Raw genomic sequence first — 56,238 nt, 5'->3', positions numbered from 1 at the left:
CATGCAATACAACAAACCGCGATGCATACGGGGCTCGTGAGACCATGCCCCTGGTGCAGACCTTGATTTGTGGTGGCACGCCCCCAGATCCCGCGCGTACCGTTCATTTACTTCCAGACCAAGACATGTCCGACACCAGCCAAACCCCCCCCGCACAGAGCGCCTCCGCCCCCGAAGAAGTCGAAGCCGCCATGGCTGCCCACGCCTCTGACGAGCTGGCACGCCTGCAGGGCGAGTTGGCCGAGCTCAAGGCCAAAAGCGCTGATCTGGCCGACCAGTTCCTGCGCGCCAAGGCCGAGGCCGAAAACGCCCGCCGCCGCGCCGAAGACGAGGTTTCCAAAGCCCGCAAATTCGGTATCGAGAGTTTTGCCGAGAGCCTGCTGCCCGTGGCCGACAGCCTGGATGCCGCCCTGGCCATCAAGGAAGCTACGCCCCAGCAGCTGCGCGAAGGCGCCGACGCCACCCTGCGCCAGCTGACGTCGGCACTGGAGCGCAACAAGGTGATTGCCATCAACCCGGCCGCTGGCGCCAAGTTCGATCCGCACCAGCACCAGGCCATCAGCGTGGTGCCTGCCGAGCAGGAAGCCAACACCGTGGTGGCTGTGCTGCAAAAGGGCTATGTGATCGCCGAGCGCGTGCTGCGTCCGGCCCTGGTCACGGTGACGGCTCCCAAGTAAGCCTCAAAAAAATCGACCCGGAAGACTTGAACCACACCAAGTTATCCACAAGTTACTAGCCATCCAAACCATTCAAGCATTCGGAGAAAAATCATGGGAAGAATCATCGGCATTGACCTGGGTACGACCAACAGCTGCGTCTCCATCATGGAGGGCAACACGACCCGCGTGATCGAAAACAGCGAAGGTGCACGCACCACGCCCTCCATCGTGGCCTACCAGGAAGACGGCGAGATCCTCGTCGGTGCCTCGGCCAAGCGCCAGGCCGTGACCAACCCCAAGAACACGCTGTACGCCGTCAAGCGCCTGATCGGCCGCAAGTTCACCGAAAAAGAAGTGCAAAAGGACATCGACCTGATGCCCTACAAGATCGTGGCCGCCGACAACGGCGACGCCTGGATCGAAGTGCGCGGCAACAAGCTGTCGGCGCAGCAGGTGTCTGCCGACATCCTGCGCAAGATGAAGAAGACGGCTGAAGACTACCTGGGCGAGCCCGTGACGGAAGCAGTCATCACCGTGCCCGCGTACTTCAACGACGCACAGCGCCAGGCCACCAAGGACGCTGGCCGCATTGCGGGCCTGGATGTCAAGCGCATCATTAACGAGCCCACCGCTGCTGCCCTGGCCTTTGGCCTCGACAAGCAGGAAAAGGGCGACCGCAAGATCGCTGTGTATGACCTGGGTGGCGGCACGTTTGACGTTTCCATCATCGAAATCGCGGACGTGGACGGCGAAAAGCAGTTCGAAGTGCTGTCGACCAACGGCGACACCTTCCTGGGCGGCGAAGACTTCGACCAGCGCATCATCGACTTCATCATTGACGAGTTCAAGAAGGAGTCGGGCGTCAACCTCAAGAATGACGTGCTGGCCCTGCAGCGCCTGAAGGAAGCGGCCGAGAAAGCCAAGATCGAACTGTCGAACTCGGCCTCGACAGACATCAACCTGCCGTACATCACGGCAGACGCATCGGGCCCCAAGCACCTGAACATCAAGCTGACCCGCGCCAAGCTGGAACAACTGGTGGAAGAGCTGATCGAGCGCACCATCGCTCCTTGCCGCATGGCCATCAAGGACGCTGGCGTGTCGGTGTCTGACATCCATGACGTGATCCTGGTCGGCGGCATGACCCGGATGCCCAAGGTGCAGGAAAAGGTCAAGGAATTCTTCGGCAAGGACCCCCGCAAGGACGTGAACCCTGACGAAGCCGTGGCCGTGGGCGCCGCCATCCAGGGCCAGGTGCTGTCGGGTGACCGCAAGGACGTGCTGCTGCTGGACGTGACGCCCCTGTCGCTGGGTATCGAAACCCTGGGCGGTGTCATGACCAAGATGATCACGAAGAACACGACCATCCCGACGAAGTTCGCACAGACCTTCTCGACGGCCGACGACAACCAGCCTGCCGTGACCATCAAGGTCTACCAGGGCGAGCGCGAAATCGCTACCGGCAACAAGCTGCTGGGCGAATTCAACCTAGAAGGCATTCCACCTGCGTCCCGCGGTGTTCCTCAGATCGAAGTGTCGTTTGACATCGACGCCAACGGCATCTTGCACGTGGGCGCCAAGGACAAGGGCACGGGCAAGGAAAACAAGATCACCATCAAGGCCAACTCGGGCCTGTCGGAAGAAGAGATCCAGCAGATGGTGAAGGATGCCGAGCTGAACGCGGCCGACGACAAGAAGAAGCTGGAGCTGGTGCAAGCCCGCAACCAGGGTGAAGCCGCCGTGCACAGCGTGAACAAGAGCCTGGCCGAACACGGCGACAAGCTCGACGCAGGCGAAAAGGACGCGATCACTGCTGCAGTCAAGGCACTGGAAGAAGCCTTGAAGGGCGAAGACAAGGCCGCGATTGACGAAAAGACCACGGCGCTGATGGCTGCCAGCCAGAAGCTGGGCGAAAAGATGTACGCCGAGTCGCAGGCAGCGCAAGCTGCTCAGGCAGCCGGTGGTGCAGAGGCCGCAGGCGCATCGGCCGGTGGTGCGTCCGCCAAGCCCTCAGACGACGACAACGTCGTCGATGCCGAGGTGAAGGAAGTCAAGAAGGGCTGAGCACGCCCCCGTTGACCCCAGCCGCCGCGCGGGGCCCTTGACGGGGCTTGCGCGGCGTTCCTGTTCCAACCGGGCTCAGAATGACCATGTCCAAAAGAGACTTTTATGAAATCCTGGGCGTTCCCAAGAACGCCTCGGACGAAGAAATCAAGAAGGCCTATCGCAAGCTGGCGATGAAGCACCACCCTGACCGCAACCAGGGTGACGCAGCCAAGCCTGCCGAAGAAAAGTTCAAGGAGGCCAAAGAGGCCTACGAGATGCTCTCCGACCCGCAAAAACGTGCGGCCTACGACCAGTACGGCCACGCCGGGGTGGACCCCAACATGCGCGGCCCCGGCGGCGCGGGGGCGGAGGGCTTTGGTGGTTTTGCCGAGGCCTTTGGCGACATCTTCGGCGACATGTTTGGCCAGCAGGGCGGGCGTGGGCGCGGTGCCGGCGGCCGACAGGTGTACCGGGGCAGCGACCTCAGCTACGCCATGGAGATCACGCTGGAAGAAGCCGCGCGCGGCAAGGATGCTCAGATCCGCATCCCCTCGTGGGAGAGCTGCGACACCTGTCACGGCAGCGGTGCCAAGCCCGGCACCAGTGCCAAGACGTGTGGCACCTGCCAGGGCGCAGGCACGGTGCAGATGCGCCAGGGCTTCTTCAGCGTGCAGCAGACCTGCCCCCACTGCCGCGGCACGGGCAAGATCATTCCCGAGCCGTGCACCACCTGCCACGGCCAGGGCAAGCTCAAGAAGCAAAAGACGCTGGAAGTGAAGATTCCTGCGGGCATCGACGACGGCATGCGCATCCGCTCCACCGGCAACGGCGAGCCGGGCACCAACGGCGGCCCGCCGGGTGACCTGTACATCGAGATCCGCCTGAAGAAACACGACATCTTCGAGCGCGATGGCGACGACCTGCACTGCCAGGTGCCTGTGAGCTTCATCACGGCAGCACTCGGCGGCGAGATCGAAGTGCCCACGCTGGCTGGCAAGGCAGCGATCGACATTCCTGAAGGCACCCAGGCCGGCAAGCAGTTCCGCCTGCGTGGCAAGGGCATCAAGGGCGTGCGTGCCAGCTACCCGGGCGATCTGTACTGCCACATCGCAGTCGAGACACCCGTCAAGCTGACCGAGCACCAGCGCAAGCTGCTGCGCGAACTGGAAGATTCGCTCAAGAAGGGCGGCGCCCGCCACTCGCCCAGCGGCGAGAGCTGGACGGACCGGCTGAAAAACTTCTTCAGCTGACCGCGCACCGGCATCCCACCGAAAACCGCTTGTGGCCTTTTGGCCCTGGCGGTTTTTTCTTGATGCAGGGCAAGAAACTCCCTAAGGCCCGTGCGATGCACGCACAGCGCAGTAGGATGGGTCTCATCGATGATCACCCGGGAGCTTGGGCACATGAACGTCAACATCACCTTCCTGGGCGGCTCCGGCACGGTCACCGGCTCCAAGTACCTGGTGCGCTACAACGGCAAGAGCCTGTTGGTCGATTGCGGCCTGTTCCAGGGCTACAAGCAGTTGCGCCTGCGCAACTGGCAGCCCCTGCCCGTCACGCCGCACCAGATCGACGCCGTGGTGCTGACCCATGCCCACCTGGACCACAGCGGCTACCTGCCGCTGCTGGCGCGCGACGGCTACACCCACGCCATCCACTGCACACCGGGCACGCGCGACCTGTGCACCATCCTGCTGCCCGACAGCGGGCACCTGCAGGAAGAAGACGCGGCCTTTCTCAACCGCCACCAGCTCAGCAGCCACAGCCCCGCCCTGCCCCTGTACACCCGGCTCGACGCGCTGCATTGCCTCAAGCAGTTCCAGATCCACCCATTTCACAAGGCGTTTGAGCCCCTGCCCGGCTGGCGCGTGACGTTTTCGCCCGCAGGCCACATCCTCGGCGCAGCCAGCGTGCTGCTGGAGGTGGGAGGCCGACGCATTCTTTTCTCGGGCGACCTGGGCCGGCCCGATGACCTGCTCATGAACCCGCCCGACGCACCACCCCAGGCTGACACGGTGCTCATCGAGTCCACCTACGGCGACCGCGAGCACCCGCCCGAAGGCTTGCTCGATGAACTGGGCCCCGCCCTGCAGCGCCTGGCAGCGCGCGGCGGCATTGCCGTGGTGCCGGTGTTTGCCGTGGGGCGCGCGCAGGTGGTGCTGCACGCCATCGGCCTGCTCAAGGCGCAGGGCGTGGTGCCTGCATCGCTCAAGGTGTTTCTGGACAGCCCCATGGCCGTCAGCACCACGGGGCTGTTCCAGCATCACATGCAGGAACACCGCCTGAGCGGCCGCGAGGTGCAAGCGCTGGAGCATGGGGCCACCATGGTCCAGACACCCGAGCAATCCAAGGGGCTGGCCAAGCTGCATGGACCCATGGTCATCCTGTCGGCCAGCGGCATGGCCACCGGGGGGCGCGTGTTGCACCACCTGGCACTGCACGCGGGCGACCACCGCAACATGATCATCCTGACCGGCCACCAAGCCCCAGGCACCCGTGGTGCGCGGCTGGCAGAGGGTGAGAAGACCATCCGCATCCACGGACAGGACGTGGCCGTTCGCGCCGAGGTGGTACGGCTGTCCTCTGCGTCAGCCCATGCCGATGGCAACCAGCTCATCGCCTGGCTTCGCAGCATGGGCCACGCGCCGGACCAGGTGTATGTGGTGCACGGCGAAATGAGCGCCTCGGACCTGCTGCGCCAGCGCATTGAGCATGAGCTGCGCTGGCGTGCCGCTGTGCCAGAACACGGCAGCACCTGCACCGCCTGAGCCACGGTAGCGTTCTGGGCTTCAAAGGGCCTGCTCACGCGCGGACGGGCATCCCAACCATCGCGCATCGCGATGGCAAAGCACCAATAATGCGGAGAAAATAAATAACCTTCTCATTCCGAGAAGACAAAGCCCCATGAAAAGCTCCGAGCGCAGTTTTGCGCGCCGTATCGACCTGACCTCGCTGCAACTGTTTGTGGCGGTGTGCGAGCTCGGCAGCATTGGCCGCGCGGCTGAGCGCGAATTCATTGCGGCATCGGCCGTCAGCAAGCGCCTGTCGGACCTGGAAACTGCCGTGGACACCGCCCTGCTCTACCGCCACAGCCGGGGCGTCACGCTCACACCCGCAGGCGAGAGCCTGCTGCACCATGCGCGCACCGTGCTGTTTGGCCTCGAACGCATGCAGGGCGAGTTGAGCGAATACGCAGACGGCGTGCGCGGCCATGTCCGCATGCATGCCAACATCTCGGCCATCTTCCAGTTCCTGCCCGAAGACCTGGGCGCCTTCGCGCGCGAGCACAGCCAGATCAAGATCGACCTGCAGGAGCACCTCTCCAGCGACGTGCTGCATGCCGTGCAGGAGGGCGCCGCCGACTTGGGCATCTGCAACATCGGCATGGCCAGTGTCAACGGTGCCCTGGAATTGCAAAGCCGCCCTTACCGCGCCGACAATCTGGTGCTCGTTGTGCCCCTGGCGCATGCCCTGTCTGCGCTAGATGCTATCAATTTTGAAGAAGTCCTGGACTGGGACATCGTGGGCCTGCACGCCAACAGCAGCATCAGCCTGGCCATGCGCGCCGCCGCTGCCGCCGCCGGGCGCCCACTGCGCCAGCGCATCCAGGTCACGGGGCTCGACGCCATGTGCCGCATGATCGACAACGGCCTGGGCGTGGGCCTGCTGCCTGACCGGGCGTTTGCGCTGATGCGCGGCGTGGGCAACCTGCAAGCCATCCCGCTGACCGATGCCTGGGCCCACCGCGAGCTGCGTGTGGTGGCCCGCGACTTCGACGCCCTGCCCGTCACGGCCCGTTTGCTGGTGGAACACCTGTCACCCCGGCCAGACCCCGACACTAAAATCCAATCACCCACCTGAAAAGCAGAAAGAAAGCCACGCCATGGGACGCACCCTGTACGACAAGATCTGGGACGAGCATGTCGTCCACACCGAAGAGGACGGCACCTCCATCCTCTATATCGACCGCCATCTGGTGCACGAGGTGACCAGCCCCCAGGCGTTTGAAGGCCTGCGCGAGGCGGGCCGCAAGGTCTGGCGCATGAGCTCCATCGTGGCCACCGCCGACCACAACACGCCCACCACCGGCTGGGAAAACGGCTACGACGGCATCACCGACCCGATCAGCAAAGAGCAGATCACCACGCTGAACGACAATATGGCGCAGATCTCGCCCGCTGCGTTCTTCCCCTTCATGCACAAGCGCCAGGGCATCGTGCACGTGATCGGCCCCGAAAACGGCGCCACCCTGCCCGGCATGACGGTGGTATGCGGCGACAGCCACACCAGCACGCACGGTGCATTCGGCGCATTGGCCCACGGCATCGGCACATCCGAGGTCGAGCACGTGATGGCTACGCAAACCCTGCTGGCCAAGAAGGCCAAGAACATGCTGGTGCAGGTGGACGGCACGCTGGCCAAGGGCGTGACGCCCAAGGACGTGGTGCTGGCCATCATCGGCAAGATCGGCACGGCCGGCGGCACAGGCTACACCATCGAATTTGCAGGCTCCGTCTTCCGCGCGATGAGCATGGAAGGCCGCATGACCGTGTGCAACATGGCCATCGAAGGCGGCGCGCGCGCTGGCCTGGTGGCGGTGGACGACAAGACCATTGAATACGTCAAGGGCCGCCCCCTGTCGCCCACGGGCGTCGAATGGGACCAGGCCGTGGCGTGCTGGAAGACGCTGCACTCCGATGCCGACGCCAAGTTCGACACCGTGGTGAAGCTCGACGCCTCCGAAATCGTGCCGCAAGTCACCTGGGGCACCTCGCCCGAGATGGTGCTGGGCGTGGACGCCCGCGTGCCGGACCCCGACAAGGAAAAGGATGCCAACAAGCGCGGTGCCATCGAGCGCGCCTTGACCTACATGGGCCTGCAGCCCGGCAAGGCGATCAACGACATCACCATCGACAAGGTGTTCATCGGCAGCTGCACCAACAGCCGCATCGAAGACATGCGCGAAGCCGCTGCTGTGGTGAAGAACCTGGGCCGCAAGGTGGCTAGCAACGTGAAGCTGGCCATGGTGGTTCCCGGCTCGGGCCTCGTCAAAGAGCAGGCCGAACGCGAAGGCCTGGACAAGATTTTTGTGGCCGCAGGCTTTGAGTGGCGCGAGCCCGGCTGCAGCATGTGCCTGGCCATGAACGCCGACCGCCTGGAGCCGGGCGAGCGCTGCGCATCCACCAGCAACCGCAACTTCGAAGGCCGCCAGGGCGCTGGTGGCCGCACCCATCTCGTCAGCCCCGCCATGGCAGCAGCCGCCGCCGTGCACGGTCATTTTGTGGACATTCGCCAATTCGCCTGAAGGAGCCCGCCATGAAGAAAATCGCCGCCATCCTCATCGCACTGTCTGCCGCCTTGCTGCTGGGCGGGTGCAACACCGTCAAGGGCGTGGGCCAGGACGTTCAACGGGCGGGGGGTGCACTCGAACGCGCCGCCAATAAATAACAAGGCACCCATGCAGAAATTCACCTTACTCAAGGGCCTGGTGGCCCCGATGGACCGCGAGAACGTCGACACCGACGCGATCATTCCCAAGCAATTCCTCAAGTCGATCAAGAAGACCGGCTTTGGCGTGAACCTGTTTGACGAATGGCGCTACCTGGACCACGGCGAGCCCGGCCAGGACCCCGCCAGCCGCAAGCCCAACCCCGACTTCGTGCTAAACCAGCCACGCTATGCAGGCGCCTCCGTGCTGCTGGCGCGCAAGAACTTCGGCTGCGGCTCCAGCCGCGAACACGCGCCCTGGGCGCTGGACCAGTACGGCTTTCGCGCCGTGATCGCGCCGAGTTTTGCCGACATCTTCTTCAACAACTGCTTCAAGAACGGCCTGCTGCCTATCGTGCTGCCCGAGGCCACGGTGGCCCAGCTGTTCGATGAAGTGCACGCCTTCCCCGGCTACCAACTCACCATCGACCTGCAGCGCCAGGTCATCGTGCGTCCTCAGGGCGAAGAGATTCCGTTCGACGTGCAGGCCTTCCGCAAGTACTGCCTGCTCAACGGCTTCGACGATATCGGCCTGACCCTGCGCCAGTCCGACAAGATCAAGGCGTTTGAAGCGCAGCGCCTGGCGACCAAGCCCTGGCTGGCGCACACCATGGTGTCGTAAGACACCACAGGCATCAAAAATATCATTTAAATTGGCCTCTAGCGCTTTATCCATAAGCGGTAGCAGCTATCAAAATCAAAGCAAATTCAATGAAAATCGCAGTTCTGCCGGGTGACGGCATCGGTACCGAAATCGTCTCCGAAGCCGTGAAGGTTCTGGAAGCCCTGGACCTGAATTTCGAGATGGAATCTGCCCTGGTCGGCGGCGCCGCCTACGAGGCCCACGGCCACCCGCTGCCCGAATCCACCCTGAAGCTCGCCAAGGAAGCCGACGCCATCCTGTTCGGCGCCGTGGGCGACTGGAAGTACGACAAGCTCGACCGCCCCCTGCGCCCCGAGCAGGCCATCCTGGGCCTGCGCAAGAACCTGGGCCTGTTCGCCAACTTCCGCCCCGCCATCTGCTACGAGCAGCTGGTGGGCGCATCGAGCCTCAAGCCCGAGCTGATTGCCGGCCTGGACATCCTCATCATCCGCGAGCTGACGGGCGACATCTACTTCGGCCAGCCCCGCGGCCGCCGCGTGGCCACCGACGGCCACTTCCCCGGTGCCGAAGAAGCGTTTGACACCATGCGCTACAGCCGCCCAGAGATCGAGCGCATCGCCCACGTCGCCTTCCAGGCCGCCCGCAAGCGCAACAAGAAGGTCACCAGCGTGGACAAAGCCAACGTGCTGGAAACCTTCCAGTTCTGGAAGGACGTGGTCACCGACGTGCACAAGGAATACCCCGACGTCGAACTGCAGCACATGTACGTGGACAACGCGGCCATGCAACTGGTCAAGGCCCCCAAGGCGTTTGACGTGGTGGTGACCGGCAACATGTTTGGCGACATCCTGTCGGACGAAGCCTCCATGCTGACTGGCTCCATCGGCATGCTGCCCTCGGCCAGCCTGAACAGCAGCAACCAGGGCCTGTACGAGCCCAGCCACGGCAGCGCCCCCGACATCGCCGGCAAGGGCGTAGCCAACCCGCTGGCCACCATCCTCTCGGCAGCGATGATGCTGCGCTTCAGCCTGAACCAGGAAGCCGCCGCCCAGCGCATCGAAGCCGCCGTGCAGAAGGTGCTGGCCCAGGGCCTGCGCACGCCCGACATCTACAGCGAAGGCACCACCAAGGTGGGTACGGCGCAGATGGGCGATGCAGTGGTGAAGGCGCTGACCGCCTGATCCCCCGCTCAGCGGTCACAAAAAAAGCGCCGGACACTCCCGGCGCTTTTTTATTGTGGAGCCGGGGTACGGCCCGTACCGCCTACAGCCACCCGTTGTCGATGAATTCGATGATGGCGTAGCGCCGGTTCTCCAGCGGCCGCTCGCGCACGGCTGCCACGATGTGCGCAACGCCCTCCGCATACGGCGCATCGCCATAAACACGGGTTTCCAGCGTCACGCTGCAAGCCCCATCCTCTATCAGAACCTGGTGGTAGGCATGGCGGCCAAGATGTTCTGGGGGAATCTGCAGCACGCGCTGCTGAACCTCGGCATCGCGCACAGACCGGATATCACTGGGCACCAGACCCAGCGCCTGCGCCATGCTCACGGCCGTGCCCGGCACCGACGACTTCTGAGCCTGGTGCGATTCGGTCAGCCCGATGCGATAGCCACGGAACAAGTGCCCACTGCGCTCCAGCATGGCCATGAACTTGAGCATGAGAAGGTTGGTGTTGGGACACAGGACCACGGGAAAACCTACAGCCAGGTGTTCCAGCGCTGATCCCGTGGACAGCTCCACCAGCGCAGAGCACGTGGATTCACAGAACGCGCTCACCGCTTGTAGCTCCCGGCCCGAGCCTGCATGCACCACCACCGATTTTTCTGCAGGCAGCCCCTCGGCAGCCCAGGGCACAACCTGCCCTGCGTCCCCAGAGGGCAGCGCCCCCAACAGCTCCCTGGCCAGCTTGCCAGACCCCACAACGATGACTTGCATTTTTCCACTCTCGATGAATCGCAGACAAAGCGATAGGCAGGACTGTAGTGCGGTGCAGACCATGGGCGCAGGCTCTCCCCCAAGTCATTGGCTTTTTTCTACCGTCTATCCCGCCGATCGCTCCCCAGAAATGCCTGTTGGAACAACGGCACAGAGCCCAAAGCCCGCATCCGCTACAATCTTCGCCTATGTTTGCCGCCCACACGTTCGCCCTGAACATTGCACCCGCCGCCACGGCCGGTGTGGCTGCGCGCGCAACCATCACCAAAACCACGACCATTAAGGGCTGACTCAGCCTGGTTCGTCGTGCGCCCTTCCTGGCCAGACGAGCCAGGCGAGCAGTCCGGTCTGGCACTGTTTCTTACTTAGAAAGGGCGTTGAAATGAGCAAGTTGGTAGGGTTGGTCGGCTGGCGCGGCATGGTCGGCTCGGTCCTGATGGACCGTATGGAACAAGAGAAGGACTTCGATCTGATCGAACCCATGTTCTTCTCCACCTCGAACGCAGGCGGCAAGGCCCCTGCCCAAACCAAGAACGAGACTGCACTGCAGGATGCGTTCAACATTGAGGCTCTCAAGCGCTGCGAAATCATCATCACCGCCCAGGGCGGTGACTACACCTCTGAAGTGTTCCCAAAGCTGCGCGCCGCCGGCTGGAACGGCCACTGGATCGATGCCGCCTCCACCCTGCGCATGGACAAGGACGCCGTGATCATTCTCGATCCGGTCAACATGCCCGTCATCAAGAACGCCCTGGCCAACGGCGGCAAGAACTGGATCGGCGGCAACTGCACCGTGAGCTGCATGCTGATGGGCGTGGGCGCTCTGTACAAGGCAGGTCTGGTGGAATGGATGAGCACCCAGACCTACCAGGCAGCATCAGGCGGCGGCGCGCAGCACATGCGCGAGCTGCTCACGCAGTACGGTACGCTGAACGCCGAAGTGCGCGCACTGCTCGACGATCCCAAGAGCGCCATCCTGGAAATCGACCGCAAGGTCATCGCCAAGCAGCGCAGCCTGTCAGCCGCTGAAACCGCCAACTTCGGCGTACCGCTGGGCGGCTCGCTGATCCCCTGGATCGACAAGGACCTGGGCAACGGCATGTCCAAGGAAGAGTGGAAGGGCATGGCCGAGACGAACAAGATCCTGGGTATGGGCGAGGGCTTCAACGCCTCCGCCATTCCCGTCGATGGTTTCTGCGTGCGCGTGGGCGCTATGCGCTGCCACAGCCAGGCGCTGACGTTCAAACTCAAGAAGGATGTGCCCGTGGCCGACCTCGAAGCCATGATCGCCGCCGACAACCAGTGGGTCAAGGTGGTGCCCAACACCCGTGAAGCCACCATCCAGGACCTGACCCCCGTGGCGGTGACCGGCACCATGAACATCCCCGTGGGCCGCATCCGCAAGCTGGCCATGGGCCCTGAATATGTGGGCGCCTTCACCATTGGCGATCAGCTGCTCTGGGGCGCCGCCGAGCCCCTGCGCCGCATGTTGCGCATCTTGCTCGACGCCTAAGCCGGCAATCCCCAAAAAAGCGCGCACGGCCCTCGCCGTGCGCGCTTTTTTACGCCCGGCACCTTGACACACTCAGTTACGCCACGTTGGCAATTGGCAACATTTGAATGCCCCAATCTGGTGCGTCTGAACCTCGCTCAAAGCTTCGGAGCCACCTCAGCTTGTCAGTGCAAAACATTGATGCTATGGTGCTTTTTACATATTTTCACGCGCCGGGGCGGGACCAGACCATGAGAAAAAAAGCACCGCTCGACCGAGCCGCACAAAAACCTAATCAGTTGTTGGCAAACATGCATCGTTGGAAATTTTCTGTCCTGGCGGCTGCGGCCGTAGCGTCCGCTGGCTTTTACGCTGGCGACGCCTCGGCCCTGGCGTTGGGCCGCATCACCGTGCAGTCTGCCTTGGGCGAGCCTTTGCGCGCCGAAATTGACCTGCCCCAGATCACCCCCGCCGAAGCCGACACCCTGCGCGCTACGACGGCTACCCCGGAAGTTTTCCGCGCCCAGGGCATGGAATACACGCCCGCGATCAACAACCTGCAAATCCAGCTGCAGCGTCGCCCAGACGGCACCGCCGTGCTGCGTCTGACGAGTGATCGCCCGGTGAACGACCCCTTCCTTGATCTGGTGCTGGACGCCAACTGGGGCTCGGGCCGCATTGTGCGCAGCTATACCATGCTGTTTGACCCGCCAGCACTGCGCCGCGCAGCACCGAATGTGACGGCGTCCCCTCAGATCTCGGCACCTGCTGCCCCATCGGCGCCCGCCGTGCGCGCACCGGTCGCCCCGCGCGCCACCGAATCCTCTGCCGCTGCTGCACCGCCAGCACCACGCCCGGCAGCAGCTGGCCCTCGTCCAACCCCCGCAGACGGTGTCAAGGTGCAGGCCGGCGACACCGCTGGCCGCCTGGCGAATGCCTACCGCCCCGCCAGCGTGTCTCTGGATCAGATGCTGGTTGCCATGATGCGTGCGAACCCGGACGCATTCATTCAAGGCAATGTCAATCGCCTCAAAGCTGGCGCGGTACTGCAGATGCCCGATGAAGTTGCGGCGCAGGCAACCCCAGCCCCCGAGGCACGCCAGATCCTGGCAGCCCAGGCCAAGGATTTCAACGAATTCCGCCGCAAGCTGGCAGGTGCCGCCCCGACCACGGCAGTGGCCGCTGCAGAGCGCTCCGCGTCAGGCACGGTGCAGACCCGCGTGGAGGACAAGAAACCTGCCACGACCGCACCCGACAAGCTGACGCTGTCCAAAGGCTCCGTGAAGGGCCAGAAGGCCGCCGAGGACCAACTCGCCAAGGACAAGCAAGCCAGCGAGGCCGCCACCCGGATGGCCGAACTGTCCAAGAACATTACCGACCTGAACAAGCTGGGCGCAGCATCGGCCGCTGCTGGCAGTGCCGCGCCCGCTGGTGGTGCCAGCGCCCCCGCTGGCGTGGCCGTGCAGGCCCCCGCAGTCCCCGCCACGCCTACAGCACCCGCCGCGCCTGAAACACCTGCGTCGGCCCCCGTGCCCCCAGCCAGTGCCCCAGCGGATGTTGCCGTTCCTGCCGAGGCGGCCTCCGAACCCGCCTCTGCACCGGCTCCCGTCGCATCCGCACCCGCAGCCCCCGTACGGATGCCTGCGCCAGCACCAGCCCCTGTTGAAGAGCCGAGTTTCCTGTCCGGCCTCATGGACGATCCGATCCTGCCCCTGGCCGGTGGTGGCCTGCTGGCCCTGTTGCTGGGTTATGGCGCTTACCGTGTGGTGCAGCGTCGCCGCCAGAACGCTGGCGTAGACAGCTCGTTCCTGGAAAGCCGCATCCAGCCTGATTCATTCTTCGGTGCCAGCGGCGGACAGCGCGTGGATACCGCCAACAGCGAAATGACGACCGGCTCGTCCATGGCCTACTCCCCGAGCCAGCTAGATGCTGGCGGCGATGTGGATCCCGTGGCGGAGGCAGACGTTTATTTGGCCTATGGCCGCGACCTTCAGGCCGAGGAAATCCTGAAGGAAGCGATTCGCCACAATCCGGCCCGCGTGTCGGTCCATGTGAAGCTCGGCGAAATTTACGCCAAGCGCCAGGATCGCAAGGCACTGGAAGCGGTGGCAGGGGATGTGTTCAAGCTGACGCAGGGCGAAGGCCCGGACTGGAACCGCATTGCCGAACTCGGCCGCGACCTGGACCCCGAAAACCGCTTGTACCAGCCTGGCGGCCGCCCCGGCATGGCCGAGGACGAATCTCCATCGCTGCCCCCAGGTGGCTTCCCGAGCACCTTCACGGGCGGTGCTGGCAATGCGGCGGCCACAGCGGCACTCCCCCCCGATCTCGACCTGGATCTCGATCTGGACCTGCCAGATGACGCACTGACCGACGCTCCCTCGGTGGCACCAGCACCCCCAGGCGGATTTGCAGCGGCTGCCGCTGCAGCTGCGGCCGCAGGTGGCACCCGTCGCACTACGGACGCCGATGCCAGCGATGAACCACAAACACTGCGCCCGGAACTGGATTTGCCAGAGCTGCCCTCTGCAACGGCACCAGCCTGGGGTGGTCAAGATACAGCCCCCGGCCCGATGATGGCCCCTCCACCCGTCGCCAACCTCGACTTCCCGAGCGCAGACGACCTGAGCATGGCGCCATCTGGCCCCATGCCGCTGGCAGGCGACGCCAAGGATTCCGGTCCCATGGAATTTGATCTGGGCGAACTGTCTCTGGACCTGAACGCACCGTCCAAGCCCATGGCAGCCCCTGCGGCCAAGGCACCCGCTCCGGCACCCGAGTTCGTCGATGACGGCTCGGCTGCGGCGCAGGATGATCCGCTGGCTACCAAGCTGGCATTGGCCGAAGAGTTCAACGCCATTGGCGACACCGACGGTGCTCGCACGCTGATCGAAGAAGTGGTGGCCGAATCCAGCGGCGCCCTCAAGACCCGCGCCCAGCGTATGCTGGCCGAACTGGGCTGATGCAGCCGGGTTCTCTCACGGCGCGCTTTCCCCACCCCCAGGCCGCCCCATGATGCGGGTGGCGCTGGGTGTCAGCTACAACGGACAGGCATACAGCGGCTGGCAAAGCCAGCTGTCGGGCAACACGATTCAGGACAAACTCGAAGCGGCCCTGGGCCGCTTTGCCACGCACCCTGTCAGCACTTTGTGTGCAGGCCGTACCGACGCAGGTGTGCATGGATTGATGCAGGTGGTGCACTTTGACACGCCGCTGAACCGCCCGCCCTCCTCCTGGGTACGGGGTACCAACACCTTTCTTCCTGCCGATATTGCCGTGCAATGGGCGCAGCCCGTGCCGGACGGCTTCCATGCCCGCGCCAGCGCGATCGCGCGGCGCTATGCCTATGTGCTGCTGCAGTCCCCCGTGCGGCCGAGTGTGGACGCCGGTCGCGTGGGCTGGGTTTTCCATCCGCTGGACCACCAAGCGATGCGGCAAGCTGCGGACTACCTGCAGGGCGAGCACGACTTCACCTCGTTTCGTGCGTCGGCGTGCCAGGCCAAGTCCCCCGTCAAGACCCTGCAGCGCATCGACATTACGCGCCGGGGTCTGGGAGAACCACACCCGGAGCTGGGCTGGAGCCCCTGCTACTGGCGCTTTGAGTTCGAAGCCAACGCGTTTTTGCACCACATGATCCGCAACATCATGGGCTGCCTGATTGCCGTGGGCCAGGGCAACCAGCCTCCTGAATGGGTGGCGCAGGTGCTCGCCGCCAAATCCCGCGATGCGGCAGCGCCCACGTTTTCGCCGGATGGGCTGTTTTTTCAAGGCCCGGTCTATGACGCCGCCTGGGGCTTGCCCCAGCGCACGGCTGCGTATGATTGGTTGCCATGAACGCACAAGACATCTCCAAGCTGCCGCATGCACGCACCCGCATCAAAATCTGCGGCCTGACCCGCGAGCAGGACGTGGATGCCGCCGTGGCGGCAGGCGCCGATGCAGTGGGTTTCGTGCTGTATGCCCCCAGCCCGCGTGCGGTAACACCCGAACGCGCAGCACAACTGGCCAGACGCCTGCCGCCCTTTGTCACACCAGTTTTGCTGTTCGTGAACGAGCCCGCTACCAATGTGATAGCTACCAGCGCTTTGATAGCAGGCGCTACGATCCAGTTTCACGGTGATGAATCTCCCCAGGATTGCCTGGCTGCCACCCACCAAGGCGCACGCCCCTACCTGCGAGCCGCCCGAATTCCCCTGGGCGACGGTGCGGCCAGCTTTGACCTCGTAAAATACGCCCACGATTACTCTCACGCCCAGGCCATCCTGCTCGACGCCCATGTCGAAGGTTTTGGCGGCAGCGGCAAGGCATTCAATTGGTCACTCCTTCCACCAAGCGTCAGCTCTCACCTCGTTTTGTCTGGTGGACTCACGCCTGCAAACGTGACCGATGGCATTTTGCAAGTCCGTCCGCGGGGTCTCTCGCTGGCGGTTGATGTCAGTTCCGGCGTCGAAGCCGATGGCCCCGATGGAAAGCCCATCAAGGGCATCAAAGACGCCGTGAAGATCCAACGCTTCGTTGCCGCCGTGCGGGCGGCCGATGCACAACTTGCAAAGAATCCCCATGAATTCCTATCAGCAACCTGATCCCTCGGGCCACTTCGGCCCCTACGGCGGCAGCTTCGTCAGCGAAACCCTGACCCACGCCATCCAGGAACTGCGCGAGGCCTACGCGCGCTACCAAAACGACCCCGAGTTTCTGGCCGAGTTTCACTACGAACTCAAGCACTTCGTCGGTCGCCCATCACCCATCTACCATGCAGCCCGTACCAGCCGCGAAATGGGTGGCGCGCAGATCTACCTCAAACGTGAGGACCTGAACCACACCGGCGCTCACAAGATCAACAACGTGATTGGCCAGGCCATGCTGGCCAAGCGCATGGGCAAGCCCCGCGTGATTGCAGAAACGGGCGCAGGTCAGCACGGCGTGGCCACGGCCACCATCTGCGCGCGCTATGGCCTGGAATGCGTGGTGTACATGGGTGCAGAGGACGTCAAGCGCCAAAGCCCCAACGTGTACCGCATGAAACTGCTGGGCGCCACGGTGGTGCCCGTGGAATCGGGCAGCAAGACGCTGAAAGATGCGCTCAACGAGGCCATGCGCGACTGGGTGGCCAATGTGGACAACACCTTCTACATCATCGGCACGGTGGCAGGCCCACACCCCTACCCCATGATGGTGCGTGACTTCCAGAGCGTGATCGGCAAGGAGTGCATCGACCAGATGCCCGCCATGTTGGCAGAGCAAAAGGTGCTGGGCGACCAGCCCGATGCCGTGATCGCCTGCGTGGGTGGCGGCAGCAACGCCATGGGCATCTTCCACCCCTACATCCCGTTCGAGAAAACGCGCCTCATGGGCGTGGAAGCGGCAGGCGAAGGGCTGGAGTCGGGCAAACACTCGGCATCGCTGCAAAAGGGCAGCGCGGGCGTGCTGCACGGCAACCGCACCTTCATCCTGCAGGATGACAATGGCCAGATCACCGAAACTCACAGTATCAGTGCAGGTCTGGACTATCCGGGCGTGGGCCCGGAGCACGCCTGGTTGCAGGAAATCGGGCGTGCCGAATACGTCGGCATCACTGACAAGGAGGCTCTGGAAGCCTTTCACTACCTGTGCCGCACCGAGGGCATCATCCCCGCGCTCGAATCCAGCCATGCCGTGGCCTACGCCATGAAACTGGCCAAAACCATGCGCCCTGACCAATCGATCCTGGTCAACCTCTCGGGCCGTGGTGACAAGGACATTGGCACCGTTGCCGACCTGAGTGGCGCCGATTTTTACTGCCGACCCAGCTGCCAGGGACAGTCCGTCAAGGGCGGCGAGCAATCCATCAAGGTGGTGAAGTAAATGAGCCGTATTGCATCCACCTTCTCTGCCCTGCAAGCGCAGGGCCGCAAGGCACTGATTCCCTATGTGACCGCTGGTTTCCCGTTCGCCGACATCACCCCTGCACTCATGCACGGCATGGTGGAGGCCGGTGCCGACGTGATTGAGCTGGGCGTGCCCTTTTCCGACCCCATGGCCGATGGCCCGGTGATTCAAAAGGCGGGCGAAAAAGCCCTCAGCCTGGGCATTGGCATGGTGCAGGTGCTCGACCATGTGCGCGAGTTCCGCAAGCGCAACAGCACCACACCCGTGGTGCTGATGGGCTATGCCAACCCCGTGGAGCGCTACGACCAAAAGCACGGTGCAGGTGCCTTTGTGCGCGATGCGGCGGCCGCTGGCGTGGACGGCGTGCTCATCGTGGACTACCCACCCGAAGAGTGCGAGACCTTTGCCGCCAGCCTGCGTGAGCACGGCATGGACCTGATCTTCCTGCTGGCCCCCACCAGCACCGATGAGCGCATGGCCCAGGTGGCGCGCGTGGCCAGCGGCTACGTGTACTACGTGTCGCTCAAGGGCGTGACCGGCTCGGGCGCGCTGGACACCTCGGCCGTGGAGCAAATGCTGCCTCGCATCCGCCAGCATGTGACGATCCCCGTGGGTGTGGGCTTTGGCATTCGCGACGCCGCCACCGCCCAGGCGATTGGCAAGGTGGCCGACGCCGTGGTCATTGGCAGCCGCATCATCCAGCTGATTGAAGACCAAGAGCACGCCAAGGTGGTGCCAATCACGATCGACTTCCTGCGCGGCATCCGCAAGGCAATGGACGCGTAGACGCATAATGCAGCCCGGCGCGCCGCCCTCATCGGGGCACGGCGCGCCACAGATTCCACCCGGCCTGCCCCCTGCGGCGCCCCAGCGCCCCGGCAGGCCGAGCCACTGAAGAGGAGAACACCATGTCCTGGCTCGAAAAACTTCTGCCCTCCAAGATCCAGCAAACCGACCCCACCGAGCGCCGCCAGGTGCCTGAAGGGCTGTGGATCAAGTGCCCGAGCTGCGAAACGGTGCTCTACAAGGCCGATCTGGAGCAAAACCAGAACGTTTGCCCCCATTGCAGCCACCACCACCGCATTGGCGCCCGCGCGCGGCTGGACGCTTTTCTGGACGCCGAAGGCCGCTATGAAATCGGCCAGGAAGTGCTGCCCGTGGATGCCCTCAAGTTCAAGGACAGCCGCAAATACCCCGAGCGCCTGAAGGAAGCCCTGGAAAACACGGGTGAAACCGATGCCCTCATCGTCATCGGTGGCGCGGTCAAGAGCATCAACGTGGTGGCAGCGTGCTTTGAGTTCGACTTCATGGGTGGCTCGATGGGCTCCGTGGTGGGCGAGCGTTTTGTGCGCGGCGTGGAAACCGCCATCGAGCAGAAGGTGCCCTTCATCTGCTTTACCGCCACCGGCGGCGCACGCATGCAGGAAGGCCTGCTGTCCCTGATGCAGATGGCCAAGACCAACGCAGCGCTGACCCGCCTGGCCAAGAAGGGCCTGCCCTACATCAGCGTGCTGACCGACCCGACCATGGGCGGCGTGAGCGCAGGTTTTGCGTTTGTGGGCGACATCGTGATCGCCGAGCCCAAGGCCCTGATCGGCTTTGCCGGACCGCGTGTGATCGAATCCACCGTGCGCGTGACCCTGCCCGAAGGCTTCCAGCGCGCCGAATTCCTGCAAACCAAGGGCGCCGTGGACTTCATCTGCGACCGCCGTGAACTGCGCAACACCGTGGCCAGCAGCCTGGCCATGCTGCAGCGTTTGCCTGCTGACGCAGTGATGTAACACCACCGGGTGGGTGCGTGCGCAAAGCCTAGTGCTGAGGTGATGCGCCCGCCAAAGCCGCGAGAATACTATTATTTTGATAGCTACTAGCGCTTTATGGATAAGCGCTAGGGGTCAATTTCACTGATATTTTTGGTATCAGATATCCATTTGCCGCGCATCATGCGCAGCCGCCGAAACCGGCGCGGCCCCAACCAGGGACGGCAAGCAAGGGCCGCCCCGCAGCAAGGCCGTCGTCCCCCTGGGGGGAAGGCGCCAAAGGCGACTCAGGGGGGCTACTTCATTACGCTGGCCTGCAAATGGCCCAGCACGATCATCGCCACCTGCAGCAACACCAGCACGGCCAGCGGCGACAGATCGATACCGCCCACCAGCGGGATGATGCGGCGAAACGGCCGCAGGATGGGCTCACACAGCCGGGCAATCACATCGGCCAGGGGTGACCGCGCCTGCACCCACGACATCACGGCATAGACGATCAACAAGCCAATCAGCCCCGACACCGCCACCCGCGCGAGGCCAAACAATGCCAACCACGGCAGCCAGGCCCATGCCGAGGCGGCGCCCAGCAGCAGGGTCAGCAAAAAGTACTGCGCCAGCTGCAGCAACACGGCTGCCACCAGGCTCGACACATCCCAGCGCCCCACCGGGGGGATCACGCGGCGCAGCGGCATGATGAGCCAGTCCGTCAGCGCAAAAACCAGCCCGCCGACGGGGTTGGAAAACGGCACGCGCTGCCACTGCATGTACAGCCGCAACAGGCATGCCCCGGTGAGCAGGCCACCAACAACGTCAAGCAGGAAAGAGGCGATCTGGTAGAGCATGGATGAGACAAAAATAAGGGGCCGCCGCGAAAGCAGGCTGCGCCATGGGATGATAGCGAGCCAAGGTATCCCCCCTTTCATGACACAACCCCTCACCCTGTCATCCTTGCCCCTTTTCCCTCTGGGCTCCGTGCTGTTCCCAGGTGGTCTGCTGGCCCTGCGCGTGTTCGAAGTGCGCTACCTGGACATGGTGCGCAAGTGCCATCAGGCGGGCGCGCCCTTTGGCGTGGTCGCCCTCACGCAAGGCCGCGAAGTGCGCCAGGCGGGCGCGCCTGAAGAACAGTTCAACGATGTGGGCACCCTGGCCGTCATCGAGCAGATCGACACCCCGCAGCCTGGCCTGATCACACTGCTGTGCCGTGGCAGCCAGCGCTTTCGCATCACCCAGCGCAGCCACCTGCCCCATGGCCTGTGGATCGCCGATGTGGGGCACATCGACCCGGATCTGATGGTGCCAATCCCGCAAGACCTGAGAAAGGCATCGACAGCCCTCGCCCAGGTGCTGCACACCCTAAAGCAGCGTGACCCCGAAATTCCGACTGCGATTGTCCCCACGGCAGCCCAGCTGGACGACTGCGGATGGGTGGCCAACCGCTGGTGCGAGCTTTTGCCCGTGCCCCTGGAACTCAAGCAGCGCCTGATGGAGCTGGACAACCCGCTGGTGCGGCTGGAACTGGTGGGCGATGTGCTGGAGCGGACCGGAATTGCCCCCACACAATGAGCCGCCGAATCGCTACTGCCCCCTCTTCTTCTCATAGCCCATGCTGAACCGCATCCTGGGCTGGTCGCGCGCAGCCAAGCGCATGGTGGTGGTGGCCATGGACATCTGTCTGGGTGTCATCGCGATGTGGCTCGCCTTCACGCTGAGGCTGGAGACGCCCCACTGGCCCTCAGGCATGCAGTGGCTTGCGTATGCGCTGGCGCCCGCCCTTGCGTTTCCGATTTTTGCCAAGCTGGGGCTGTACCGCGCCATCTTCCGCTACACGGGAATCACGGCGCTCATCACCACCGGCAAGGCCGTGGCCATCTACGGCGCGCTTTTGCTGGGCTGCCTGCTGGCCGCCCAGTGGGAGGGCGTTCCGCGCAGTGTCGGCATTCTCCAGCCCCTGCTGTTCATGCTGCTGGTCGGTGCCAGCCGCGCACTGGGGTGGCTGGCGCTGGCAGGGCGCAGCAGCCATGCGCCGTACCGCCTGCTGATCTACGGCGCTGGCAGTGCGGGCGCACAGACGGCTGCGGGGCTGGGCAGCATGCGCCAGTACCTGCTCAAAGGGTTTGTGGACGACGATGCCAGCAAGATCGGGCGCAGCATCAACGGCGTGCGTGTGCACGCCTCCAACGCGCTGCCCGAGGTGGTACGCCGCCTTGGCATCACCGACGTGCTGCTGGCGCTGCCCAGCACCACGCGCGAGCGACGGCGGCAGATCATCGAAAGCCTGCGCGAGTTGCCCGTGCGGATCCGCACGCTGCCGGGCCTGTCGGACTTGGCCAGCGGCCGGGTGACCGTCACGGACTTCCAGGACCTTGAAATCGAAGACCTGCTGGGCCGGGAGCCAGTGGCGCCGGACCCAGGACTGCTGGGGCGCAATCTGGCGGCCACCGTGGTCCTGGTCACCGGCGCGGGCGGCAGCATTGGCAGCGAGCTGTGCCGGCAGATCGTGCGCGAAGGGCCGCGCCAGTTGCTGCTGGTGGACCACAGCGAATACGCGCTGTACTCCATCCACCACGAATTGGCGGCGCTGGCGCACCAGGGCGAGCATGCATGTGCGCTGGTGCCCCTGCTCGCCAGCGTCACCCACAAGGCGCGCATGGCAGACATCTGCCAGCTATACCGGCCCACCTCCATCTACCATGCGGCCGCCTACAAGCACGTGCCCATGGTGGAGGCCAACGCGGGCGAAGGTATTTTGAACAACGTGTTTGGCACCTTGAACATGGTGCAGGTGGCGCTGGAGTGCGATGCCAACCATTTCGTGCTGATTTCCACCGACAAGGCCGTGCGCCCGACCAACATCATGGGCGCCACCAAGCGTGTGGCAGAGATGGTGCTGCAAGCGATTGCAGCGTCGCCCCGCGCGCCTTTCCCGCAGCTTGCCGACAGCTCACCCGCCTGGACTTGCCCCACCCGCCTGTCCATGGTGCGCTTTGGCAACGTGCTGGGCTCCAGCGGCAGCGTGATACCGCTGTTTCGCAAGCAGATCGCGGCCGGTGGCCCCCTTACCGTGACGCACCCGGACGTCACGCGCTACTTCATGACCATTGCCGAAGCCGCCCAGCTGGTACTGCAGGCAGGGGCGATGGCCGAGGGCGGCGACGTGTTCCTGCTGGACATGGGCGAGCCCCTACAGATTCTGGAATTGGCAGAGCGTATGGTGGCCTTGTCGGGATTGACGGTGCGCGACGATCTGCACCCAGAAGGAGACATCGAAATCGTTTTCACCGGGCTGCGCCCGGGTGAAAAACTTTTCGAGGAACTGCTGATTGGAGACAATCCCTTTCCCACCGACCACCCCCGCATCCTGCGGGCGCGTGAAGAATACCGCCCCTGGGAGGAGCTGCAGACCTTGCTCCAGGCATTGCAGAAGGCAGCCCAAGCGGGCGACCCCATCGCCATGACCGCTCTGCTGCGACAGCTGGTGCCTGGCTACCACCCCGAAACGCAACCCGTACTGCCATGAAGTCGGGACTTGTACGGGCAACGCTGACCCTGCTCACGGGCAGCGTTGCAGCCCACGCCATCCCGCTGGTGCTGGGCCCCGCACTCACACGCCTCTACAGCCCTGAGGACTTCGGACAGTTTGCACTGCTGTGGGCGCTGGCCACCAACCTGGCGGTGGTGGGCTGTGCGCGCTATGAATTCGCACTCCCCCTCGAAAGCACCGAGCTGCGCGCCGCCCAGCTCATGGCGCTGTGCGCTCGCATCTTGCTCGCTGTCACCACGGCATCTGCTGCAGCCGCAGCCGTGCTTCTGCTGTGGCGCGGCATGCCGATGGTGTGGGCGCTGCCATTGGCGGTGTTCGCAGGCGGCGCTGTGCAATGGCTCACCCTGTGGGCAACTCGGTCCCAGCGCTTTGGTCTGCTGTCGGCGGCCAGGCTGCTGCAACAAGGCGGTGGCGCCATCCTGCAATTGCTGTTCGGATTCATGAAGACCGGCCCGCTGGGTCTGGTGCTGGGCGCCACATTGGCCAGCCTGGGCGCAGCATGGATGCTGGCCAGGCCTGCCCCTGCGGGTGGCTGGGTGGGTCTGTGGCGCCAGCCGTTGGCCACACTCCGGTCCATGACCCAACAGCACCGGGACTTTCCGTTGCTCAACACACCCCACGCTTTCATGGGGGCGCTGCAGGACACCCTGACTCTGGTGCTGGTGGCGGCCTGGACTGGAGATGCCTCAGCGGGGTTCTGGGCGCTGGCGCTGCGCTACCTCAAGGCCCCGGCGACCCTCATCGGCGGGGCCTTGTCGCAAACCCTGTACCCCCGCCTTCTGAAGGCGCAGAGCCCCAACGAAGCGCGCACCCTGGTGCGCCAGGCCCTGCTGGGGCTGGCCGCCCTGGCCTGCCCGCTGGCGGCGGTGCTGCTCGTCTGGGGGCCGGACATCTTTTCCCTGGCCTTTGGCACCCAGTGGGCGCAGACCGGGGAAGTGGCCCGGGCCATCGCGCCGTACATCGCTGTGCATTTTATGGCATCGCCCCTCGCGGTGGTCACCATGGCCTGGGGCGCGCAGGCCTGGGCGCTGCGCCTGGCGTTGGTTGGACAATGCCTGTTTTTTGCGGGCCTGCTGCTGGGCCTCCATTTGGGCGGGCTGACCGGCGCCGGATGGGGCGTGTCAGCGAGCATGCTGGCCTACTTTGCCTACTATTTCTGGGCGTTGGCAAACTGGAAGGACATCCCCCATGAGAGCCGTGCTTAACCGCTGGCGCCGCCGTATCTGGCAGGCGCTGTTCTACCGCATGGTGTTCGGGGAAAGCGACCACCTGGGCCGCAGCCTGCCTCACACCCGCATTGCCCCCAGCACCTGCATCGAAGGCGCCAGGGGGCTGCGGCTTTCCGACCACGTGTTCATTGGGCAATTCAACTTCATCGACGCCACGGCAGGCCTGCAGATTGGGCAAGGGGTACAGATCACCAACTTCGTCAGCATCGTCACCCACAGCTCCCACCGCGCCATTCGCCTTCTGGGCAGCGGCTACGCCGTCCACGACGGCCCCAAGCCTGGCTACATCAGCGCACCCGTGGAGATCGGCGCCTACACGTTCATCGGCCCCCACAGCCTGATCGAAGCGGGTACACGCATCGGCAAGGGGGTGGTGGTGTGTGCCTACGCGCAGGTGCGCGGCGAAGTGCCCGACTTCGCCATCATGGCAGGGGCCCCAGCGTGCAAGATTGGCGACGTCCGCGAGCAGGATGAGCGCCTGCTGTTGCAGCATCCGGAACTGCGCCCACACTACGAATCCTGGACGCAGACGGTCTGACATGCCAACACACCTGTGCCTGCTGGGCGATGCCACCAGCCCCCATGTCCAGCGGTGGGCGCGGGAGATGCTCCAGCGTGGCTACCGCGTTTCGCTGATCACGGCCCGCCCCGCGTCCATCGATGGCGTCACGGTGCGGGCCATCCGGCCTGTGCACCGATCGCTGGACTGGCTGCTCCGTGTACGGGAAACGAGGCGCCACGTGGCCGAACTGGCTCCTGACCTCCTGCATGCCCATTACGTCACCTCCTACGGATATCTGGCCGCACGTTGCGGCAAACATCCGCTGGTGATGACCGCCTGGGGCAGCGACCTGTTGGTGACCCCCGGCAAAAGCGCCTGGATGCGCTGGCTGACCGGCTGGATACTGCGCCAGGCCGACCTCATCACGGGCGACTCAGCGAGCCTGATGAGCGCGGTGGCAGACTTCCGCCCGCCCGGCGCCGCCGAGGAAATCCATTGGGGTGTGGAACTGCAACGCTTCCACCCCGTGCCCTGGCGTCACAAGCAAGGCAGCCAGCTGGTGAGCCTGCGCGCCTGGGAACCCAACTACAACATCGACACCATCATCGAAGCGTTCGCCCTGCTGCAGGCGCGATTGCCGGGCGCCGATCTGCGCTTGCACCTGCTCGGCGGAGGCAGTCTGGAGGATGCCCTGCGCAGCCAGGCGCACACGGCGCAGCTGGACAACAAGGTGCAGTTCCACGGCCGACTCGATGACACGGGCATGACCCGGGTACTGGGCGCAAGCAAGATATCTGTGTCGGTGCCCAGCAGCGATGCAACATCGGTCGCCATGCTGGAGAGCATGGCGTGTGGCCTCGCCGTGGTGGCCAGCGAACTGCAGGCCAACCGGCACTGGATCGACGCTCAGTGGCTGGTTGCAGCCGGAGATGCCACAGCGCTCGCCGCCCGGCTCGAAGCCCTGATTGCCAATGACGCCATCGCGGAACAAGCCGGGCTGCAAAATGCTGCCCGCATAGCGCAAGACGGTGACCGCGCGGTGCAAATGAACCGCATGCACGCGCTGTACCAGCAACTGCTCCGTACACCTTGAACCCCATGCCCCAAGGCCTTGAATTGGACAACCTGATCAGCGTGATCGTGCCGTGCCGCAACGAGCGCCAGCACATCGACGCTTTCTGCAACTCCGCCCTGCTCCAAGAACTGCCCGCAGGCTGGCGCATGGAAGTGCTGATTGCAGACGGTGACAGCGATGACGGCACGCGCGAACACCTGATGCAGCGCTGTGCTGCAGACCCCAGGCTCGTCCTGGTGGACAATCCCGGCCGCATTGTGTCCACCGGGCTCAACGCCTGCATTGCCCGCGCACGGGGCGGCACCATTGCCCGCATGGACGTGCACAGCCAGTTTGCCCCCGACTACCTTGCGCAGTGCATCGAGGCGCTTGAACGCACCAGCGCTGACAACGTGGGCGGCCCTTGGGTCGCCCAAGGAACGGGCCCCACCGGGGCCGCCATAGCCGCCGCCTTCCAATGCCGCTGGGTGGTGGGTGGCGCACGGTCGCGCGATGTGCAATACGAAGGCGAGGTGGATACCGTCTACCTCGGATGCTGGCCCCGCGGCGTGTTTGACCGATTCGGGCTGTTTGACGAAGCCCTGGTGCGCAACCAGGACGACGAGCACAACCTGCGCATGCGCCTGGGGGGTGCACGCATCTGGCAGAGCAGCCGCATCCATTCCACCTACCACCCGCGCAATTCGCTCAGGCACCTGTTCGCGCAACAACGGCAATATGGCTACTGGCGGCCTTTTGTGATGCGCAAACATGGGCAGCCGGGCTCCGTGCGACAACTGGTGCCCGCAGCTTTTGTGGCCGCAGCAGTGGGCGCCGCCGCCGCCTCGCCGTGGTCCGCCTGGCCCTTGGCTGCACTGGGCATCGCCTACGCAGGGTATCTTCTGGCGGCATCAGTGGCGGCAGCCCGGTCGGCCCGCAACGGGGGACTGCTGCCCCGCCTCCCGGGGACGATTGCAGCGTTTCATGTGGGCTACGGCCTGGGTACCTGGCGAGGACTGTGGGACATTGCGCGCTCGCGCGCCCCTTCGTCCGACTTTGCACGCATCACCCGATGACCGACAACGAACCCCAGGCCGTCAAGGCCCGCTACGCCCGGCGCGACACAGTGGCCGACGAAGCGCGCTACAGCCTGTATGCCAACGCTGCGGCGCTGCAGGCACAGCAGGAGCGCCTGCGCGCCATGGCACGCATCTGGCGGGCCCACGGCTGGAGCAGCCTGGCCCAGCGGCCCATGCTGGAGGTTGGCTGTGGGAGTGCGGGCAATTTGCACGATCTGGTGCGGCTGGGCGCCACGCCCGCTTGCCTGACGGGCCTGGAGCTTCTTCCAGAACGTGCCGCCGCAGCGCGCGCCTTGCTACCAGCGGGCGTGGCCATTGCCGAAGGCGATGCCGCCTTGGCCCCGGTGCAGCGCGCCAGCCAGGATGCCGTGCTGGCGTTCACACTCTTCAGCTCCTTGCTCGACGAGGGCTATCGCCGCCATCTGGCCGACGTGATCTGGCAATGGGTCGCGCCCGGCGGCGGTGTTCTCGTCTATGACTTTGTCGTCAACAACCCCGCCAACACCGATGTACAGGGCATTCCACTGCGCGAACTGGGCATCCTGTTTCCCGAGGCCCAGATACACTCCCGCCGCGTTACGCTGGCACCTCCGCTGGCACGGCGCCTGCCCGCGCCAGCGATTACGCCAGCATCCGCACTGCTGTGGTTTCTGCGCACCCACCGCCTGACCTGGGCCGTGAAGCCACGCTGAGCGCGGCCTCGCTCTGGCCCTTTTAGCACTCACCACAACGCCCATGAACTCCCCCGCCGACCTACCCTTTCTCCCGTTCGCCCGCCCCGACATCGGGCCGGCAGAAATCGATGCCGTCAGCGCGGCCATGCGCTCGGGATGGGTCACGACCGGGCCCAAGACCAAAGAGTTTGAGCAGGCATTCACCGCCTTCCTGGGCGGCGGTGGTCTGCAGAGCATCGCCGTCAACTCCGCCACGGCGGGCCTGCACCTCGCGCTGGAGGCCCTGGGCATCGGCCCCGGCGATGAAGTGATCGCGCCCACACTGACCTTCACCGCCACCGTGGAGGTGGTGCGCTACCTGGGTGCGGACCCGGTACTGGTGGACGTGGACCCGGTGACCCTCAATATCGACCCGGCCAAGGTACGCGCCGCCATCACGCCCCGCACCAAAGCCATCATGCCCGTGCACTACGGCGGGCTGGCCTGCGACATGGACGCCATTCTGGCCATCGCCAAAGAACATCACCTGAAGGTGGTGGAAGACGCGGCCCATGCCTTGCCCACCACCTGGCGCGGCACCCTGGTGGGGCAATTGCAATCCGATGTCACGGTGTTCAGTTTTTACGCCAACAAGACCATCACCACCGGCGAAGGAGGCATGGCCGTCACGCACGACCCCGCGCTTGCGCAACGCATGCGCACCATGCGGCTGCACGGCATGAGCCGCGATGCGTTTGACCGCTTCACTTCCAAAACCCCGGCCTGGTACTACGAGGTGATCGCGCCCGGCTTTAAATACAACATGACGGACGTTGCAGCCGCCATGGGCGTGGAGCAGCTGGCACGGCTGCCGCAGTTTGTGCAGCGGCGCCAGGCCCTGGCAAACCGCTACCACGAACAGCTGGCGCCCCTGCCCCTGAACTTGCCAGCCAATGCACCCCAGGGCGACATCCACGCATGGCACCTGTATGTCATCCGGCTGCGTGCCGATGCACCGCTGGGGCGAGACGAGGCCATCCAGGCCCTGTCGGACCGGGGCATCGGCACCAGCGTGCACTATGTGCCGCTGCACCGGCACCCGTACTGGCGGGACCGCTATCAGCTCACGCCGGAGATGTTCCCCCAGGCCGATGCAGCCTACCAGGCCATGATCAGCATCCCCCTGTTCACCGCCATGGGTGACAGCGATCAGGACCGTGTGATTGCCGCGCTGCACGAGGTGCTGGGCTGACATGCCCAAGCGGCTGTTCGACCTGTTCTTGGCCGCCCTCGGGCTGCTGCTGCTCGCGCCCGTGCTGCTGGCCGTGGCACTGTGGGTGGTGTGGGATTCGCCCGGCCCAGCGTTCTTTCGCCAACAGCGTGTGGGCCGCGCGGGCAGGTTGTTTCGCATCTACAAGTTCCGCACCATGCACCCGCGCGCAGAAGCTGCGGGCCCGGCGATTACCGTGGGGGCCGACGCCCGCATCACCCGGGCTGGCCACTGGCTGCGGCGCACCAAGATCGATGAATTGCCGCAGCTTTTCAACGTGCTGCTGGGCCATATGAGCCTTGTCGGCCCCCGGCCCGAGGTGCCGCACTATGTGGCACTTTACCCGGACTCTGTGCGAGACCTGGTGCTCAGTGTGCGGCCCGGCATCACAGACCGCGCCTCCATCGAGTTCCGCGACGAAAGCACTTTGCTGGGCCAGAGCAGCGATCCGGAGCGCACTTACGTGGAGCAGATTCTGCCCATCAAGCTGCGCTATGCCGCGGAGTACGCCCGCTCGCACACGCTTTGGAGCGACCTGAAGATCATCGTGAGGACGGCATCCGCGCTGTGGGGCGACCGGCCGTCCAGGGGATAAGAACCTGTTCTAAATCTTTTCGGGGTCGCATAAGGTCCTTGCCGGGATGGGATGCAAGGCGCGGAGCGCAGTGGATAGCCCGGCTATCCACAAGCGCCGCAACGCCGCAGACCGCCCGGCAAGGCACTTGCCCGAAGGGTTTGAGTGAAATCGGGCGATTGGAAGCCTCGGCTGCTTGCATGGGCGTGCGCCCATGCGGCGCATCCGTTGCGTCCACTCATCCCGATTGCACTCCAATGCGATCCCCGAAAAGATCTTGAACAGGTTCTTAGGACCTGTCGGCAACACATAGCCGATAAAATGAGGGGTTTGGCTGAACCCAGCCCCCATTTCACGCCCCCGCATCGACGGCACCTATGTCAGACCAAAACCACGCCCCCGCTCCCCAGGACGAAAACCAGCTCATCGCCGAGCGCCGCGAAAAGCTCCGCGCTCTGCGCGAAGTCCAGGCCACTGGCGGTGGGGTTGCCTTCCCCAATAACTTCAAGCCCGGCCACAAGGCTGCCCAGTTGCACCTGGAACACAGCACTGCCACGAACGAGTCCCTCGAAGCCACGCCGGTGAACGTCTCGGTCGCTGGCCGGATGATGCTCAAGCGCGTGATGGGCAAGGCCAGTTTTGCAACCGTGCAGGATGGCTCGCTGGGCGACGTGGGCGGCCGCATTCAGCTCTATGTGACCCGTGACGCCGTGGGCGAAGACCTGTATGCCGCCTTCAAGCACTGGGACCTGGGCGACATCGTGGGCGCCGAAGGCACGCTGATGAAGACCAAGACGGGCGAGCTGTCGGTCAAGGTGACCAGCCTGCGCCTGCTCACCAAGAGCCTGCGCCCGCTGCCCGACAAGTTCCACGGCATGGCCGACCAGGAGCAGAAATACCGCCAGCGCTACGTGGACCTGATCACCGACGAGCACGCCCGCAAGCGCTTCATGGCGCGCAGCAAGGCCGTGAGCGGGCTGCGCGAGTTCATGGTGAGCCACGGCTTCCTCGAAGTCGAAACGCCCATGCTGCACCCCATCCCGGGCGGCGCGAATGCCAAGCCGTTCGTGACGCACCACAACGCGCTGGAGCAGGAGATGTACCTGCGCATCGCGCCCGAGCTCTACCTCAAGCGCCTGATCGTGGGCGGCTTCGAGCGTGTGTTCGAGATCAACCGCAGCTACCGCAACGAAGGCATCTCGGTGCGCCACAACCCCGAGTTCACCATGATGGAGTTCTACGCGGCGTACTGGAACTACCTGGACCTGATGGACTTCACCGAGACCCTGATCCGTGAAGTGGCCCTGAAAGCCACGGGCTCGCTGCAGATGACCTACCAGGGCCGCGCGGTGGACCTGACCCAGCCGTTTGCCCGCCTGACGATCCGCGAAGCCATCTTCCAGCACACCGAAGCAGGCGCCCATGTGGACGATGCCGCCTGGCTCATCAGCGCATTGAAGAAGCTGGGCATGACCGAAGAGAAGGACAAGCTCTCGGCCCGCACGCTGGCCAGCCTGCAGGTGCTGTACTTTGAAGAAACGGTGGAAGACAAGCTGTGGCAGCCCACCTTCATCATGGAGCACCCCACCGAGATCTCGCCCCTGGCGCGTGCCAACGACGCGCGCCCCGAGGTGACGGAGCGCTTTGAGCTGTACATCACCGGCCGCGAGTTCGGCAATGGTTTCAGCGAACTGAACGACGCCGAAGACCAGGCCGCCCGCTTTCACGCCCAGGTGGCCGCCAAAGACAGCGGCGATGACGAAGCCATGTTCTACGACCACGATTTCGTGCGCGCGCTGGAATACGGCATGCCCCCCACGGGGGGTTGCGGTATCGGCATTGACCGTCTCATGATGCTGCTGACTGACAGCCCCAGCATTCGCGACGTGATCCTGTTCCCCGCGCTGCGCCGCGAGTCCTGAGTCGCGCGCCCCGGATGCCCTCGGGGCATCCCGGACCCGCCCTTTGACGGCCCCAAGGAGACACTACCGTGCCCTTCAGTTCCAGCAACGCCCCCTACCCGGCCAGCCAGCCCTTGCCCTCGGGCAACGCTTTTTCGGTGCTGGTGGTCGAAGACCAGGGATCCGTGCGCGCAGCGCTGGTGGCCGAGCTGCGGCGGGCTGGGGTGTCAGACATCTTTGAGGCGCCCGAGGGCAACGCAGCGCTGCACCTGTTCAAAACCCACCGCCCCGATCTGGTGCTGCTGGACATCCGGCTGCCCGGCCAGGACGGCTACTGGGTGGCCCAGCAGATGCGCGAGAGCGAGGCGGGCGACTGGACACCCATCATCTTCCTCTCGGGCCTGGACAACGAACTCGATGTGTGGCGCGGTATTGAAGTGGGTGGTGACGACTACCTCGTCAAACCCGTCAAGCCTATCGTGCTGATGGCCAAACTGCGTGCCATGCGCCGGCTGCTGGACATGCGCCGCAGGCTCGTCTCCATGTCGGCCGAGTTGCATCTGGCCAACCAGCGGCTCAACGAAATGGTGGAAATCGATGCGCTCACCGGCCTGGTCAACCGCCGGGGGTTCGACCGCATTCTGCACAACGAGATCCTGGCTGCGCGCCGGGACGGCACGCCGCTCACGCTGATGCTGTGCGACCTGGATCACTTCAAGCTCTTCAACGACGCCAGCGGGCATGTGCAGGGCGATGCCTGCCTGAAGGAAGTCGGCCGCCTGTTGCGCGAGGTGTGCGTGCGCCCTCGTGACATCGCCTCACGCTACGGTGGTGAGGAATTCGCCCTCATCCTGCCCAACACGCCACGCTCGGGTGCCATGACCTTCGCGCGAGCCCTGGGACAGCTGCTCAAGGTGCGCGCCCTTCCACACGCAGATTCACCGCTGGGCAACATCCTCACGCTGTCAGGCGGCATCACCACCTGCGTGCCTGACGACAGCACCAACGCCGAAAGCATGATCATGCGTGCCGACCAGGCGCTTTATGCCGCCAAGGCCCAGGGCCGCAATCGCTTCTTCAGTTTTGAAATGCAGATGGACACCGTGGAGCAACTGCGCAATTGAGTTTCTTTTCTGCCCTCACGTTTGACGCCACCGAGCGCAACGCCCGCACCGCCGTTTCGCGCATGCAGCTGCTGAAAACCCGCCTTCCCGACTGGGTACAAGACTGGCTCGAAGTCATCATCCCCGGCACACAGATCCTGCTGATCCTGTTTGTCGCCTGGCTGCTGCAACGGGTGCTGCGCCGCATCGTGCGCCGCGCCAGCGCGCACTACCAGGTGCCCGACGAACTGGTGGTGCCCATGAACGGGCTGATCCGCTGGCTCATCATTGCCAGTGCGGCGCTGCTGGTGCTGGAACGCATGGGGGTGTCGGCCACCGTGCTTTGGACCGCGTTCACCGGGTTTGCCACTGTCGGGGCCGTGGCCTTTTTCGCAGCGTGGAGTGTGCTCTCCAACCTGTTTTGCGCGCTGCTTATCTTCACCGTGCGGCCCTTCAAGATTGGCGACCACATCGAGGTGCTGGACACCGCCGAAAAGCCCGGGGCCAAAGGACGTGTGGTGGACATCAACCTGCTCTACACCACGCTCGAAGACCATGGCGCTGCGGCGGACCAGGTCGCCTGGCTGCAGATTCCCAATGCGCTGGTGTTTCAACGCGTGGTGCGCAGGTTTCAGGGGGTGCCACCACCGCCTGCACTACCCGCCAACGCTGCAGAGGCCGCAGAAAGTGCCCCGGCAGCCCCGCCTCCAGTCACGCCAGGGCCTTTCAACACGCCCTAGTCCACTGAAACCGAGAAATCGGCTGTGCGTGAGGGTCTGGCAGGGTCGCACGCTAGGCGGCGGGCGCAGGCGGGTTGCACACCCGGCGAGCACGGCAACGACGAGGGCGCCGCACCAGACTCCGGGCCACGGGCTCTCACGGCGTCAGGGCAACAGATCCAAGGCCTGCAGATAGGCGGGCTGGTACATCAGCTCATCCCAGGCCTGGGGAAGGGTTTCGGGCAGCAGCGCCAGGCGGCGGGATTCGCTGTCCACACTCGGTTGCCAGCGGCCCTGGTTCTGGGCCTGTTCCAGGCCGTCGATGAGTTCATCCACGGCCTTGCCATCGCCCACGCTCTGGTTGCACAACAGCACCAGGTCGCAGCCTGCCTCCAGCGCCGCCACGGCTGCGTCGGTGTAGCTGACGACCTGGCCGTCCAGACGCCGAGCGCCTTCCATGCTGAGGTCGTCGCTGAAGATGGCGCCGTCAAAACGCATCTGCCGCCGCAGGATGTCCTGCAGCCAGCGCTGCGAGAAGCCTGCGGGGCGGCTATCGACCTTGGGGTAGATCACATGGGCGGGCATCACGCTGGTGAGCGTGCTGCTGAGCCAGGGGTATGGCGCGGCGTCGTCGGCCAGGATGGCCTTCAGGCTGCGCTTGTCCACCGGCACCTCGGTGTGCGAGTCGGCTTTGACAAAGCCGTGCCCCGGGAAGTGTTTGCCGCAGTTGGCCATGCCGGCCTGCAGCAGACCGTGCATGAGGCTCTTGGCGAGCAGCGCCACCACACGCGGGTCGCGGTGAAAGGCACGGTCGCCGATCACACCGCTTTCACCCCAATCGAGATCGAGAACCGGGGTGAACGAGAAATCAACCCCACAGGCGCGCAACTCCGCACCCAGCACATAACCCGCCGCCGTGGCCGCATTGGTGGCGCGCAGCGCGCCGCTGCCAGGCACGGCCTTGGCGCCCTTGCCATCGTCCATCCACATCTCGCCGAGAGCGCGCATGGGCGGCAGGTGGGTGAAGCCATCGGTGCGAAAGCGCTGCACACGGCCGCCCTCATGGTCCACGCAGATCAGCAGATCGTCACGCACGGCCTTGATACTGCTGGTCAGCTGGAGCAGCTGCGCACGGTTTTCCCAGTTGCGGGCAAACAGGATCACGCCACCGGTCAGCGGGTGGGCCAGGCGGCGGCGGTCGGCGGCGGTCAGCTCTGTGCCTGCCACGTCGAGGATGAGGGGGGCATGTTCGGTCATAGGGTGTCAAACATCAGTTTGCTATTGAAAACATAGCTTCTAGCGCTTTTCCATCAAGCGCCAGAGGCCATTTTTAATCAAATCTCTCTACCACACAGAAGCTGGCGGCATAGTCGGTCTCGTCGGTCACGCTCAGGTGCGCTTTCAGCCCTTTGGCATCAAACCATTCCTTGAGTGCGCCGTGCAGCACGATCACGGGCTGGCCGCTCGCAAGCTTGGCCACTTCGCAGTGGCGCCAGGTCATGGGCATGCGCATACCCAGGCCGATGGCTTTGCTGAACGCTTCCTTGGCAGAGAACCGCGTGGCCAGGTAGCGCAGGCCGCGGTCGGGCCAACGGCCACTCCTCTCGCGCCAGGTGGCCAGTTCGCCGTCGGCCAGCACCTTCTGGGCAAAGCGCTCGCCGTGGCGTTCCAGGCTGGCCGCGATGCGGCGCACGTCGCAAATGTCGGTGCCAATGCCGTAGATCATGGTTTTTGAATGAAATTGGGCTCTAGCGCTTATCCATCAAGCGCTAGAAGCTATCAAATCAGGAGTGAACAGGTTGTACGGCACAACCCAACTGGATGCAGCCCAGGTAGGCCACCACCGTGGCGGCGTAGCCCAACTCCAGCGCGTCGGCAATGAGGGCATGGCCGATCGAGACTTCGAGCACACCAGGCACCTCGCGCACAAAGGCGGCAAGGTTGTCACGGTTGAGGTCGTGTCCCGCGTTCACGCCCAGCCCCACATCCAGCGCGGCTTGGGCGGCGGCGGCGTAGCGCTTGAGCTCAACGTCTTGCTGCGGCGTGCCCCAGGCTGCGGCATAGGGCTCGGTGTACAGCTCCACCCGGTCAGCGCCCACCGCCTCGGCGGCAGCCATCTGCTCGGGCACGGGGTCCATGAACAGGCTCACGCGCACGCCCAGTGCTTTGCACTCGGCGATCAGGGGTGCCAGGCGCTCGGCATCCTGCGGAAAGCTCCAGCCGTGGTCGCTGGTGAACTGGTCTTCGCTGTCGGGTACAAAGGTCGCCTGGTGCGGGCGAACCTTGCGGATGAAGTCCATCAGGTTCTGAGACGGATTGCCCTCGATGTTGTATTCGCGGTCGGGCCAGGCCTTCATCAGCGTGGCCAGCTCGAACACGTCCTGGCTGCGGATGTGGCGCTCGTCGGGCCGGGGGTGCACGGTGATGCCCTGGGCACCGGCCTGAAGGCACAGCTCGGCCGCGCGGGTGACGCTGGGAATGCCCAGATGGCGCGTGTTGCGCACCAGGGCGACCTTGTTGACATTGACCGAGAGGGCCGTGGCGTGGGAGGTGCGAGAGGTCTGGTTCATAGGGCCTGCAGATCGATCATGAGCTGGCGGGTGCGCAGCATGGGGCTGCCGCAATGGTATTGCAGCAGGGTGCGCAGCTGGGGTTTGAGTTCTGCGGCCACCGGCGCACAGGCACGCAAGGTGGCGGTGTAGGTGGCGGCGTCGTCCAGCGCGCGTTGCAACGTCTGCCACTGGACGCCGAGCAGGCCCGCGCGATCGGCCGAGGAGGAGGCGCGCAGGCCGCCTTCGGGCACCAGCGTGTAGCGCGTCTTGGGTTGCAAGACCTCCAACGTCATGGTCTGAACATCCAGGCCAGGAAGCAAGCCAATCTCGCGCAGCAGCAATAGCTCGAAGCTGCGCAGCACGGGCTCTAACGCATCGCCGTGTTCGCTGGCCAACACGCGCACCACACCGGCATAGGCATCGAACAAGGCCGCATGTGGATCGGCGCGCGCCAGCAGGCGCAGCAGTAGCTCGTTAAGGTACATGCCCGACAGCAGGGCATCGCCGGTGGGCATCACATGGCCGCCCACCCACTCCGCCCCCTTGAGGGTGTGGATGTCTGCGCTGCCATCGCCGGTGAGCGTGTAAGTCACCAACAAGGGCTGGAGCGGCAGTAGCACCGGGCGGAAGTTGGAGCTGGGCTTCTTGGCCCCCTTGGCCACCAGCGCCACACGCCCTTGCTGACGGCAGAAAACCTCCAGGATCAGGCTGGACTCGCTCCAGTCGTAGCTGTGCAGCACGAAGGCGGGTTCATCGGAGATGCGCTTGGCGGCAGCCATTGGCTTCAGGCCCGCAGAAATGCATGCGGCTGGCAAGCGCCAGACAGCTTGTGCCGCCCGGGCAAGACAGGGTCGCGGGCGGGCACGGAGTTATTCGTAACCGAACGAACGCACGCGCGCCTCGTCGTCGGCCCAGCCAGAGCGCACCTTGACCCACAGCTCCAGGAACACCTTGGCATCCATGAGCTTTTCCAGTTCCTGGCGGGCTTCGGTGCCAATACGCTTCAGGCGCTCGCCCTTGTCGCCGATCACCATCATCTTGTGGTTGTCACGCTCGACCACGATGGTGGCAGCGATCTTGACCAGGCGCTTGTGCTGCTTGCTGGCTTCTTCCTCAAACTTGTCGATCACCACGGTAGAGGTGTAAGGCAGTTCGTCGCCCGTGAAGCGGAACAGCTTCTCGCGCACGGTTTCGGACGCCAGAAACTTCTCGCTGCGGTCGGTCAGCTCGTCTTCGCCGTACCACCAGCCCTGCTCGGGCAGGTACTTGGCGCAGATGCCGAACAGGCGCTCGATGTCGCCCTTGTTCTTGGCCGACATGGGCACAAACTCGGCAAACGGGTGGCGCTCCTGCATGCTCTTGAGCCAGGGGGCCAGCTCGGCGCGGCGGTGCACCATGTCAAGCTTGTTGGCCAGCAGCAGCGTGGGGATGCCGGGCTTGAACAGCGACAGCACCTTGGCATCGGCCAACGTGAAGTTGCCGGCCTCGACGACGAAGAGGATCAGGTCCACGTCGCCAATCGCGCCCATCACGGTCTTGTTCAGCGACTTGTTGAGTGCGGTGGCATGGCGCGTCTGGAAACCCGGCGTGTCCACAAAAATGAACTGTGTCTGCTCGCGCGTACGAATACCGGTAATGCGGTGCCGCGTGGTCTGCGCCTTGCGCGAGGTGATGCTGATCTTCTGCCCCACCAGGGCATTGAGCAGCGTGGACTTTCCCACGTTGGGCTTGCCCACGATGGCGATCACGCCACAGCGCTGGCCAGGCACGGCGGCCGGGGAGCCTGCTGCCGCCAGCATGGCTTCGAGGTCATTTTGCGCACCAACGCTTGTTGGACCGTCTTCATCCGCTACATCTTTGGTAGCATCATTCATAATTTCTTTGCTTTCAATGTGGCCAGCATGGCAGCCGCGGCGGCCTGCTCGCCCGCCCGGCGGGAGCCACCGATGCCGCGTTCGGTGAGGCCCAGTTCGGGAATATCGCACTCGACGTCGAAGGTCTGGCGGTGCGCAGCGCCCACTGTGGCGACGACCTTGTACTGCGGCAGCTTCATTTTGCGGCCCTGGAGCAACTCCTGCAATGCAGTTTTCGCGTCCTTGGATGCAGCCTGCATCTGCGGGTTGATCTCCACGCCCTGAAAAAGGCGGTGCACCAACGCTTCGGCACTCGCGTACCCGGCATCCAGGTACACCGCACCAATCAGTGCTTCCAACGCGTCGGCCAGGATGGAAGGACGTTGCTGGCCGCCCGATTTGGACTCGCCCTCACCCAGACGCAGCACCTCGGAAACCTTAAGGCCCAGCGCCAGCTGGTGCAAGGTGTCCTGCTTGACGAGGTTGGCACGCACGCGGGAGAGATCGCCTTCCGGCAAGGCCGACAGCTGCCGGTACAGCAGGCTCGCGACCGCCAGATTCAACACGGAATCACCCAGAAACTCCAGCCGCTCATTGTGGTCGGCCGAAAAACTGCGGTGCGTGGTGGCGCGCTGAAGAAGGGATGGATCGGAAAAAACATGCTGCAGACGGGTCTGCAGCGCTTGAAGGCCGGGATGCACTAGTTGGTCTGTCCTTCAAAGCGATAGACAAGGTAGGCAGGGCCTGCCAGCGCTATCTCGCGGGAATACTTGAAGGAAACCACGATCTTGTTGTCGCCGCGCTTGGCAATCTCCAGGTCTTTACCATTGATGGAACTGATGTTGTCAATGGCTGCAGCGCGGTCAAAGCTGGCCCGGACATCAGCGACGGTGGAGGCCTCCTTGGCAGCCTTGGTCGCCGCCTTGTTGATCGCTTGGTACTCCAGAAAGATTGGGACAGACTGTCCGCCAATAGCAAATGCAGCCACGGCGATCAAACCGATAAAAATCACCCCAATGAATGACAAACCGCGTTGGCGAAATGGACTGGTAGAGCGATTGATATGCATGTATTTCCCCCTCAGTGTTCTAAAAAGCTGGTCATCCATCAATGGAACGACCCAATGCGCTTGAGATTACCGAAATTCATCCAGACAAAAAAGGCCTTCCCGACGATATTGCCCTCAGGAACAAAGCCCCAGTAGCGCGAATCGAGCGAGTTGTCCCGGTTGTCCCCCATCATGAAATAGTGGCCCTCGGGCACCTTGCATACAACGCCCTCAACACTGTAACGGCAGTTCTTGCGATAGGCAAAATTGCTGGCGCCTTGCACAAAGGCGGGCACATCCGGGTTGTTCAACAAACGGTGGGGCTGGGTGCCCAGTTGCTCTTCGAACTGTTTGAAGTAGCGCATCGAGTCTTCTTCAAAAAAGTCTGGCAGCGCCTTGGTGTCAATGGCCTGGCCGTTGACCGTGAGGCGCTTGTTGATGTATGCCACCTCGTCACCCGGCACACCCACCACCCGCTTGATGTAGTCAAGGCTCGGCTGGGGTGGATAGCGGAACACCAGAACATCTCCACGCGCAGGCTTGGTGCCCTCGGTGATCTTGGTATGGATCACCGGCAGGCGGACGCCGTAGGTGAACTTGTTCACCAGGATCAGGTCGCCCACCAGCAGGGTGGGAATCATCGAACCCGACGGGATCTTGAAGGGTTCAAAAAGAAACGACCTCAGAACAAACACGGCAACGATGACCGGGAAAAGCCCCGCCGTCCAGTCCAGCCACCAAGGCTGCATGAGCAGCCGCCCCTTGGCCTCCTGCACATCCACATCGACCTTCTGGATGCCCATGCGGTCCAGCTCCGCACGGCGTGCGGTCGCCGCATCTTCGACGGCCTGGGCGGCTCGGCGGCGTTGGGGCAGAAAGTAGAAACGCTCGGCCAGCCAGTACGCGCCCGTGACCACCGTGGCCAGGAACAACAGCAAGGCGAAATTGCCTTCGATGGCACCAAAGTACCAGGCCCCGATATAGCCACCAAATGCGGCCAGCACCAGGGATGTGAAAATCTGCATGAACTGGAGCATCAGTCTTCCACCTGCAAAATGGCCAGGAATGCCTCTTGTGGCACTTCGACCGATCCGATCTGTTTCATGCGTTTCTTGCCTGCTTTCTGCTTCTCAAGGAGCTTGCGTTTGCGGCTGACATCGCCGCCGTAACATTTTGCCAGCACGTTCTTGCGCAGCGCCTTGATGGTTTCTCGCGCAATGATGTTGGCGCCAATGGCCGCCTGGATGGCCACGTCATACATCTGGCGGCTGATGATCTCGCGCATCTTGGCAACCACGGCTCGGCCACGGTACTGCGATTGTGATCGGTGCACGATGATGGACAGTGCATCCACCTTTTCGCCGTTCAGAAGGATGTCCACCTTCACCACGTCGGACGCACGGTATTCCTTGAACTCGTAGTCCATGGATGCATACCCGCGCGACACCGACTTGAGCTTGTCGAAGAAGTCGAGCACGATTTCGCCCAGCGGCATTTCATAGGTGAGCATCACCTGGCGACCGTGGTACGCCATGTTCATCTGCACACCACGCTTTTGGTTGGCCAGCGTCATCACCGGGCCAACATAGTCCTGGGGCATGTACAGATGCACCGTGACGATGGGCTCGCGGATTTCCTCCAGCCGCCCCTGGTCGGGCATCTTGGAGGGGTTCTCGACCATGATCACTTCGCCATCGGCCTTGACCACTTGGTAGACCACGCTGGGCGCCGTCGTGATGAGGTCCTGGTCAAACTCCCTCTCCAGCCGCTCCTGCACGATTTCCATGTGCAGCAGGCCCAGAAACCCGCAACGGAAACCGAAGCCGAGCGCCTGACTGACTTCCGGCTCGTAATGCAAAGAGGCGTCATTGAGCTTGAGCTTTTCGAGCGCATCGCGCAGCGAGTCATATTCGCTCGCCTCAGTGGGGTACAGCCCGGCAAACACCTGGGGCTGGATTTCCTTGAAGCCGGGGAGCGCCTCGGCGGCAGGGCCCGCATTGTTGGGCAATTTCTTTTCGAGCGTGATCGTGTCACCCACCTTGGCAGCCTGCAGCTCCTTGATACCAGCGATGATGTAGCCCACCTGCCCTGCGTCAAGCGAGTTGCGCGGCTCGTTGGCGGGCGTGAACACACCGAGGTTGTCCGCGTTGTACACCGCACCACTGGCCATCATCTTGATGCGCTCGCCCTTGAGCAACCGGCCATCGACCACACGCACCAGCATCACCACGCCCACATAGCTGTCGAACCAGCTGTCGATGATCATCGCGCGCAGCGGCCCATCGGCATTGCCGCGCGGCGCGGGCACCTTGGCCACGATGGCTTCAAGGATCTCATCAATACCCATGCCGGTCTTGGCGGAGCAGGGAATCGCGTCGGTCGCGTCGATGCCAATCACATCTTCGATCTCAGCCTTGGCATTGTCGGGATCGGCATTGGGCAGATCCATCTTGTTGAGTACCGGCACCACCTCGACACCCAGATCCAATGCGGTGTAGCAGTTCGCAACGGTCTGAGCTTCAACGCCTTGCGAAGCATCCACCACCAGCAACGCGCCCTCGCATGCCGACAACGAGCGGCTTACTTCGTACGAGAAGTCCACATGCCCCGGTGTGTCGATCAGATTGAGGTTGTAGACCTGCCCATCCTGCGCCTTGTATTGCAGCGCTGCGGTCTGCGCCTTGATGGTTATCCCACGCTCTTTTTCGATATCCATCGAGTCCAGGACCTGGGCCTCCATCTCACGGTCCGCAAGGCCTCCGCAGCGCTGGATCAAGCGATCTGCAAGTGTCGACTTGCCATGGTCGATGTGCGCAATGATGGAAAAATTTCTGATGTGGTTCATCAACGGAAAGCGTCAAGTGATTGAATTAAAACGGAGCACACAAGAAAAAAGGGCGCGTCGAATGGCGACGCGCCCTGAACCAACAATCATTGGCAACTGCGATAGTTGGAGCTTCATTGTAGGCAAAAAGCCCGCAGTAAAAAGCCCATCCGACTGCATCCAAGGGGAGTTGCCAGGGTGCAACAGGGATCTTATCAACAACTTATACACAGTCTGCACAACTACAACGCTGGACAACTTGTGGGTGAGCTGTGGATCGGCTGTGCATGACACCGTCACATCCCGCATCGTGAATCAACGTCCAGTCAATATATGAATTAGCGTTGAACAGGGGCCTCTATTCTATCGAAATCAGTTGATAGGCCCTCATAAAGTTAGCCAAGGCTAACTTTCAACATCGAAAGAAGGAAAAGACAAAAAAACCAAAATGCCCACACCTCCGACAAAGGCCTGCTGCAAACGTGGGGAAATGGGTCAACCCATCCCCACATCTGCCACAACGCCGCTCGTCATCGGCCGGGACGGATCAAGGCATATTGGGCCCACTCGCCGCGCCGATACAGCACATTGATGGGCTTGTTCTTGTCGGCCTTGGCGAGCACAGCCTCAAACTCCTTCACACCAGACACTTCCGTGTTGGCAATCGCGAGAATCACATCCCCTTCGCGCAGGCCGGCACGTGCTGCGGCCTCTGTGGCGGTCGCGACCAGCACACCGCCCTTGATCTTGAGCTCCTTTTTCTGGGCGTCCGAAAGTTCCGTGACCGCCAATCCCATTTGCTGTGCAGCAGCTGAAGCCTTGGGTTTTTCCTCACGCTCCGCCATTTTGGCCGCTGGCTTGTCGGGCTCAATTTCGGCAATGGTGATGCCCAGGTCCCGCGAAGCGCCACGGCGGAACACGGTCATCGTGCTCTTGGTACCAGGCTTGGTATTGCCCACCAGTCGGGGCAGGTCCGCAACCTTCTCGATGGACTTGCCGTCAAAACGGGTGATGATGTCACCAGCCTCCACTCCCGCCTTGTCTGCGGGTGACCCCGCCTCCACCCCGGTCACCAGCGCACCCTGGGCCTTGCCCAGGCCAATGGACTCCGCAACGTCCTTGGTGACCTGCCCGATCTGCACGCCGATACGGCCCCGTGTCACCCGACCGGATGCGCGCAACTGCTCACTCACGCGGATGGCCTCGTCCATCGGAATCGCGAACGAAATGCCCATGAATCCACCCGAGCGCGAATAGATCTGGCTGTTGATCCCCACCACCTCGCCACGCATGTTGATGAGCGGGCCGCCCGAGTTGCCCGGGTTGATGGCCACATCGGTCTGGATGAACGGGAGGTAGTCCCCCGTATCGCGCTGCTTGGCACTCACAATGCCCGCAGTCACCGTGTTCTCCAGCCCGAAGGGCGATCCAATCGCCATCACCCATTCGCCCACCCGCAAACGCCCCACATCGCCCACCTTGACGGCAGGCAGGCCCGAGGCCTCGATCTTGACCACCGCCACATCGGTTCGCTTGTCCGCACCAATGATCTTGGCTTTGAATTCGCGCTTGTCGGTCAGCGTGACGATCACCTCATCAGCGCCGTCCACGACATGCGCATTGGTCATCACAAACCCGTCCGCAGTCAGGATGAAGCCAGAACCCACGCCGCGCGGCTGCTCATCGTCTTGCGGCCGCTGAGGACGTTGCTGCCTGGGCACATTGGGGATCGGCACGCCAAAGCGGCGGAAGAACTCCATCATCTCCTCATCCATGCCGTTTGCACTTGCACGGCTCGACGCTTTTTCTACCGTCCGAATATTGACCACCGAAGGACCCACCTGGTCCACCAGATCCGTAAAGTCTGGCAACCCACGAACCGCTGCAGCAGGTTGTGCCAAGGCCGCTTGGGGCAAACCCATGCCGCCAGCAGCCCCTGCGAACATGCATGCAAATGCCAGGGAGCGCAGCGCATTTCCATCGAACTTCGACATCATCGACCTTTCGTGATTGGTAGCAAATACAGTCATCAAACTGTGTGTAACTGTGAAGAGTGTGCGGCCATTTGGTTCCCGTATCGCAAATGCACTTCGCATGCCCCTGCAAACGGCCCCGCCACAGCGCAGGCTCAGAGAAAGCAGCCGCCAGCATCACGCCCGCTGGCTTCAGGGTCAGCGTGTGCGCTCCAACTGACCTGCAAACAGGCGAAGGGTCTGCAAAGGAACCTCCCCCACTGCTGTGAGCCATACATCGGGCAGGATCCGTTGCGCAAGAAGCTGCGTGGCCCCCATACCCGAGACCTGGGGCTGGGAGGGGTGTCGCTGGGGATCAAAGGTCTCGATGAACAGTGAGACCGATGCAAGACCATCGGAGTACAGGCACTGCAAGACACCCTGCGCACCGTCGTCAGCAGACACAGTGCGCCGATGGCAGCTCACCGGAACAAAGCCAGCAACCGGCTGACGAAGCACCCAGCCCTCGGCCGTGGCCGTGGTCTTGATCACAACCGGCGCCACCACCTTGTAACCAGCGGTCGCGTCCATCAGGCGTGAAAGCTGCTCCACGCGAACGGGGGCGTTCAAGTCCAACTCCGAGAATGCAGCCTGCTCCAGAACGCGTCCGTTCGCGCCCAAGGTCTGCAGCTTCACGACCAGACCGGTCTCCCGCTCGCTCCACAGCTTGTAGCCAAAACGCAGCGAGTCCACGGGTTTGAACCACACCACGTCGGCAACAAATCCTGCAACGCGCTCTTGGCCCACAGGGCGTGCGGCATAGAACTGGGATATGGAAGTGCCCTCAACCACCGGAACTCGTGGAAACAGCCCAGAGGCATCCCGTCGATCCGACCGCACCACACGCGACTGTGGCCAGAACGTACGTACCTCGTCGTTGCGCCGAAAAATGGTCCGGGGAGTGCCACTGAGAGCCTCCACGCGCTCCATCTGCTGCGCCCCTTCACAGGCGTGCCAGATGCGTGAACTGGCCATCGCTCCGGAAGCAGCCAGCACCACAAAGGTACCGGCATACGGGCGCGCGCAGGGCGCACTGTGCATGCGCTCGATCCACTGCAGAATACTGCGCTCCGCAGGCGCGGGAGCCGCCTCTGCTGCCGAAGAAACACCCCCCTCAGCCGACGAGACCCCTGCCGATACGGAGAGTCCTGTCACACACAGGGCAGCAACCACCCCGTGTTTGAACTGCTGCGGCAGTGCTTTCAACCAAACGCACAAAACTCCCGGGTAGCTCATCACACAATCTCACCACGCCAGCAAGCCACTCCCGGCTCAGCGGCTGGGCGTCTCAAAGGTGGCATTGCGCAAAAATCCTGCAGGCATCTGCAATGCGGATGTGCTGCCAAACTGCTTGTGTGCCGCCAGCAACTCATCCAGGCGGGGATCCCGAATCATCACCTGCGCGCCACCATCGGCATCAGCCACTGCGACAACAGGGGCACCGGAGCTGGGGCCATTCGCACCCGACTCGGGAGAGATGGCCAGCTGGGCTCCACCCGTGGCGCCGGGTGCACCATTGCCTTGCAACGTGGCCAAAGAGGTCCAACCAATCGCCGCAACTGCCGCCAAAGACGCAAAACCCGCGACCATTTTCCAGCGAAAGACCGACGCATTGGCAGCTTCCGCCATTGCCGGGGCCACCACATCGACCTGCGGCACAACAGCGGCCGCAGGACGTACGACAGGCCCTTCCTTGGCCAGTTCATCACGCAATCGCGCCATGAAGTTCGGATTGGCAGGTTGCGCGAGGTCGGAAGAACGCAATACATCTCCCACCAAATGGTAGAGCTGCCAAGTGGCATGGCCTTCGGCTTGCGCCGCATAGGCCAGGGCGTCCGCCACCTCGTCCCCATGCAACTGACCATCCGCCAGTGCCGACAATTGCTCGCGCCTGCTTATCTCAGCCACCACAGCACCGCCCACCAATCCATCACTTCGTACAGCGTTGTTCATTTCATTACCTCACCACCGTTTGCCTGACTGGTTCTCAAGCAGAGGACGCACTTTTGCCGAAATGGCCTCTCGCGCCCGAAAAATCCGTGACCGCACCGTGCCGATGGGGCAATCCATGGCCGTCGCAATCTCTTCGTAACTCAGCCCTTCAATCTCGCGCAACGTTACCGCCTGGCGCAGATCGTCGGGCAACGCCTCCATAGCCGCATTCACGGCTTGCGCGATTTCTCGGGCAGCGAGTACGGTTTCGGGGGTTTCGTCGCTGGTTAGTTCGTGTCCGAGGCGGGAAGTTTCATCTTCGTCCTCGTTCCCCCGCAAAGCGTTCTCAGAGATGACCGGATTGCGTTTCATGTCCATGAGCGCCTTCTTGGCGGTATTGACAGCAATCCGGTAGAGCCAGGTGTAGAACTGCGCATCCCCCCGAAACTGGTGCAGCGCGCGGTAGGCCCGGATGAACGTTTCCTGCGCTATGTCTTGAACGATGTCGGTGTCCCGCACCATCCGGCCAATGAGACGCTCGATACGGCGCTGGTACTTGATGACCAGTAACTCATAGGCACGCTGATCGCCCGCTACCGCGCGCTCCACCAGTTGGAGGTCGCTATCTTCGGAAGGGGAAGGCGGAATTACAGTCATGGATACTCAGGATTCACGCCCACGGCTGCTGGCCGGGGCGGTTTCGTCAGCGTTGTCAGCGCCCGGTCTGGCGCGCGAATATACCGCACGCCGCAGATCCAGCCAACGCTCGGGCTGCGCGGAACACGCCAGCCACAGCCAAGTGCGGCGGTGCCCCACCGGAATGACATGCAGCCACAGATATGACTGCAAATCGAGAAGGACTTCAGGAGGCCCGGACAATGCCATCCAGGCCGCCCCGGATTTCGGAGCCACCAGCGTCCAGGTCTGGCCGTCCCAGTGGATACCACCAGAGAATTGACAGAACCAAAAATGGAATGCGCTGGCGGCAGCCAGACACCAGAGACCACCCGCCATCGCTGCGGGCCATGGGGATGCAGCATCACCACTTCGAACGAGCCAAGCGCCCAGCCCCGCTGCGCTGGTCAGCAACAATGCCCCCAGCAAGCCCCCGAGCAGGCGGCTGCGCCGCAGGGGGTAAAACACAGAAGGTGGTCGCCGCGAAGTCACACCCACGAAACGCTACCAAGGCTGTGTCGCCTGCTTAACACGGAACATAGGCCCGTGCCGAGCAACCAACGATTGCAGGAACGCAACAAGACACCACGGCCTCGCCAAGTCGGGCGGGGGTGCACCTGACCCAATGATCAGACGCGCTTGAAAACCAGCGTCCCGTTGGTGCCACCAAAACCGAAGTTATTCTTGACTGCGACGTCGATCTTCATGTCACGCGCCGTGTTGGCGCAGTAGTCCAGGTCGCACTCGGGGTCCTGATTCGCCAAATTGATGGTGGGTGGTACTTTTTGCTCATGCAAGGCCAGCACCGTAAAAATGCTTTCAATACCGCCCGCACCACCCAGCAAATGACCGGTCATGGATTTGGTGGAACTCACCACAGCCTTGTAAGCATGGTCGCCCAAGGCCGCCTTGATGGCATTCGTCTCATTAATATCACCCAGCGGCGTGGAAGTGCCATGGGCGTTGAGGTAGTCAACTTGATCGGCATTCATGCCGGCATTGCGCAGGGCGTTGAGCATGGCACGGCGCGGACCATCCATACTGGGGGCCGTCATGTGGCCTGCATCGGCGCTCATGCCAAAACCACCTAATTCCGCATAGATCTTGGCACCACGGGCTTTGGCATGCTCGTATTCCTCCAGCACCATGACCCCGGCGCCCTCACCCAAAACAAAACCATCACGGTCCTTGTCCCAGGGGCGGGAAGCGGTCTTGGGGTCATCGTTGCGGGTGGACAGGGCGCGCATGGCAGCAAAACCACCAATGCCCAGCGGCGACACCGTGGATTCAGTGCCGCCCGCCACCACCACATCCGCATCACCGTATTCGATCATGCGGCCAGCCTCGCCAATGCAATGCAGGCCGGTTGTGCAGGCCGTCACGACCGCAAGGTTCGGCCCCTTGAAGCCAAAGCGCATGGACACATGGCCCGCCACCATATTGATGATGGACGCTGGCACAAAGAACGGCGTGATGCGCCGCGGACCGCGACTGACCAGTTCCGCGTGGGTATTCTCGATCAGTGGCAAGCCACCAATCCCCGAACCGATCACGCAGGCTATGCGTGTCGCAAACTCTTCACTGAGCGCTTCACCCGTGGGCAGACCGGCATCTTCAACCGCCTGTGCAGCAGCTGCAATGCCGAAATGGATGAAGCTGTCCATCGCGCGCGCATCCTTGGCGCTGATGTACGACTCCAGGTCAAGACCTTTGACCTCCCCTGCAATCTTGCAAGCAAAGTTCGACGTGTCGAACTTGGTGATGAGGTCAATACCGGATTTTCCGGCAAGGAGATTGGCCCAGGATTCGGCCACCGTGTTGCCCACGGGGCTGACGCATCCCAGGCCGGTCACGACAACGCGACGACGGCTCATGCGTAAAAACCTTCTGTTGATCGCTTGAGTCAGGCGCAGTGCGCCGCTCAGGCCTTCTGGTGGGTGTTGGCGTAGTCGATGGCGTTTTGCACCGTCGTGATCTTCTCGGCGTCTTCGTCAGGGATCTCGATGCCGAATTCGTCTTCCAGTGCCATCACCAGTTCCACCGTGTCGAGCGAGTCGGCACCGAGGTCTGCCACGAAGGCCTTTTCATTGGTGACTTGGGACTCTTCCACACCGAGTTGTTCGGCAATGATTTTTTTGACGCGTGCTTCGATATCGCTCATGGTTTCCCTCTGGGGGTTGTGAATGAATCCGCGATTCTAGCCGCTTAAGGAGAAGCCCCTTAGCAGCCCGCCGTCCGGATGAACCGGCGTTAACTTGTCTCAATTACATGTACATGCCGCCATTGACATGCAACTCCTGCCCGGTCACGTACCCTGCTTCGCGCGAAGCAAGGTAGGCCACGGCATGTGCGATGTCCTGCGGCTTGCCCATATGCCCCAAAGGGATCTGGGCGTTGAGGGCTTTTTGCTGTTCTTCGGGCAGCACCGACGTCATATCCGTCTCGATAAATCCCGGCGCTACGCAATTGACCGTGATGCTGCGGCTGCCCAGTTCGCGGGCCAGTGCACGGGTCATTCCCGCCACTCCAGCCTTGGCTGCCGCGTAGTTGGCCTGACCAGCATTGCCCGATGCCCCCACCACACTGGTGATGCTGATGATGCGCCCGAATCGCTGTTTCATCATGGGGCGAATCGCCGCGCGGCTCACGCGGAAAACTGCCTTGAGATTGGTGTCCAGCACCGCATCCCAGTCATCGTCCTTCATGCGCATGGCCAGGGTGTCGCGGGTGATGCCCGCATTGTTGACCAGCACATGCAGACCACCCTGCTGCTTGACGATGGAATCCATCAACGCCTCGATGGCAGCTCCGTCATTCACATTCAGATTGGCGCCACGGCAGCCGGGGTAGGCCGCCAGGGCCTGGCTGATGCGCTCGGCGCCATCGTCCGTCGTGGCCGTGCCCACCACCTGGTAGCCACGTACCGCCAGCTCGAGCGCAATGGCCGCACCAATGCCGCGCGATGCGCCTGTGACCAACGCCACTTGCGCGGCCGATGAGGATTGCGTCATGCCAACAACTCCCGGGTTTCGGCCAGCGTGGCCATATCAAACAGTGCCGCACCCACCAGCTCAGGATCGATGCGCTTGGTCAGACCCGCCAGCACTTTGCCAGGGCCACTTTCAATAATATGGGTGACCCCCCGGGCCTTGAGGGCCAGCACACACTCCACCCAGCGCACGGGGCCAAAGGCCTGGCGGTAGAGCGCGTCTCGGATCGCATCAGCATCCTGTTGCACCGCGACATCCACATTGTTCAGAACCGGAATCTGGGGCGCAGCAAGCGCCACATCCGCCAGCGCCAAGCGCAGCTTCTCAGCGGCAGGCTTCATCAGGCTGGAGTGAAAAGGGGCAGACACCGGCAATGGCAGTGCGCGCTTGGCACCTGCCGCCTTGAGCATTTCGCAGGCCTTTTCGACGCCGGCCTTGGTGCCCGCAATGACGGTCTGGACGGGGTCGTTGAAATTAACAGCCTCAACCACTTCTGCCGTTCCCACACCGAACGAGGACACTGCCTCGGCACATCCTGCGATGACCTTGGAAGCCTCCATCCCCAAGATGGCAGCCATGGCCCCAGTGCCGACCGGCACGGCCTCCTGCATGGCAGCTGCACGCAGGCGCACCAGCGGCGCCGCCTGGGCCAGCGTCAACACACCTGCGGCAACCAACGCCGAATACTCGCCCAGAGAATGCCCCGCAACAGCGACCGGTGCAGCACCACCTTCTGCACGCCAGACACGCCATGCAGCCACCCCAGCCACCAGCATCACCGGCTGCGTGTTGGTGGTCAGGGCCAGCGCCTCCTTGGGACCTTCCTTGATCAACAGGCCGATGTTTTCACCCAGGGCATCCGAGGCTTCCTGCACGGTCTGGGCCACCACCGGGTGATCACCCCATCCGTCGAGCATGCCCACCGATTGCGAGCCTTGTCCCGGAAAGACAAATGCAAAAGACTTCATGAAAAATCCAAAAATATGATTGAAATTGATGCCTAGCGCTTATCCATCAAGCGCCAAAAGCTATAATTTCAGGAGCACCGCACCCCAGGTAAAGCCGCCGCCCACACCTTCGAGCAGCAGGGTCTCACCCTTTTTGACCTGGCCCGCACGCACCGCATGGTCCAGCGCCAGGGGGATAGAGGCTGCCGAGGTGTTGCCATGCTGGTCCACCGTGACCACCACCTTGTCCATGGACAGCTTGAGCTTGCGGGCCGTGCCCTGCATGATGCGGATATTGGCCTGGTGTGGAATCAGCCAGTCAATATCGGCCTCGGTCAGCCCCGCCTTGGCCAGCACCGCATGGGCGGCCTTCTCCAGCACGCCCACCGCCAGCTTGAAGACAGCCTGCCCGTCCATCTTGAGGACAGGGTCCCCCAGGACCTTGCCACCCGACACGTTGCCGGGCACACACAGGATGCCGACATGTTTGCCGTCGGCATGCAGGTCGCTGGACAGGATGCCCGGCGTTTCCGATGCCTCCAGCACCACTGCACCAGCACCATCACCAAACAACACGCAGGTCGTGCGGTCATTGAAATCCAGAATACGGCTGAAAACTTCTGCCCCAATGACCAGCGCGCGGTTGGCAGCACCCGTCTGGATCATGGCATCCGCCACGGACAGGGCATAGACAAAACCGCTGCACACCGCCTGCACATCAAACGCAGGGCAACCATTGGCTCCCAGCTTGTTCTGCAATATGCAGGCGGCCGAGGGAAACACCATATCCGGGGTGGACGTGGCCACGATGATCAGATCAATGTCGGTCGGCAGAAGGCCCGCCGCCTGCAAGGCATTGCGCGCAGCCTCCAGGCCCAGATCGCTGCAGGCAACATCAGGCGCTGCAAAGTGGCGCGCGCGGATGCCGGTGCGCTCCACGATCCACTCATCTGAGGTTTCGATGCCGCGCTGGGCCAGTTCAGCCACCAGATCAGCGTTGGTCAGCCGGCGCGGGGGCAGGTAGCTGCCGGTGCCGGTAATGCGGGAGTAGCGTCTCATCAATGTGTCATCGTCGCCGCAACGCCAGGCTGGGGCTGGGCATCCGCAGGCACCAGAAGCGGCGCTGCGTGCGCAATCCGGGTCCGGACGCGGTCGAGCAGGTTGTTGCGGGCTGCATCATACGCCCGGTTCAAAGCCTGCTCGAACGCCATTGTGTCAGCCGACCCATGGCTCTTGAACACCAGCCCGCGCAGCCCCAGGAGCGCCGCGCCGTTGTAACGGCGGTAGTCCATGCGCTTCATGAGCGCTTTTAAGATCGGATACGCGGTGATCGCAGCGATTTTAGTGAAGATGTTGCGAGAGAACTCCGTTTTCAGGGCACCAATGATCATCGATGCCACCCCTTCACTGGCTTTGAGGGCCACATTGCCCACAAATCCGTCGCATACCACGATGTCAACGGTGCCCTTGAAAATGTCATTGCCTTCAACATTTCCATAAAAATTCAAATCACCGGAATTGGCTGCAGATCGAAGCAATTCCCCGGCCTTTTTGATTACTTCACTACCTTTGATCGCCTCTTCACCGATATTGAGCAAACCGACGGTGGGCTCCCCGCCATCCCGAAGGACCGAAACCAAGGCAGAGCCCATCACGGCAAACTGCAGCAAATGCTCGGCGGAACAATCCACATTCGCCCCAAGGTCCAGCACCGTGGTGGCACCACCTGCGGCGTTGGGCAATTGCGTCGCAATGGCGGGGCGGTCGATGCCGTCCAGCGTCTTGAGGAGATACCGGGCAATAGCCATCAGCGCGCCGGTATTGCCTGCCGAAACGGCCGCAGAGGCCGCGCCATCCTTGACCTGCTGAATCGCCACGCGCATGGAAGAATCTTTCTTCTTGCGCAGAGCCACCTCGACAGGATCATCCATGGCCACCACTTCGGTAGCAGGAATGATCGTGGCACGGTCGTGCGAAAACGATTGCAGACTATCCACCAGGCCGACGAGCAGCAGGCGGGCATCAGGGTGTGTATCGAGAAACTGGCGGCACGCCGCGAGCGTGACGCGGGGGCCATGGTCGCCCCCCATGCAGTCAACAGCCAGTGTGATCATGGGCGACTTGTCCGGCCGGCCAGGAGGGCCGGAAAAATAAATACGACGGTCAAAACAAAGGCCCGCGCTACGGTTTCAGTAGCAACGGGCCTTTGGATGGGGCGAAGATCAGGCTTCAGACTTGTTCTTCAGCACCTGACGGCCACGGTAGAAACCGTTGGGGCTGATGTGGTGACGCAGGTGCGTTTCACCGGTGGTGGGTTCCACAGCAATGCCTGGCACATTCAGGGCATTGTGCGAGCGGTGCATGCCGCGCTTGGAGGGGGACTTTTTGTTTTGCTGAACGGCCATGATGGCTCCTGATCTGGAATAGGTTGGTAAAAACGCGATCAGCCCAAAAGACACGATGGGGTTCGCGTGAAGCCCACGATTATAACCCAAATGATTTTTGGGTCGTCCAATCAGCCCTTGTTGTCTTTGCGCAGTGCGGCCAACGCCGCAAAAGGATTGGGCTTTTCGTCGTTGGCTTCCTCAAAATCGTCGTCCGAAGAAGCCAGTGGTACTACGGTAGGGCACTCGTCGTGTTTGGGCACCACGGGCAAGGCCATCAGCAACTCATCCTCAATCAGCTCGTGAAGGTCAAACTCGCGGCTCATGGCCAGCAGGTCTTCTTCGCTTTCGTCGTCCAGAGCCTCTGCGGTGGCCTCGTCGGCCACGAAGCGAAACTCACGGTCCACCTCCAGCGGCACACCCACCGGCGTCATGCAACGCTGGCATTCCATGGGGAAGCTCGCAGTAACCTTGATATGCAGCCACACCTGGCCCATGCCGCCCAGTGCCGTGCGCACTTCACCCATAGCCTCCCAGTCCACCATCAGGTCCGGGTGCAGGCCCTTGGCCTCCTGGGCCAGGCGTTCGTACTTCAGCAGTGAATCGTGGCCCGCCAGCCGACCGCCCGCCTGTGCAAAGGCTTTCACGTCGAGGCGCTGGGGGGAGAATTCCTTGGTCATGGCGGCAGTGTAAGAGAATCGGCGCATGCATCAATCCCCCCCCCTGAAACGCCCTCTGGTATTGGGCTCCACATCGCGGTATCGGCGTGAATTGCTAGAGCGGTTGAACCTGCCTTTTGACGTCACGGCCCCGAAGGTGGATGAAACCCCCCTGCCCGGCGAAGCCCCTCGCTCATTGGCCTTGCGCCTGGCGCTGGCCAAGGCACGCGCCGTGGCGCAACTCCACCCCGATGCGGTGGTAATCGGCTCCGACCAGGTTGCCGACCTCGCTGGCGAGCCCCTGGGCAAGCCCGGCCACCACGAGCGTGCGGTGGCGCAACTGCGCCAGATGCGCAGCCAGACCGTGGTGTTCCAGACCGCCGTGGCTGTGGTGTGTGCCGCTACGGGTTTCGAGCAGATCGACCTGGCCCCGGTGGAGGTGAAATTCCGTGACCTGTCTGACGCGGAAATCGAGCGCTACCTGCGCGCCGAGCAGCCCTACGACTGCGCCGGCAGCGCCAAGAGCGAAGGCCTGGGCATTGCGCTGCTGGACGCCATCCACAGCGACGATCCCACAGCCCTCATCGGACTGCCCTTGATCCGCACCTGCCGCATGCTGCGCGCGGCAGGCTTGGTGCTGCCATGACAAATCCCCCCACCGAACTGCGCTCAGGCGCTCGCAAGGGCACGCTTTATCTCGTGCCCGCCCCCCTCGACTTTGGCTGCGACGCCCAGGTCCCGCTGCAGAATGCCTTGCCCTCGGCCACACTTCAGACGGCTGCACGGCTAACCCAGTGGGTGTGCGAGAACGCCAAGAGCACACGCGCCTACCTCAAACGCATCGACGCACTGCACCCCCTGGCAGCCCCCCTGCAGCAGCAGCAGATCACCGAGCTTCCCCGAGAAGTTCACAAAAAAGGCGACCATGGCGACAAAGGATCAGCCCCGTTCGACGCCCGCCCGCTGCTCGCAGCGGCACTGAATGGGCACGACATGGGGCTGATCAGCGAGGCGGGCATGCCTGCAGTGGCCGACCCCGGTTCGTCCGTGGTGCGCGCGGCACACGACCTCGATATCCCCGTTGTGCCCCTGGTGGGCCCTGTGTCTCTGCTGCTGGCGCTGGCTGCCAGCGGATTGAACGGGCAAAACTTTGCGTTTGTCGGCTACCTGCCCCAGGACAGCCAGGAGCGCATCCAGCGTATCAAGGAGCTGGAAAGCCTGGCCCTCAAGACAGGACAGACCCAGCTTTTTATCGAAACTCCTTACCGCAACGCCGCCCTCTGGCAGGCCCTGGTGCAAACGCTGCAGCCCCACACCCGCCTGGCGCTGGCCAGCGGGCTGACGCTGCCCGACGCACGCATCCGCAGCCAGCTCGTGCGGCAATGGCGCCAGCAACCCACGCCCCCAGACAACCGCACCCCTGTCGTGTTTGCGATGGGCCGCTAAGCATGAACCGTCTATTCACTATATTTTTTATAGCTGTTAGCGCTTATGGTTCAAGCGCTGAGGCCATTATTCGTTGTGAATTGAATGGCAAACCCATCAATATTTCCAACGGTGCCGAAACCGCCGGCCAGTCCGGGCTGGTGCGCTGCCGCGAAGAAGACACCGGCCACCTCCAGCGCGAGCAGGAACTGCGCGACGGAAAGTTCGTGGGCCTGGAGCGCATGTTCGACCGCGAAGGCCGCCTGCAGCGCGAACGCACGGTCAACGAACGCGGCAACAGCCACGGCCGGGTGGCCGAGTTCTGGCCCAACGGCCAGGTGCGGCGCGAAGAAACCGCCGACAACGGCCGCACCCAGGGGGCCGTGAGGCGCTTTGACGCCACCGGCCGCGTGGAGCGCGTGTCGTTCCACGGCGGCGGGCAGGAGCTGTTCTATGTGGAAACCAACAGCAAGGGCCAGCCCACACGCCTGTTCTGCCCGCGCACCAGCGTGCTGCCCGAAGACCGCAAACTCTGCGGCTTTGACGGTGCCACTGACACCCTGCTCCATGCAGACAACGGCGCCAAAACCGCGCAGCTGCACTACGACCAGGGCCGCCTGCTGAGCGCGACCGAATGGACCCGCGACGGCATCGTCGCCGCCCAGCAACTCGTGGTGGACGGTCGGCGTGTGCACCGCAGCTTCACCACCGAGGGCGGCAAAAGTGTGCTGCGCGAGGAACGGGTGTTCGCACCGGATGAGCGCACACTCCGCGATACGCGGGGCTCGCTGCTCAGCGCCAAGCGCTACGGCGCATCCGGCCAGCTGATCGAGCAGCGCAGTTTTGCCGATGGGCGGGAGGTGCAGGTCGAGCGCTGGTACCTCAACGGATTGGTGCGAGAGCGCAGCACCTGGACCGGCGCCGGTGAGCAGGCGCGCGTGCAGCGCGAGATGTACCGTGACGATGGCAAGCTGGCGCGGCGCGAGCAGCTCAATGCCGAGCAATGGCCCGTGGGCACGCAGCAGGCCTTTCACGACAACGGCCGGCTGGCGATTGAAGAACAGTATTCAGCCCCCGATGCCCGGGGACGCACGCGCCTTACGGCCCGCAAGCAGTGGGACGAGACGGGCAAGCTGGTGGCCGACGACACCATCCTGGAAGACGGCTCGCGCCAGCGCAAGGCGGGCGGGCTGGACAGCTAAAAACCACCCTCCTGCCAGCCCTCGGAGGCCGGCACGGCCGACTGCGTCACACCACGTACCGCCACGCAGGCCCAGACGCAAAAAAGCCCCGTGTGGAATCTCCACCCGGGGCTTTTTTTGTGCATGTGACCCGTCCTACCCAGCGTTGACACGTGGACCTTTCAAAAGGGCATGTGTCATGGAATCGAGTGTCAAACGCACGCAGCGCGACTACACGCTGGCCTTTAAATTGGCGGTGGTGGAGCAGGTAGAA

At 63.3% G+C, this 56,238-nt stretch carries 55 protein-coding genes; 31 read left to right on the top strand and 24 right to left on the bottom strand.

Annotated features, from left to right (window positions below):
• Window positions 1-125 precede the first annotated feature (125 nt).
• The 9 genes from grpE (at window position 126) to leuB (ending at window position 9,977) form a co-directional block, all read left to right on the top strand.
• Window positions 126-677, top strand: a complete 552-nt coding sequence (grpE, locus tag NFX52_RS08775) for a nucleotide exchange factor GrpE (RefSeq protein ID WP_055399391.1) — start codon at window positions 126-128, stop codon at window positions 675-677.
• Window positions 678-770: 93 nt separating this feature from the next.
• A complete protein-coding gene (gene dnaK / locus NFX52_RS08770; RefSeq protein ID WP_055399393.1) occupies window positions 771-2,723 on the top strand; it encodes a molecular chaperone DnaK in 1,953 nt (650 codons plus the stop codon).
• Window positions 2,724-2,809: 86 nt separating this feature from the next.
• The gene (gene dnaJ, locus NFX52_RS08765; protein WP_055399485.1) at window positions 2,810-3,955 is read left to right on the top strand and encodes a molecular chaperone DnaJ; all 1,146 of its coding nucleotides are present in this window, start codon (window positions 2,810-2,812) and stop codon (window positions 3,953-3,955) included.
• Window positions 3,956-4,108: 153 nt separating this feature from the next.
• Window positions 4,109-5,473 carry an MBL fold metallo-hydrolase gene (locus NFX52_RS08760; RefSeq protein ID WP_176886610.1) on the top strand — a complete coding sequence of 455 codons (1,365 nt, stop codon included), beginning with the start codon at window positions 4,109-4,111 and terminating at the stop codon, window positions 5,471-5,473.
• Between the two features lie 136 nt (window positions 5,474-5,609).
• The gene (locus NFX52_RS08755; RefSeq protein WP_055399395.1) at window positions 5,610-6,566 is read left to right on the top strand and encodes a LysR family transcriptional regulator; all 957 of its coding nucleotides are present in this window, start codon (window positions 5,610-5,612) and stop codon (window positions 6,564-6,566) included.
• Window positions 6,567-6,588: 22 nt separating this feature from the next.
• Window positions 6,589-8,010 (top strand): 3-isopropylmalate dehydratase large subunit, encoded by a 1,422-nt coding sequence (gene leuC, locus NFX52_RS08750; RefSeq protein WP_252635607.1) that lies wholly within the window; start codon window positions 6,589-6,591, stop codon window positions 8,008-8,010.
• Between the two features lie 11 nt (window positions 8,011-8,021).
• Entirely contained in the window at window positions 8,022-8,153 is a 132-nt protein-coding gene (locus NFX52_RS08745) for an entericidin A/B family lipoprotein (protein ID WP_055399399.1), read from the top strand.
• Between the two features lie 10 nt (window positions 8,154-8,163).
• A complete protein-coding gene (leuD, locus tag NFX52_RS08740; protein ID WP_207401945.1) occupies window positions 8,164-8,814 on the top strand; it encodes a 3-isopropylmalate dehydratase small subunit in 651 nt (216 codons plus the stop codon).
• An 89-nt stretch (window positions 8,815-8,903) separates the two neighbouring features.
• Window positions 8,904-9,977: a 3-isopropylmalate dehydrogenase gene (gene leuB, locus NFX52_RS08735; protein WP_055399404.1), complete on the top strand. Its 1,074-nt coding sequence runs from the start codon at window positions 8,904-8,906 to the stop codon at window positions 9,975-9,977.
• 82 nt (window positions 9,978-10,059) lie between these two features.
• Here leuB and NFX52_RS08730 read toward each other — a convergent pair whose 3' ends face one another.
• Entirely contained in the window at window positions 10,060-10,734 is a 675-nt protein-coding gene (locus NFX52_RS08730; protein ID WP_055399406.1) for a dihydrodipicolinate reductase C-terminal domain-containing protein, read from the bottom strand.
• Window positions 10,735-11,116: 382 nt separating this feature from the next.
• Between NFX52_RS08730 and asd the strand changes: the two genes are divergently transcribed.
• From asd to accD, 7 genes are all read left to right on the top strand, one after another.
• A complete protein-coding gene (gene asd, locus NFX52_RS08725; protein ID WP_055399408.1) occupies window positions 11,117-12,247 on the top strand; it encodes an aspartate-semialdehyde dehydrogenase in 1,131 nt (376 codons plus the stop codon).
• A 290-nt stretch (window positions 12,248-12,537) separates the two neighbouring features.
• Complete coding sequence (locus tag NFX52_RS08720) at window positions 12,538-15,189, top strand: motility hub landmark protein FimV (protein WP_207401944.1); 2,652 nt, start codon at window positions 12,538-12,540, stop codon at window positions 15,187-15,189.
• A 52-nt stretch (window positions 15,190-15,241) separates the two neighbouring features.
• Window positions 15,242-16,060, top strand: a complete 819-nt coding sequence (gene truA, locus NFX52_RS08715) for a tRNA pseudouridine(38-40) synthase TruA (RefSeq protein WP_055399489.1) — start codon at window positions 15,242-15,244, stop codon at window positions 16,058-16,060.
• Window positions 16,057-16,809 (top strand): phosphoribosylanthranilate isomerase, encoded by a 753-nt coding sequence (locus tag NFX52_RS08710; protein ID WP_055399412.1) that lies wholly within the window; start codon window positions 16,057-16,059, stop codon window positions 16,807-16,809. The genes truA and NFX52_RS08710 overlap by 4 nt, the downstream gene beginning before the upstream one ends.
• On the top strand, window positions 16,787-18,070 hold the full coding sequence (gene trpB, locus NFX52_RS08705) for a tryptophan synthase subunit beta (RefSeq protein WP_055399414.1): 1,284 nt from the start codon (window positions 16,787-16,789) through the stop codon (window positions 18,068-18,070). Before NFX52_RS08710 ends, trpB begins: the two co-directional genes overlap by 23 nt.
• Window positions 18,071-18,880 (top strand): tryptophan synthase subunit alpha, encoded by an 810-nt coding sequence (trpA, locus tag NFX52_RS08700; RefSeq protein ID WP_055399417.1) that lies wholly within the window; start codon window positions 18,071-18,073, stop codon window positions 18,878-18,880.
• 122 nt (window positions 18,881-19,002) lie between these two features.
• Window positions 19,003-19,875, top strand: coding sequence for an acetyl-CoA carboxylase, carboxyltransferase subunit beta (gene accD / locus NFX52_RS08695; protein ID WP_055399419.1), 873 nt, complete (start codon window positions 19,003-19,005; stop codon window positions 19,873-19,875).
• Window positions 19,876-20,150: 275 nt separating this feature from the next.
• On the opposite strand, the gene NFX52_RS08690 is transcribed toward accD, so the two are convergent.
• Window positions 20,151-20,699, bottom strand: coding sequence for a YggT family protein (locus NFX52_RS08690; protein WP_055399421.1), 549 nt, complete (start codon window positions 20,697-20,699; stop codon window positions 20,151-20,153).
• Between the two features lie 79 nt (window positions 20,700-20,778).
• On the opposite strand from NFX52_RS08690, the gene NFX52_RS08685 reads away from it, so the two are divergent.
• The 12 genes from NFX52_RS08685 to NFX52_RS08630 all read left to right on the top strand — a co-directional run bounded on the left by NFX52_RS08685 (window position 20,779) and on the right by NFX52_RS08630 (window position 33,503).
• A complete protein-coding gene (locus tag NFX52_RS08685; protein ID WP_055399423.1) occupies window positions 20,779-21,420 on the top strand; it encodes an LON peptidase substrate-binding domain-containing protein in 642 nt (213 codons plus the stop codon).
• A 40-nt stretch (window positions 21,421-21,460) separates the two neighbouring features.
• The gene (locus NFX52_RS08680) at window positions 21,461-23,374 is read left to right on the top strand and encodes a polysaccharide biosynthesis protein (RefSeq protein WP_055399425.1); all 1,914 of its coding nucleotides are present in this window, start codon (window positions 21,461-21,463) and stop codon (window positions 23,372-23,374) included.
• Window positions 23,371-24,603, top strand: coding sequence for a lipopolysaccharide biosynthesis protein (locus NFX52_RS08675; RefSeq protein WP_252635606.1), 1,233 nt, complete (start codon window positions 23,371-23,373; stop codon window positions 24,601-24,603). Before NFX52_RS08680 ends, NFX52_RS08675 begins: the two co-directional genes overlap by 4 nt.
• Complete coding sequence (locus NFX52_RS08670; protein ID WP_055399429.1) at window positions 24,587-25,165, top strand: acyltransferase; 579 nt, start codon at window positions 24,587-24,589, stop codon at window positions 25,163-25,165. Before NFX52_RS08675 ends, NFX52_RS08670 begins: the two co-directional genes overlap by 17 nt.
• A gap of 1 nt (window position 25,166) precedes the next feature.
• Window positions 25,167-26,222 (top strand): glycosyltransferase, encoded by a 1,056-nt coding sequence (locus tag NFX52_RS08665; RefSeq protein WP_252635605.1) that lies wholly within the window; start codon window positions 25,167-25,169, stop codon window positions 26,220-26,222.
• Between the two features lie 5 nt (window positions 26,223-26,227).
• Window positions 26,228-27,259 (top strand): glycosyltransferase family 2 protein, encoded by a 1,032-nt coding sequence (locus NFX52_RS08660; protein ID WP_055399433.1) that lies wholly within the window; start codon window positions 26,228-26,230, stop codon window positions 27,257-27,259.
• Complete coding sequence (locus tag NFX52_RS08655; RefSeq protein ID WP_055399434.1) at window positions 27,256-27,954, top strand: methyltransferase domain-containing protein; 699 nt, start codon at window positions 27,256-27,258, stop codon at window positions 27,952-27,954. The genes NFX52_RS08660 and NFX52_RS08655 overlap by 4 nt, the downstream gene beginning before the upstream one ends.
• A 43-nt stretch (window positions 27,955-27,997) precedes the next feature.
• Window positions 27,998-29,167, top strand: a complete 1,170-nt coding sequence (locus NFX52_RS08650) for a DegT/DnrJ/EryC1/StrS family aminotransferase (RefSeq protein ID WP_055399436.1) — start codon at window positions 27,998-28,000, stop codon at window positions 29,165-29,167.
• A gap of 1 nt (window position 29,168) precedes the next feature.
• A complete protein-coding gene (locus NFX52_RS08645) occupies window positions 29,169-29,780 on the top strand; it encodes a sugar transferase (protein ID WP_055399437.1) in 612 nt (203 codons plus the stop codon).
• Between the two features lie 356 nt (window positions 29,781-30,136).
• Complete coding sequence (gene lysS / locus NFX52_RS08640) at window positions 30,137-31,681, top strand: lysine--tRNA ligase (RefSeq protein ID WP_055399439.1); 1,545 nt, start codon at window positions 30,137-30,139, stop codon at window positions 31,679-31,681.
• Between the two features lie 68 nt (window positions 31,682-31,749).
• Window positions 31,750-32,784 (top strand): GGDEF domain-containing response regulator, encoded by a 1,035-nt coding sequence (locus tag NFX52_RS08635; RefSeq protein ID WP_055399441.1) that lies wholly within the window; start codon window positions 31,750-31,752, stop codon window positions 32,782-32,784.
• Window positions 32,785-32,846: 62 nt separating this feature from the next.
• On the top strand, window positions 32,847-33,503 hold the full coding sequence (locus tag NFX52_RS08630) for a mechanosensitive ion channel family protein (RefSeq protein WP_055399491.1): 657 nt from the start codon (window positions 32,847-32,849) through the stop codon (window positions 33,501-33,503).
• Window positions 33,504-33,647: 144 nt separating this feature from the next.
• Here the strand turns inward: NFX52_RS08630 and nagZ are convergent, their stop codons facing one another.
• The 22 genes from nagZ to NFX52_RS08520 form a co-directional block, all read right to left on the bottom strand.
• Window positions 33,648-34,739 carry a beta-N-acetylhexosaminidase gene (gene nagZ, locus NFX52_RS08625; RefSeq protein ID WP_055399443.1) on the bottom strand — a complete coding sequence of 364 codons (1,092 nt, stop codon included), beginning with the start codon at window positions 34,737-34,739 and terminating at the stop codon, window positions 33,648-33,650.
• Window positions 34,740-34,812: 73 nt separating this feature from the next.
• Window positions 34,813-35,208, bottom strand: coding sequence for a holo-ACP synthase (gene acpS, locus NFX52_RS08620; protein WP_055399445.1), 396 nt, complete (start codon window positions 35,206-35,208; stop codon window positions 34,813-34,815).
• Between the two features lie 58 nt (window positions 35,209-35,266).
• Window positions 35,267-36,052: a pyridoxine 5'-phosphate synthase gene (locus NFX52_RS08615; RefSeq protein ID WP_055399447.1), complete on the bottom strand. Its 786-nt coding sequence runs from the start codon at window positions 36,050-36,052 to the stop codon at window positions 35,267-35,269.
• On the bottom strand, window positions 36,049-36,813 hold the full coding sequence (gene recO / locus NFX52_RS08610; protein ID WP_055399448.1) for a DNA repair protein RecO: 765 nt from the start codon (window positions 36,811-36,813) through the stop codon (window positions 36,049-36,051). Before recO ends, NFX52_RS08615 begins: the two co-directional genes overlap by 4 nt.
• Before the next feature lie 90 nt (window positions 36,814-36,903).
• On the bottom strand, window positions 36,904-37,908 hold the full coding sequence (era, locus tag NFX52_RS08605; protein WP_055399450.1) for a GTPase Era: 1,005 nt from the start codon (window positions 37,906-37,908) through the stop codon (window positions 36,904-36,906).
• A complete protein-coding gene (gene rnc, locus NFX52_RS08600; RefSeq protein ID WP_055399452.1) occupies window positions 37,905-38,588 on the bottom strand; it encodes a ribonuclease III in 684 nt (227 codons plus the stop codon). Before rnc ends, era begins: the two co-directional genes overlap by 4 nt.
• Complete coding sequence (locus NFX52_RS08595; RefSeq protein WP_055399454.1) at window positions 38,588-38,956, bottom strand: DUF4845 domain-containing protein; 369 nt, start codon at window positions 38,954-38,956, stop codon at window positions 38,588-38,590. The genes rnc and NFX52_RS08595 overlap by 1 nt, the downstream gene beginning before the upstream one ends.
• 38 nt (window positions 38,957-38,994) lie before the next feature.
• Window positions 38,995-39,972 carry a signal peptidase I gene (lepB, locus tag NFX52_RS08590; RefSeq protein WP_055399455.1) on the bottom strand — a complete coding sequence of 326 codons (978 nt, stop codon included), beginning with the start codon at window positions 39,970-39,972 and terminating at the stop codon, window positions 38,995-38,997.
• Window positions 39,972-41,780 carry a translation elongation factor 4 gene (lepA, locus tag NFX52_RS08585; RefSeq protein ID WP_055399457.1) on the bottom strand — a complete coding sequence of 603 codons (1,809 nt, stop codon included), beginning with the start codon at window positions 41,778-41,780 and terminating at the stop codon, window positions 39,972-39,974. The genes lepB and lepA overlap by 1 nt, the downstream gene beginning before the upstream one ends.
• Before the next feature lie 509 nt (window positions 41,781-42,289).
• Window positions 42,290-43,753, bottom strand: a complete 1,464-nt coding sequence (locus tag NFX52_RS08580; RefSeq protein ID WP_435301290.1) for a DegQ family serine endoprotease — start codon at window positions 43,751-43,753, stop codon at window positions 42,290-42,292.
• Between the two features lie 177 nt (window positions 43,754-43,930).
• The gene (locus tag NFX52_RS08575; RefSeq protein ID WP_055399460.1) at window positions 43,931-45,007 is read right to left on the bottom strand and encodes a MucB/RseB C-terminal domain-containing protein; all 1,077 of its coding nucleotides are present in this window, start codon (window positions 45,005-45,007) and stop codon (window positions 43,931-43,933) included.
• A gap of 36 nt (window positions 45,008-45,043) precedes the next feature.
• Window positions 45,044-45,724 (bottom strand): sigma-E factor negative regulatory protein, encoded by a 681-nt coding sequence (locus NFX52_RS08570; RefSeq protein WP_055399462.1) that lies wholly within the window; start codon window positions 45,722-45,724, stop codon window positions 45,044-45,046.
• A gap of 9 nt (window positions 45,725-45,733) precedes the next feature.
• Window positions 45,734-46,360, bottom strand: coding sequence for an RNA polymerase sigma factor RpoE (gene rpoE / locus NFX52_RS08565; RefSeq protein WP_055399464.1), 627 nt, complete (start codon window positions 46,358-46,360; stop codon window positions 45,734-45,736).
• A gap of 6 nt (window positions 46,361-46,366) precedes the next feature.
• On the bottom strand, window positions 46,367-46,846 hold the full coding sequence (locus NFX52_RS08560; protein ID WP_238385660.1) for a hypothetical protein: 480 nt from the start codon (window positions 46,844-46,846) through the stop codon (window positions 46,367-46,369).
• 161 nt (window positions 46,847-47,007) lie between these two features.
• Window positions 47,008-48,252 carry a beta-ketoacyl-ACP synthase II gene (gene fabF / locus NFX52_RS08555; protein ID WP_055399467.1) on the bottom strand — a complete coding sequence of 415 codons (1,245 nt, stop codon included), beginning with the start codon at window positions 48,250-48,252 and terminating at the stop codon, window positions 47,008-47,010.
• A 47-nt stretch (window positions 48,253-48,299) separates the two neighbouring features.
• Window positions 48,300-48,539: an acyl carrier protein gene (gene acpP, locus NFX52_RS08550; protein WP_003058049.1), complete on the bottom strand. Its 240-nt coding sequence runs from the start codon at window positions 48,537-48,539 to the stop codon at window positions 48,300-48,302.
• A gap of 103 nt (window positions 48,540-48,642) precedes the next feature.
• Window positions 48,643-49,389: a 3-oxoacyl-ACP reductase FabG gene (fabG, locus tag NFX52_RS08545; RefSeq protein WP_055399469.1), complete on the bottom strand. Its 747-nt coding sequence runs from the start codon at window positions 49,387-49,389 to the stop codon at window positions 48,643-48,645.
• Complete coding sequence (gene fabD, locus NFX52_RS08540; RefSeq protein ID WP_055399471.1) at window positions 49,386-50,336, bottom strand: ACP S-malonyltransferase; 951 nt, start codon at window positions 50,334-50,336, stop codon at window positions 49,386-49,388. The genes fabG and fabD overlap by 4 nt, the downstream gene beginning before the upstream one ends.
• Before the next feature lie 60 nt (window positions 50,337-50,396).
• Window positions 50,397-51,374 (bottom strand): beta-ketoacyl-ACP synthase III, encoded by a 978-nt coding sequence (locus NFX52_RS08535; RefSeq protein ID WP_055399473.1) that lies wholly within the window; start codon window positions 51,372-51,374, stop codon window positions 50,397-50,399.
• Window positions 51,374-52,429, bottom strand: coding sequence for a phosphate acyltransferase PlsX (plsX, locus tag NFX52_RS08530; protein WP_055399475.1), 1,056 nt, complete (start codon window positions 52,427-52,429; stop codon window positions 51,374-51,376). Before plsX ends, NFX52_RS08535 begins: the two co-directional genes overlap by 1 nt.
• Before the next feature lie 108 nt (window positions 52,430-52,537).
• Window positions 52,538-52,720, bottom strand: a complete 183-nt coding sequence (rpmF, locus tag NFX52_RS08525) for a 50S ribosomal protein L32 (RefSeq protein WP_005794249.1) — start codon at window positions 52,718-52,720, stop codon at window positions 52,538-52,540.
• Window positions 52,721-52,830: 110 nt separating this feature from the next.
• A complete protein-coding gene (locus tag NFX52_RS08520; protein WP_055399477.1) occupies window positions 52,831-53,379 on the bottom strand; it encodes a YceD family protein in 549 nt (182 codons plus the stop codon).
• Window positions 53,380-53,404: 25 nt separating this feature from the next.
• Here NFX52_RS08520 and NFX52_RS08515 point away from each other — a divergent pair, with 25 nt between their 5' ends.
• From NFX52_RS08515 to NFX52_RS08505, 3 genes are all read left to right on the top strand, one after another.
• Complete coding sequence (locus NFX52_RS08515; RefSeq protein WP_055399479.1) at window positions 53,405-54,004, top strand: Maf family nucleotide pyrophosphatase; 600 nt, start codon at window positions 53,405-53,407, stop codon at window positions 54,002-54,004.
• Window positions 54,001-54,804: an SAM-dependent methyltransferase gene (locus NFX52_RS08510; protein WP_055399481.1), complete on the top strand. Its 804-nt coding sequence runs from the start codon at window positions 54,001-54,003 to the stop codon at window positions 54,802-54,804. Before NFX52_RS08515 ends, NFX52_RS08510 begins: the two co-directional genes overlap by 4 nt.
• 80 nt (window positions 54,805-54,884) lie before the next feature.
• A complete protein-coding gene (locus tag NFX52_RS08505; protein WP_055399483.1) occupies window positions 54,885-55,985 on the top strand; it encodes a toxin-antitoxin system YwqK family antitoxin in 1,101 nt (366 codons plus the stop codon).
• The last annotated feature ends 253 nt before the right edge of the window (window positions 55,986-56,238 follow it).

It is taken from the genome of Acidovorax facilis (assembly GCF_023913775.1).
Taxonomy (GTDB): Bacteria; Pseudomonadota; Gammaproteobacteria; order Burkholderiales; family Burkholderiaceae_C; genus Acidovorax; species Acidovorax facilis.
This window is presented reverse-complemented; position numbering and strand designations above follow the sequence as displayed.

What these genes read in the sequence shown, in the direction of transcription:
- leuB (WP_055399404.1), top strand. Translation starts at nt 8,904, where the DNA reads ATGAAAATCGCAGTTCTGCCGGGTGACGGCATCGGTACCGAAATCGTC.
- asd (WP_055399408.1), top strand. Translation starts at nt 11,117, where the DNA reads ATGAGCAAGTTGGTAGGGTTGGTCGGCTGGCGCGGCATGGTCGGCTCG.
- NFX52_RS08745 (WP_055399399.1), top strand. Translation starts at nt 8,022, where the DNA reads ATGAAGAAAATCGCCGCCATCCTCATCGCACTGTCTGCCGCCTTGCTG.
- NFX52_RS08655 (WP_055399434.1), top strand. Translation starts at nt 27,256, where the DNA reads ATGACCGACAACGAACCCCAGGCCGTCAAGGCCCGCTACGCCCGGCGC.
- acpS (WP_055399445.1), bottom strand. Translation starts at nt 35,208, where the DNA reads ATGATCTACGGCATTGGCACCGACATTTGCGACGTGCGCCGCATCGCG.
- lepB (WP_055399455.1), bottom strand. Translation starts at nt 39,972, where the DNA reads ATGCTCCAGTTCATGCAGATTTTCACATCCCTGGTGCTGGCCGCATTT.
- NFX52_RS08630 (WP_055399491.1), top strand. Translation starts at nt 32,847, where the DNA reads ATGCAGCTGCTGAAAACCCGCCTTCCCGACTGGGTACAAGACTGGCTC.
- NFX52_RS08760 (WP_176886610.1), top strand. Translation starts at nt 4,109, where the DNA reads ATGAACGTCAACATCACCTTCCTGGGCGGCTCCGGCACGGTCACCGGC.
- fabF (WP_055399467.1), bottom strand. Translation starts at nt 48,252, where the DNA reads ATGAGCCGTCGTCGCGTTGTCGTGACCGGCCTGGGATGCGTCAGCCCC.
- rpoE (WP_055399464.1), bottom strand. Translation starts at nt 46,360, where the DNA reads ATGACTGTAATTCCGCCTTCCCCTTCCGAAGATAGCGACCTCCAACTG.
- NFX52_RS08670 (WP_055399429.1), top strand. Translation starts at nt 24,587, where the DNA reads ATGAGAGCCGTGCTTAACCGCTGGCGCCGCCGTATCTGGCAGGCGCTG.
- era (WP_055399450.1), bottom strand. Translation starts at nt 37,908, where the DNA reads ATGAATGATGCTACCAAAGATGTAGCGGATGAAGACGGTCCAACAAGC.
- NFX52_RS08685 (WP_055399423.1), top strand. Translation starts at nt 20,779, where the DNA reads ATGACACAACCCCTCACCCTGTCATCCTTGCCCCTTTTCCCTCTGGGC.
- trpB (WP_055399414.1), top strand. Translation starts at nt 16,787, where the DNA reads ATGAATTCCTATCAGCAACCTGATCCCTCGGGCCACTTCGGCCCCTAC.
- NFX52_RS08710 (WP_055399412.1), top strand. Translation starts at nt 16,057, where the DNA reads ATGAACGCACAAGACATCTCCAAGCTGCCGCATGCACGCACCCGCATC.
- NFX52_RS08680 (WP_055399425.1), top strand. Translation starts at nt 21,461, where the DNA reads ATGCTGAACCGCATCCTGGGCTGGTCGCGCGCAGCCAAGCGCATGGTG.
- recO (WP_055399448.1), bottom strand. Translation starts at nt 36,813, where the DNA reads ATGGCTGCCGCCAAGCGCATCTCCGATGAACCCGCCTTCGTGCTGCAC.
- grpE (WP_055399391.1), top strand. Translation starts at nt 126, where the DNA reads ATGTCCGACACCAGCCAAACCCCCCCCGCACAGAGCGCCTCCGCCCCC.
- NFX52_RS08650 (WP_055399436.1), top strand. Translation starts at nt 27,998, where the DNA reads ATGAACTCCCCCGCCGACCTACCCTTTCTCCCGTTCGCCCGCCCCGAC.
- NFX52_RS08615 (WP_055399447.1), bottom strand. Translation starts at nt 36,052, where the DNA reads ATGAACCAGACCTCTCGCACCTCCCACGCCACGGCCCTCTCGGTCAAT.
- NFX52_RS08665 (WP_252635605.1), top strand. Translation starts at nt 25,167, where the DNA reads ATGCCAACACACCTGTGCCTGCTGGGCGATGCCACCAGCCCCCATGTC.
- fabG (WP_055399469.1), bottom strand. Translation starts at nt 49,389, where the DNA reads ATGACGCAATCCTCATCGGCCGCGCAAGTGGCGTTGGTCACAGGCGCA.
- NFX52_RS08580 (WP_435301290.1), bottom strand. Translation starts at nt 43,753, where the DNA reads ATGTCGAAGTTCGATGGAAATGCGCTGCGCTCCCTGGCATTTGCATGC.
- NFX52_RS08535 (WP_055399473.1), bottom strand. Translation starts at nt 51,374, where the DNA reads ATGAGACGCTACTCCCGCATTACCGGCACCGGCAGCTACCTGCCCCCG.
- NFX52_RS08515 (WP_055399479.1), top strand. Translation starts at nt 53,405, where the DNA reads ATGCATCAATCCCCCCCCCTGAAACGCCCTCTGGTATTGGGCTCCACA.
- lysS (WP_055399439.1), top strand. Translation starts at nt 30,137, where the DNA reads ATGTCAGACCAAAACCACGCCCCCGCTCCCCAGGACGAAAACCAGCTC.
- nagZ (WP_055399443.1), bottom strand. Translation starts at nt 34,739, where the DNA reads ATGACCGAACATGCCCCCCTCATCCTCGACGTGGCAGGCACAGAGCTG.
- rpmF (WP_005794249.1), bottom strand. Translation starts at nt 52,720, where the DNA reads ATGGCCGTTCAGCAAAACAAAAAGTCCCCCTCCAAGCGCGGCATGCAC.
- NFX52_RS08730 (WP_055399406.1), bottom strand. Translation starts at nt 10,734, where the DNA reads ATGCAAGTCATCGTTGTGGGGTCTGGCAAGCTGGCCAGGGAGCTGTTG.
- lepA (WP_055399457.1), bottom strand. Translation starts at nt 41,780, where the DNA reads ATGAACCACATCAGAAATTTTTCCATCATTGCGCACATCGACCATGGC.
- dnaK (WP_055399393.1), top strand. Translation starts at nt 771, where the DNA reads ATGGGAAGAATCATCGGCATTGACCTGGGTACGACCAACAGCTGCGTC.
- NFX52_RS08660 (WP_055399433.1), top strand. Translation starts at nt 26,228, where the DNA reads ATGCCCCAAGGCCTTGAATTGGACAACCTGATCAGCGTGATCGTGCCG.
- NFX52_RS08675 (WP_252635606.1), top strand. Translation starts at nt 23,371, where the DNA reads ATGAAGTCGGGACTTGTACGGGCAACGCTGACCCTGCTCACGGGCAGC.
- NFX52_RS08595 (WP_055399454.1), bottom strand. Translation starts at nt 38,956, where the DNA reads ATGCATATCAATCGCTCTACCAGTCCATTTCGCCAACGCGGTTTGTCA.
- NFX52_RS08510 (WP_055399481.1), top strand. Translation starts at nt 54,001, where the DNA reads ATGACAAATCCCCCCACCGAACTGCGCTCAGGCGCTCGCAAGGGCACG.
- NFX52_RS08570 (WP_055399462.1), bottom strand. Translation starts at nt 45,724, where the DNA reads ATGAACAACGCTGTACGAAGTGATGGATTGGTGGGCGGTGCTGTGGTG.
- dnaJ (WP_055399485.1), top strand. Translation starts at nt 2,810, where the DNA reads ATGTCCAAAAGAGACTTTTATGAAATCCTGGGCGTTCCCAAGAACGCC.
- NFX52_RS08575 (WP_055399460.1), bottom strand. Translation starts at nt 45,007, where the DNA reads ATGAGCTACCCGGGAGTTTTGTGCGTTTGGTTGAAAGCACTGCCGCAG.
- leuD (WP_207401945.1), top strand. Translation starts at nt 8,164, where the DNA reads ATGCAGAAATTCACCTTACTCAAGGGCCTGGTGGCCCCGATGGACCGC.
- acpP (WP_003058049.1), bottom strand. Translation starts at nt 48,539, where the DNA reads ATGAGCGATATCGAAGCACGCGTCAAAAAAATCATTGCCGAACAACTC.
- NFX52_RS08645 (WP_055399437.1), top strand. Translation starts at nt 29,169, where the DNA reads ATGCCCAAGCGGCTGTTCGACCTGTTCTTGGCCGCCCTCGGGCTGCTG.
- accD (WP_055399419.1), top strand. Translation starts at nt 19,003, where the DNA reads ATGTCCTGGCTCGAAAAACTTCTGCCCTCCAAGATCCAGCAAACCGAC.
- plsX (WP_055399475.1), bottom strand. Translation starts at nt 52,429, where the DNA reads ATGATCACACTGGCTGTTGACTGCATGGGGGGCGACCATGGCCCCCGC.
- NFX52_RS08755 (WP_055399395.1), top strand. Translation starts at nt 5,610, where the DNA reads ATGAAAAGCTCCGAGCGCAGTTTTGCGCGCCGTATCGACCTGACCTCG.
- leuC (WP_252635607.1), top strand. Translation starts at nt 6,589, where the DNA reads ATGGGACGCACCCTGTACGACAAGATCTGGGACGAGCATGTCGTCCAC.
- NFX52_RS08690 (WP_055399421.1), bottom strand. Translation starts at nt 20,699, where the DNA reads ATGCTCTACCAGATCGCCTCTTTCCTGCTTGACGTTGTTGGTGGCCTG.
- NFX52_RS08520 (WP_055399477.1), bottom strand. Translation starts at nt 53,379, where the DNA reads ATGACCAAGGAATTCTCCCCCCAGCGCCTCGACGTGAAAGCCTTTGCA.
- NFX52_RS08720 (WP_207401944.1), top strand. Translation starts at nt 12,538, where the DNA reads ATGCATCGTTGGAAATTTTCTGTCCTGGCGGCTGCGGCCGTAGCGTCC.
- trpA (WP_055399417.1), top strand. Translation starts at nt 18,071, where the DNA reads ATGAGCCGTATTGCATCCACCTTCTCTGCCCTGCAAGCGCAGGGCCGC.
- fabD (WP_055399471.1), bottom strand. Translation starts at nt 50,336, where the DNA reads ATGAAGTCTTTTGCATTTGTCTTTCCGGGACAAGGCTCGCAATCGGTG.
- truA (WP_055399489.1), top strand. Translation starts at nt 15,242, where the DNA reads ATGCGGGTGGCGCTGGGTGTCAGCTACAACGGACAGGCATACAGCGGC.